Source organism: Mesorhizobium sp. M9A.F.Ca.ET.002.03.1.2, assembly GCF_003952365.1.
In the GTDB taxonomy this organism is placed as follows: domain Bacteria; phylum Pseudomonadota; class Alphaproteobacteria; order Rhizobiales; family Rhizobiaceae; genus Mesorhizobium.
Genome location: NZ_CP034443.1, coordinates 3,567,064 through 3,623,975, shown reverse-complemented (window position 1 = coordinate 3,623,975; position 56,912 = coordinate 3,567,064). Strand labels below are relative to the sequence as shown.

55 protein-coding genes and 2 pseudogenes (2 of these 57 only partly in view) are annotated in these 56,912 nt (G+C 61.2%); 27 read left to right on the top strand and 30 right to left on the bottom strand.

Going from position 1 to position 56,912, the window contains the following annotated elements:
* From EJ066_RS17400 to EJ066_RS17380, 5 genes are all read right to left on the bottom strand, one after another.
* Positions 1-1,587, bottom strand: partial view of a GNVR domain-containing protein gene (locus EJ066_RS17400; RefSeq protein ID WP_245454922.1) — the 5' portion only. Its footprint begins 303 nt before the window's first position; only the first 1,587 of its 1,890 coding nucleotides appear in the window; it begins with the start codon at positions 1,585-1,587; the stop codon falls past the left edge of the window.
* Positions 1,588-1,712: 125 nt separating this feature from the next.
* The gene (locus EJ066_RS17395; protein WP_126040026.1) at positions 1,713-2,483 is read right to left on the bottom strand and encodes a response regulator transcription factor; all 771 of its coding nucleotides are present in this window, start codon (positions 2,481-2,483) and stop codon (positions 1,713-1,715) included.
* Between the two features lie 390 nt (positions 2,484-2,873).
* Positions 2,874-3,608: a Crp/Fnr family transcriptional regulator gene (locus EJ066_RS17390; protein ID WP_126040024.1), complete on the bottom strand. Its 735-nt coding sequence runs from the start codon at positions 3,606-3,608 to the stop codon at positions 2,874-2,876.
* Between the two features lie 1,122 nt (positions 3,609-4,730).
* Entirely contained in the window at positions 4,731-5,099 is a 369-nt protein-coding gene (locus EJ066_RS17385; RefSeq protein WP_126040022.1) for a hypothetical protein, read from the bottom strand.
* Between the two features lie 200 nt (positions 5,100-5,299).
* The gene (locus EJ066_RS17380) at positions 5,300-5,656 is read right to left on the bottom strand and encodes an acyltransferase family protein (protein WP_126040020.1); all 357 of its coding nucleotides are present in this window, start codon (positions 5,654-5,656) and stop codon (positions 5,300-5,302) included.
* A gap of 238 nt (positions 5,657-5,894) precedes the next feature.
* Here EJ066_RS17380 and EJ066_RS17375 point away from each other — a divergent pair, with 238 nt between their 5' ends.
* The 6 genes and pseudogenes from EJ066_RS17375 (at position 5,895) to EJ066_RS17350 (ending at position 14,039) form a co-directional block, all read left to right on the top strand.
* The gene (locus EJ066_RS17375) at positions 5,895-6,245 is read left to right on the top strand and encodes a VanZ family protein (protein WP_126040018.1); all 351 of its coding nucleotides are present in this window, start codon (positions 5,895-5,897) and stop codon (positions 6,243-6,245) included.
* A 1,104-nt stretch (positions 6,246-7,349) separates the two neighbouring features.
* Entirely contained in the window at positions 7,350-7,997 is a 648-nt protein-coding gene (locus EJ066_RS17370; RefSeq protein ID WP_126040016.1) for a helix-turn-helix domain-containing protein, read from the top strand.
* 103 nt (positions 7,998-8,100) lie between these two features.
* Positions 8,101-8,628: a GNAT family N-acetyltransferase gene (locus tag EJ066_RS17365; protein ID WP_126040014.1), complete on the top strand. Its 528-nt coding sequence runs from the start codon at positions 8,101-8,103 to the stop codon at positions 8,626-8,628.
* 178 nt (positions 8,629-8,806) lie between these two features.
* A pseudogene (locus tag EJ066_RS17360) lies at positions 8,807-9,172 on the top strand (AraC family transcriptional regulator); the annotation flags it as partial.
* Positions 9,173-9,648: 476 nt separating this feature from the next.
* A complete protein-coding gene (locus EJ066_RS17355) occupies positions 9,649-10,860 on the top strand; it encodes an efflux RND transporter periplasmic adaptor subunit (protein WP_245454921.1) in 1,212 nt (403 codons plus the stop codon).
* Positions 10,857-14,039, top strand: a complete 3,183-nt coding sequence (locus EJ066_RS17350; protein ID WP_126040013.1) for a multidrug efflux RND transporter permease subunit — start codon at positions 10,857-10,859, stop codon at positions 14,037-14,039. The genes EJ066_RS17355 and EJ066_RS17350 overlap by 4 nt, the downstream gene beginning before the upstream one ends.
* 25 nt (positions 14,040-14,064) lie before the next feature.
* Here EJ066_RS17350 and EJ066_RS17345 read toward each other — a convergent pair whose 3' ends face one another.
* Complete coding sequence (locus EJ066_RS17345) at positions 14,065-14,514, bottom strand: hypothetical protein (protein ID WP_126040010.1); 450 nt, start codon at positions 14,512-14,514, stop codon at positions 14,065-14,067.
* A 228-nt stretch (positions 14,515-14,742) separates the two neighbouring features.
* Complete coding sequence (locus EJ066_RS17340) at positions 14,743-15,315, bottom strand: transglutaminase-like cysteine peptidase (RefSeq protein ID WP_245454920.1); 573 nt, start codon at positions 15,313-15,315, stop codon at positions 14,743-14,745.
* A gap of 328 nt (positions 15,316-15,643) precedes the next feature.
* On the opposite strand from EJ066_RS17340, the gene EJ066_RS17335 reads away from it, so the two are divergent.
* Entirely contained in the window at positions 15,644-17,119 is a 1,476-nt protein-coding gene (locus EJ066_RS17335) for an FAD-dependent oxidoreductase (protein WP_126040006.1), read from the top strand.
* A 258-nt stretch (positions 17,120-17,377) separates the two neighbouring features.
* Here EJ066_RS17335 and EJ066_RS17330 read toward each other — a convergent pair whose 3' ends face one another.
* The 4 genes and pseudogenes from EJ066_RS17330 to EJ066_RS17315 form a co-directional block, all read right to left on the bottom strand.
* Positions 17,378-17,809: a hypothetical protein gene (locus EJ066_RS17330; RefSeq protein WP_126040004.1), complete on the bottom strand. Its 432-nt coding sequence runs from the start codon at positions 17,807-17,809 to the stop codon at positions 17,378-17,380.
* 248 nt (positions 17,810-18,057) lie between these two features.
* Entirely contained in the window at positions 18,058-18,492 is a 435-nt protein-coding gene (locus tag EJ066_RS17325; RefSeq protein WP_126040002.1) for a CBS domain-containing protein, read from the bottom strand.
* A gap of 77 nt (positions 18,493-18,569) precedes the next feature.
* Positions 18,570-19,053, bottom strand: a pseudogene (locus tag EJ066_RS17320) (DUF2267 domain-containing protein).
* Positions 19,054-19,260: 207 nt separating this feature from the next.
* Complete coding sequence (locus tag EJ066_RS17315) at positions 19,261-19,497, bottom strand: polymerase (RefSeq protein WP_126040000.1); 237 nt, start codon at positions 19,495-19,497, stop codon at positions 19,261-19,263.
* Between the two features lie 244 nt (positions 19,498-19,741).
* Between EJ066_RS17315 and EJ066_RS17310 the strand changes: the two genes are divergently transcribed.
* Both EJ066_RS17310 and EJ066_RS17305 read left to right on the top strand, forming a co-directional pair.
* The gene (locus EJ066_RS17310) at positions 19,742-19,906 is read left to right on the top strand and encodes a DUF3309 family protein (protein ID WP_126039998.1); all 165 of its coding nucleotides are present in this window, start codon (positions 19,742-19,744) and stop codon (positions 19,904-19,906) included.
* 148 nt (positions 19,907-20,054) lie between these two features.
* Positions 20,055-21,461: a PAS domain S-box protein gene (locus tag EJ066_RS17305; protein ID WP_245454919.1), complete on the top strand. Its 1,407-nt coding sequence runs from the start codon at positions 20,055-20,057 to the stop codon at positions 21,459-21,461.
* Between the two features lie 21 nt (positions 21,462-21,482).
* Here the strand turns inward: EJ066_RS17305 and EJ066_RS17300 are convergent, their stop codons facing one another.
* A complete protein-coding gene (locus tag EJ066_RS17300; RefSeq protein WP_189644294.1) occupies positions 21,483-21,848 on the bottom strand; it encodes a hypothetical protein in 366 nt (121 codons plus the stop codon).
* Positions 21,849-22,108: 260 nt separating this feature from the next.
* On the opposite strand from EJ066_RS17300, the gene EJ066_RS17295 reads away from it, so the two are divergent.
* Positions 22,109-22,387 carry a hypothetical protein gene (locus EJ066_RS17295; protein WP_245454918.1) on the top strand — a complete coding sequence of 93 codons (279 nt, stop codon included), beginning with the start codon at positions 22,109-22,111 and terminating at the stop codon, positions 22,385-22,387.
* A gap of 115 nt (positions 22,388-22,502) precedes the next feature.
* On the opposite strand, the gene EJ066_RS17290 is transcribed toward EJ066_RS17295, so the two are convergent.
* From EJ066_RS17290 to EJ066_RS17275, 5 genes are all read right to left on the bottom strand, one after another.
* Positions 22,503-23,111 carry a cysteine hydrolase gene (locus EJ066_RS17290; RefSeq protein WP_126039996.1) on the bottom strand — a complete coding sequence of 203 codons (609 nt, stop codon included), beginning with the start codon at positions 23,109-23,111 and terminating at the stop codon, positions 22,503-22,505.
* Between the two features lie 198 nt (positions 23,112-23,309).
* Complete coding sequence (locus tag EJ066_RS17285) at positions 23,310-23,720, bottom strand: DUF427 domain-containing protein (protein ID WP_126039994.1); 411 nt, start codon at positions 23,718-23,720, stop codon at positions 23,310-23,312.
* A 98-nt stretch (positions 23,721-23,818) separates the two neighbouring features.
* A complete protein-coding gene (locus EJ066_RS17280) occupies positions 23,819-25,111 on the bottom strand; it encodes a DUF763 domain-containing protein (protein WP_126039992.1) in 1,293 nt (430 codons plus the stop codon).
* Positions 25,036-25,290 carry a hypothetical protein gene (locus EJ066_RS31440; RefSeq protein ID WP_189644583.1) on the bottom strand — a complete coding sequence of 85 codons (255 nt, stop codon included), beginning with the start codon at positions 25,288-25,290 and terminating at the stop codon, positions 25,036-25,038. The genes EJ066_RS17280 and EJ066_RS31440 overlap by 76 nt, the downstream gene beginning before the upstream one ends.
* Complete coding sequence (locus tag EJ066_RS17275) at positions 25,262-25,963, bottom strand: MgtC/SapB family protein (protein ID WP_126039990.1); 702 nt, start codon at positions 25,961-25,963, stop codon at positions 25,262-25,264. Before EJ066_RS17275 ends, EJ066_RS31440 begins: the two co-directional genes overlap by 29 nt.
* 147 nt (positions 25,964-26,110) lie before the next feature.
* On the opposite strand from EJ066_RS17275, the gene EJ066_RS17270 reads away from it, so the two are divergent.
* From EJ066_RS17270 to EJ066_RS17260, 3 genes are all read left to right on the top strand, one after another.
* Positions 26,111-26,326 (top strand): KTSC domain-containing protein, encoded by a 216-nt coding sequence (locus EJ066_RS17270; protein WP_126039988.1) that lies wholly within the window; start codon positions 26,111-26,113, stop codon positions 26,324-26,326.
* Between the two features lie 222 nt (positions 26,327-26,548).
* Entirely contained in the window at positions 26,549-28,996 is a 2,448-nt protein-coding gene (locus EJ066_RS17265) for an EAL domain-containing protein (RefSeq protein ID WP_126039986.1), read from the top strand.
* Positions 28,997-29,108: 112 nt separating this feature from the next.
* Positions 29,109-29,978 carry a Ku protein gene (locus EJ066_RS17260; RefSeq protein WP_126039984.1) on the top strand — a complete coding sequence of 290 codons (870 nt, stop codon included), beginning with the start codon at positions 29,109-29,111 and terminating at the stop codon, positions 29,976-29,978.
* Positions 29,979-30,061: 83 nt separating this feature from the next.
* Here EJ066_RS17260 and EJ066_RS17255 read toward each other — a convergent pair whose 3' ends face one another.
* From EJ066_RS17255 to EJ066_RS17240, 5 genes are all read right to left on the bottom strand, one after another.
* On the bottom strand, positions 30,062-30,865 hold the full coding sequence (locus EJ066_RS17255) for a Ku protein (RefSeq protein ID WP_126039982.1): 804 nt from the start codon (positions 30,863-30,865) through the stop codon (positions 30,062-30,064).
* Between the two features lie 108 nt (positions 30,866-30,973).
* The gene (locus EJ066_RS31435; protein WP_189644293.1) at positions 30,974-31,135 is read right to left on the bottom strand and encodes a hypothetical protein; all 162 of its coding nucleotides are present in this window, start codon (positions 31,133-31,135) and stop codon (positions 30,974-30,976) included.
* A gap of 180 nt (positions 31,136-31,315) precedes the next feature.
* The gene (locus tag EJ066_RS17250; protein WP_126039980.1) at positions 31,316-31,630 is read right to left on the bottom strand and encodes a hypothetical protein; all 315 of its coding nucleotides are present in this window, start codon (positions 31,628-31,630) and stop codon (positions 31,316-31,318) included.
* A 127-nt stretch (positions 31,631-31,757) separates the two neighbouring features.
* Complete coding sequence (locus tag EJ066_RS17245) at positions 31,758-31,994, bottom strand: hypothetical protein (RefSeq protein ID WP_126039978.1); 237 nt, start codon at positions 31,992-31,994, stop codon at positions 31,758-31,760.
* A gap of 149 nt (positions 31,995-32,143) precedes the next feature.
* Positions 32,144-33,115: a lyase gene (locus EJ066_RS17240; RefSeq protein WP_126039976.1), complete on the bottom strand. Its 972-nt coding sequence runs from the start codon at positions 33,113-33,115 to the stop codon at positions 32,144-32,146.
* A 427-nt stretch (positions 33,116-33,542) separates the two neighbouring features.
* Between EJ066_RS17240 and EJ066_RS17235 the strand changes: the two genes are divergently transcribed.
* From EJ066_RS17235 to EJ066_RS17185, 11 genes are all read left to right on the top strand, one after another.
* Positions 33,543-33,941 carry a c-type cytochrome gene (locus EJ066_RS17235; protein ID WP_126039974.1) on the top strand — a complete coding sequence of 133 codons (399 nt, stop codon included), beginning with the start codon at positions 33,543-33,545 and terminating at the stop codon, positions 33,939-33,941.
* Positions 33,942-34,218: 277 nt separating this feature from the next.
* Positions 34,219-34,992 (top strand): glucose 1-dehydrogenase, encoded by a 774-nt coding sequence (locus EJ066_RS17230; protein WP_126039972.1) that lies wholly within the window; start codon positions 34,219-34,221, stop codon positions 34,990-34,992.
* Positions 34,993-35,108: 116 nt separating this feature from the next.
* A complete protein-coding gene (locus EJ066_RS17225) occupies positions 35,109-36,254 on the top strand; it encodes an ABC transporter ATP-binding protein (RefSeq protein ID WP_245454917.1) in 1,146 nt (381 codons plus the stop codon).
* Positions 36,255-36,289: 35 nt separating this feature from the next.
* Positions 36,290-37,396, top strand: a complete 1,107-nt coding sequence (locus EJ066_RS17220) for a PotD/PotF family extracellular solute-binding protein (protein ID WP_126039970.1) — start codon at positions 36,290-36,292, stop codon at positions 37,394-37,396.
* Positions 37,397-37,525: 129 nt separating this feature from the next.
* Positions 37,526-38,470, top strand: a complete 945-nt coding sequence (locus tag EJ066_RS17215) for an ABC transporter permease (RefSeq protein ID WP_126039968.1) — start codon at positions 37,526-37,528, stop codon at positions 38,468-38,470.
* Positions 38,467-39,267: an ABC transporter permease gene (locus tag EJ066_RS17210; protein ID WP_126039966.1), complete on the top strand. Its 801-nt coding sequence runs from the start codon at positions 38,467-38,469 to the stop codon at positions 39,265-39,267. The genes EJ066_RS17215 and EJ066_RS17210 overlap by 4 nt, the downstream gene beginning before the upstream one ends.
* Before the next feature lie 36 nt (positions 39,268-39,303).
* Positions 39,304-40,626: a histidinol dehydrogenase gene (gene hisD, locus EJ066_RS17205; RefSeq protein WP_126039964.1), complete on the top strand. Its 1,323-nt coding sequence runs from the start codon at positions 39,304-39,306 to the stop codon at positions 40,624-40,626.
* A gap of 6 nt (positions 40,627-40,632) precedes the next feature.
* Positions 40,633-41,637: an alcohol dehydrogenase catalytic domain-containing protein gene (locus EJ066_RS17200; protein ID WP_126039962.1), complete on the top strand. Its 1,005-nt coding sequence runs from the start codon at positions 40,633-40,635 to the stop codon at positions 41,635-41,637.
* Positions 41,634-42,368 (top strand): histidine utilization repressor, encoded by a 735-nt coding sequence (gene hutC / locus EJ066_RS17195; RefSeq protein WP_126039960.1) that lies wholly within the window; start codon positions 41,634-41,636, stop codon positions 42,366-42,368. Before EJ066_RS17200 ends, hutC begins: the two co-directional genes overlap by 4 nt.
* Before the next feature lie 381 nt (positions 42,369-42,749).
* Entirely contained in the window at positions 42,750-43,223 is a 474-nt protein-coding gene (locus EJ066_RS17190; protein WP_126039958.1) for a hypothetical protein, read from the top strand.
* Positions 43,224-43,319: 96 nt separating this feature from the next.
* The gene (locus EJ066_RS17185; protein WP_126039956.1) at positions 43,320-45,407 is read left to right on the top strand and encodes a sigma-54-dependent Fis family transcriptional regulator; all 2,088 of its coding nucleotides are present in this window, start codon (positions 43,320-43,322) and stop codon (positions 45,405-45,407) included.
* Between the two features lie 191 nt (positions 45,408-45,598).
* On the opposite strand, the gene EJ066_RS17180 is transcribed toward EJ066_RS17185, so the two are convergent.
* The 8 genes from EJ066_RS17180 to EJ066_RS17145 form a co-directional block, all read right to left on the bottom strand.
* The gene (locus EJ066_RS17180; RefSeq protein WP_126039954.1) at positions 45,599-46,642 is read right to left on the bottom strand and encodes an NAD(P)-dependent alcohol dehydrogenase; all 1,044 of its coding nucleotides are present in this window, start codon (positions 46,640-46,642) and stop codon (positions 45,599-45,601) included.
* A 38-nt stretch (positions 46,643-46,680) separates the two neighbouring features.
* Positions 46,681-48,312, bottom strand: a complete 1,632-nt coding sequence (locus EJ066_RS17175; RefSeq protein ID WP_126039952.1) for a molecular chaperone GroEL — start codon at positions 48,310-48,312, stop codon at positions 46,681-46,683.
* A 77-nt stretch (positions 48,313-48,389) separates the two neighbouring features.
* A complete protein-coding gene (locus tag EJ066_RS17170) occupies positions 48,390-49,187 on the bottom strand; it encodes an iron-sulfur cluster assembly protein (RefSeq protein ID WP_126039950.1) in 798 nt (265 codons plus the stop codon).
* Between the two features lie 5 nt (positions 49,188-49,192).
* Positions 49,193-50,215 (bottom strand): amidohydrolase family protein, encoded by a 1,023-nt coding sequence (locus EJ066_RS17165; RefSeq protein WP_126039948.1) that lies wholly within the window; start codon positions 50,213-50,215, stop codon positions 49,193-49,195.
* Between the two features lie 73 nt (positions 50,216-50,288).
* Positions 50,289-50,660 (bottom strand): MmoB/DmpM family protein, encoded by a 372-nt coding sequence (locus EJ066_RS17160; RefSeq protein WP_126039946.1) that lies wholly within the window; start codon positions 50,658-50,660, stop codon positions 50,289-50,291.
* A 17-nt stretch (positions 50,661-50,677) separates the two neighbouring features.
* Positions 50,678-51,736, bottom strand: a complete 1,059-nt coding sequence (locus EJ066_RS17155) for an aromatic/alkene monooxygenase hydroxylase subunit beta (protein ID WP_126039944.1) — start codon at positions 51,734-51,736, stop codon at positions 50,678-50,680.
* Positions 51,737-51,784: 48 nt separating this feature from the next.
* Positions 51,785-52,846, bottom strand: coding sequence for a 2Fe-2S iron-sulfur cluster binding domain-containing protein (locus EJ066_RS17150; RefSeq protein ID WP_126039942.1), 1,062 nt, complete (start codon positions 52,844-52,846; stop codon positions 51,785-51,787).
* Between the two features lie 52 nt (positions 52,847-52,898).
* Positions 52,899-54,566, bottom strand: coding sequence for an aromatic/alkene/methane monooxygenase hydroxylase/oxygenase subunit alpha (locus tag EJ066_RS17145; protein ID WP_040584337.1), 1,668 nt, complete (start codon positions 54,564-54,566; stop codon positions 52,899-52,901).
* Positions 54,567-55,132: 566 nt separating this feature from the next.
* On the opposite strand from EJ066_RS17145, the gene EJ066_RS17140 reads away from it, so the two are divergent.
* The 3 genes from EJ066_RS17140 to EJ066_RS17130 form a co-directional block, all read left to right on the top strand.
* Positions 55,133-55,468, top strand: coding sequence for a hypothetical protein (locus EJ066_RS17140; RefSeq protein WP_210211028.1), 336 nt, complete (start codon positions 55,133-55,135; stop codon positions 55,466-55,468).
* Positions 55,469-55,604: 136 nt separating this feature from the next.
* Entirely contained in the window at positions 55,605-55,928 is a 324-nt protein-coding gene (locus EJ066_RS17135; RefSeq protein WP_126039940.1) for a hypothetical protein, read from the top strand.
* Between the two features lie 18 nt (positions 55,929-55,946).
* Positions 55,947-56,912: the 5' portion of a WD40 repeat domain-containing protein gene (locus EJ066_RS17130; RefSeq protein ID WP_126039938.1), read on the top strand. Its footprint extends 162 nt past the window's final position; only the first 966 of its 1,128 coding nucleotides appear in the window; the start codon lies at positions 55,947-55,949; its stop codon lies off the right edge, out of view.

Here is a 56,912-nt window from a genome sequence, read left to right as displayed (position 1 = left end):
CGACTCATCGTTCCTCAAGTAATAAAACGATGTCTTTTCAATGAACTGGATTTGCTTGACGAGATCTCTGGGGCCTCCGGAATCCCTGTCGGCCATGTTGAAATCGGAGGAATCGAAGAGTTCGTTGGCCAGTGCCGACTTACGGTCGGCGTTGATCACGAGGGTGGCTGTGCCCGACGCCGCACATAGGGCCGCCAGGTTACTCACAACGGTGCTCTTTCCATCACCGGGGGACACGGATGTGACTCCGATGCGGCGCCTTGGATGGGAGGCTCCGGCCAAGCTCATGATCGCCTTGACGCTCTGAAGGCTCCCGCTGAATGAGGAGTCCGGATTCCTGAGCACCTCGTCAAGCCGGCCAAAACCACCGCGCCTGAAGCTGACCGGCGGCAATTCTCCAATACAGGCTAAACCCAGTTCGCGGCGGATCTGATGAGGCGTCCTCACGTTCCGATCGAGACCGCGCCGCGCAACGGCAAACCCGATGCCAGCTACCAGTCCGGCAAGTGCGCCAAAGGCGAGGATCAAGGTCTTGCGCGGCCGACTTGCCTTTTTTGGGCTCGTTGCGGAGGTAATGACACGAGCATTGGCGATCAGATAAGGTTGTTGGTCGACCGAGTTCGTATAAGCTCCGAGTAGGCTTTCATACATCTTTCGATAGGTTTCGGCGGTAACTTCCAACTGCTCTAGTGTAGTCTGGTGTTTTGGCTGTTCTTCGTTGAGGGGGAGACCCTGTCCATCGACGGACGTCTCGCCCTGGCCTATACTGTAGTCGTGTTTCGCGCGAAACTCCTGGGCGATCCTGGTCGCCTTGTTCATCTGGTCGCCGACCTCCCGCATACGCCTTTCCAACCATACGATGCCTTCGCCAGCCGCCACTTTTGTCGTTTGCACCTGCTCGCGTACGAATGCCTCCGCTGTGGCGTTTGCGATGCGTGCCGCCAAGGCCGGGTCCAGAGACTGGAATGTAATGTCTATTGCATATGAGACACCGACACGCTGAACATCCAGGCCACCGGTGAATATCTCCACCGCGCTACGCTCCCGCTCGGATTCCGACTGCGGAGTGTTCGCTTGTTCTTGATCCGGCCAGGGCAGCACGCGATTGAAGAAATCCGCGGCATAGCTGGTGTAGAGCCCGTCACCCTGAAAGACACTCATCCAGACCCTGTGAAACCTCTCGCCGATCGTCGGGCCGCTCATATCCCTGAACGTTGGATTATCCATGAGTCCAAGGTCATCGATCACCATTATCGCGATCTTCTGGGAGCGCAGAACCGCGAGTTGGCTCTCGATCTGGGCGGTGTCGAGCGACAGATTCACCTCAGAGGGCTGCTGCTGAAGGTTTCTGGGGATCTTTGGCTCGATCAGGATCTGCGTTCGCGCCACATAGATCGGATCCGAGGTAGCAAAGTAAAACGTGGCGCAACCGATTCCGGCGACCATAAACGCAAGAATCGAGAAGATGTACTGCCGGACAAAAGAAACAATGTCAGCGAGGCTGATAAAATCCTGCGGAGCATCGGCCCCAACAAGCCATGGCTTGTGGGCAATTGCCGCCAACGGCCGGTCTAGCATGGCGTCCATCCATATCTGCAACGAAGAGAGCGGCGAACTGCAGGTCGAACAGGGTCGCCACCGACGAGCCCCATTGCGTACGTGCAGCCGTGGCCACCGTTATGTCTGGTGATCGCAAGTAACCGAAGTCAGGTTTAACTTGATCGACCCGACACGAGGGTACCAGGGAACATCTCATTGAGCTTGTAGACGACCTCCGTCCTGTTCGTCGCCTTCAACTTCTTCATGATGTTGCGAATGTGGACCTTGACCGTGCTCTCACGGAGATTGAGCTCATGCGCGATTATCTTGTTCGCCTTCCCACGCCTCAGAGCCTGGACGACCTCTTCTTGCCGCTCCGTGAACACGCTCGCCATGGCTCTTGTCACATCGACACCGGTGTCGATTGCCTTATGCAGGGCAAACACACTGCTTGCAGGGACAAATGTTCCACCGGCAAGGACGAGATTTACGGCTTCAACGCAGATCTCGAAACGGATCGACGAAGGGATGTAGGCTTTTGCGCCGTAATTCAACGCCTTTAGAATCTGCTCCAAGTCGTCGGTATCGGCCAAAATCACCACTGGAACCGGGTGAGCCTCACTCACGAGATCGGCGATTTCGCTGCCGGTCTTTGCGTCTGTCACCTTTCGGCTGCCCACGTTCAGCAGAATGGCCGATGCCGACAGTGCGTTCTCCTGATGCCGCCATTCTTCGATCGAACCGAACGACAGAATTTCCTTCCCGACGCCATAAGCAGTCAAGCATTGTGCAAGACATTGCCGGTCAAGCACCCGCTCGTCCAACAGAGCCAGGCAGGATTCAGCTAAGCCGTTTCTATGAAGATGAATTCCATTCCCAATGTTACCCGATAGGAATTCCAGTGCACCGGGTGATTTCGCTTCCAATTGAATTGTCGGTACCATGAACTTACTCCCCAAACATTACACACGTTTCGAGACCAGTACGAGAGGGACTCCAGACAAATACCATTTATGCGAACGATATTCTGTTCGCGCCAACTTCCTTAAAACTGTGAAATTGCCAGGCCCCCGCCATGGTCACAGCACTATTGCGTAGAGGAGGTTACCGGCCAAAAGGTGGGCCTTCACTAATTTAGGTTAACAAAATCTAAAAAAATTTCGGTTAGTTAACTCGGCCTAGGAGGAGGCTAGTAAGAGACTGCACCGAATGGAAGCTGGCGCTCGCATTGTCTGTGCAGATGCGAGCAGTCGGCGTCCATAAGAATAGTGGGCTTCGCCTATCGGGTGGCTTCGAGGCAGGTCCCGCCGCGTTGGCGTGGTGCCAAAATAGCGTCAATTGTAGACATATCTGTTATGGATATATCTGTCATCGAACTCGGCAAATTTCGTAGCGCCCGGTTGATCGAGCACATGGACATGACCTTGGCGGAACTCGATAAGCCTGCGTTCCCTCAATTCCCGCAGCATTCGATTGACATGAATCGGCGTCAGCCCGAGCGCATCCGCGAGATCGTACTGGGTGAGCGGGCATGCATAGCCAGTATGGGTGACAGCGCCGACACGCTCCAAGCGCGCTCCCAGTTCGAGCAGCAAGTGCGCTGTACGCGCCAAGGCGCTGCGCCGCCCGATGTTGATGAGATGTTGGGCAACGAGCGCTCTCTGATGCACGAGAGGTTCGAGAAAAAGCGTAGCTGTACGGGACGATTTCGCGGCGCCAAGAGCAAGTGCCTTGGTCGAGGCCTCCAGTACCGCAAGCTCGGTTTGGGCCACAAATGTCTCAAGAGCTGTGCCCATGTACGACTGTGGCAGGACAATGTCGCCCTTCAGGGCAAAGTCCAAGATCTGTCTCTGTCCACCGGAAAGATCATGGGAAATGCATCCCCAGCCTGACTCGATTACGAAGACGCGATCACTGCCCTCTCCCTGATTGACGATTGCGGTCTCTGCCGCATATCGCTTCGAGACGAACCCTAGCGCCTTGATATACGCCTTATCGTCGTTTTCCAGTCCGACCGACGACGGATGATTTTCATTTCCACCCAAAAAAGGGCGTGAAGCATACGTCATTTGAACCCCGCCAATCCTCCCCAAGATACCCTCCTAGGCAAAAATGTACTTCAGCTTTGACGTGTTGAGTACCCACCCCTGGCTACACCAATTGGATGATGTTGCCTGACGCACTCCCTCAAGAAGCAAGGATCATGCCTGATCAAGGCCGAACTAAGACCCGAATTCACTATGAAATTCGACCGACTTTCACGACTCCGCGCCAACGTCTTCAGCGGAATCGCAGCGACACAATCGCGCCGATTTCGAGCAGTGTATGTGTTGGCCAGGAGGGGGCGAGGTTGCTTCAGCGGGACCCAGGTAAACGTCGCTTTTCGGTGGAAACGAGACAAGTTGCGGCTGCCTGATTGATCCGTGGCGTTCCGCAACACTGCCGCCACGCCTTGAGGCAAGCTCCTGATTTCACTCGCAGATAACGTCTCGGATGCCCCAGCTCGATCAGCACCGATTCACTCAAGCGCCACACCGCAAGCGCAGTCGCGGTAGGTCAGATGCCTCACAGGACAAGCAAGTCGCCACCCGGCATGATTTTTTCTGCCGTGACGGCGTCTCAACGGACAAGAGCGTTCGCTCAAAGGCTCAGAACCACTACGACCGGATGAGCAACCCCTCGCTGGAGTTCCAGGGCCGGAATGGGTCAGTCGACGCCTCTCTTTCGAGCCATGCTGTCTCCGTTTGAGACACTACACAGTGGCAAGGCGTACCTCATTCGTAGTAGCTATGATGCCGCGATTACCGCGCAATGCCGAGAGGATCTGCCGCCACGCGCCCGGGAAGAGGGTATGCCTGGAGTGCCGATGCCGCCTACCAAAGCCCGTGCAGCAGAGGCCACATCGGCTTATGCGCATATGGATCCAGCGCTTGGGGCGAGCGGCGCCTCGACCGCCTTATCGCGCCCCATAGCCTAAACCGCCATTTTGAGCTCATTTGGCGCCGGGGGTTTAGGAAACCATCCCTTGATGGCGTTTTGAATCCTCCTCTCCAGCCACATAACGGCCATGCTCAAACTTAAAACGAACAACAAGGAGAGCACAAATACGATAGGCATCGGAAGGCCTAAAGAAAAAAGCCACCAAACGATGACCATCCCAACGGAATAGTGATTCAAATAGATTGGGTAACTTATTCCTCCGATATATTTACCAGCTTCTGACGTTCAAAAAGTTTTCCCTTGATAAAATCGCTATACCTTATTCCTACGACCATTGCATACATACAGACCAGCCAAATTATCACGGCTGACAATTTGTACGCATAGCCGCGTTCAACTGAAATGAAAATCTCCACGATGCTCATACCGCCGAAAAGCAATAACAGCACTGCCTTCCGTCCGTGATGCCCCACTATGCCATGATCTTCGCCACCGTCCCTGACAAGAAAGAAGATCATACCCGCAGCGAAGAAAACGCCGTGCTGCAGCAGAAGCAGTTTGAAGGGGAACCGCGAAAGCACTGAAATCGCTTCCTCCAACCGCGTGGACGGCGGCAGCATATGCAACCCAGAGACAACAAGAAGATATACCGAGCTGGAAAACCCTATTATCTTAGCCAGGTCGTAGAGTGAAAAACGAAACCTGGACAAAATCGATACGACCACCAGGAAATAAAATACGGCCTCGATGACGAGAGACCATACAACTCCATCGATATAGGGACCCTTAGGCGACAATATTACAGATCTACAGAAATCCATCAGAAGACGAGGCAAATCCTCTCCATAAAGGGCTCGTGCGGCCAAACTGACAAGCGCGGACAACCACAAGGCTGGCAATATACGCGTAGCGCGAATGCGCGCGAAACGCAGCGCTTGCGACACCCCCCTTCGCCTGAGGCGCTCATGGCGATGACAAAGCCGGAAATTACGAAAAAAATCTCGACCCCCACGGCACCCAGACCGGCAAACGCCGATAGAAAACCGAAGCCGACATCGCTCCCCTCGGCGACTGACGCACTGTTCCAGGCGAATGTCGCGAAGTGGTTCAGCAACACCAAAATCGCTGCAAAAATGCGCAGGAAATCTATGATGAGATAGTGGGCATTGCGTTCCATAAAACGTTCCGGACTTTGCGTCAGGCCAAGGTCGAATGTTATCGTGAAAGGCTCAGCGCACCTGCTGATACGTTCGGATATAAGCTAATTGGATGAACCATCGGGCATTAGCATTGCGTCCTGCGGCGCAGATACACCGCACCGCGACGCCTGATCTTCTTTGGGCCAGGTTGGGGAACTGGTGGATTGTTCAAGCCTTAGTACGTGGAGTAGCGTTGCATCCCAGTCATGTCTATGGATGGAAAATGCTTCGCTCCGTCTTCCGGACGCCGCATGGCTGTTGGTCATCGCCATCCTGGCCGTGACGATTGTTCCGATTGGAATGCGCCCCCACTCAGGCCTTGGCCCAGAGCCAGAACGAGTTGCCGCGTTCCTTGTCCTTGGCCTGTTGTTTGGCCTCGCCTACGACCGCGATTGGATGCTGGCGCTTAGCCTGGTAGTCGTGGCTGGTCTCGGCATCGAGGCATTGCAGATGCTCAGCCCAAGTCGGCACCCTACCCTTGAGGACGCTGTGATCAAAGCGCTCGCCGGCAGCGTCGGGATTTCGGCTGGCTGCATCATCGCGAAGAAAGGCTGGTTGGGACGGTAGAACGTTCGTTTGGACCGGCACCACGCAGCCATTGGTCGATCCTGTACTCCTAATTGATGTGGTACCCCTAATTGATGCCGTGCTAATATTACCGCCGGCTTGGGAGGTTCCGATCGACCTCATTGCAAATATGTTCGCCGGCGCGTGGGCTGCCGGCGTGCTTGCCGCCATCTGGTATGTCTGGAGGCGGCCCTCGCCGCCCATTGCCGAAAGTGAGCGAGACCGCGATTTGCGGGAGTGGCTGGACGGGCAACTTTAGAGATCGCTTCTGGCATTCAATCGCAATTAACGGCGAGCCCTATCATCGCCTGGCCCTGCGCCAACCCGCCATCGTTTGCCCGGAATGCCTGTGTGCGCCAGATCCTCGAGGCCGGACGCCGCGGTAGTCGCCGAGCAGAAATTCGTCGCCTCAGATCGTGCCGTCATCGCCGAAACCGAAGCCATCAAGGATCACGCTAAGGACCGGCGGCGCGTCGAATGCCCAGCCTGCGCGCACCTGCTGTGCACTCTATAACCGAAGCCCTTCAGCCAACTCGATGAAGTCCCCGACCACCAGGTCCCAGTCCCGATCGGCGTGCAAGTCCGTGGTCTGCTCCGCACCGTGCTCGGTTGGACGTGGAACAAAGGCTGGCTCGATTGGCCGCATCGACAAAAAGAAGCCCGCTGCCGGAGGGAGTGGCAGCGGGCTCAGCACCACGATGGATCAGGGAGGGGGATCCATCGCCCGCCCATGCCAGGGGAGAGCATGGGGCAGATCATAGATAGGAAGATGGTCCTAGCAATCAAGAGCAACAAGACCGGCTTTTGAGACGCCTCGCCGCCATAGATTGATGCGCTCAATGCGAAGATATCAGCGAACGGTCGACGCCGGACGACCAAGCTTCGAGTGGGCATGCGTTGCTAATCGTTTTCGCTCTCCGTCCGCACCAGGATACCGGCGGCACGGGAACGTCAGGGTACGTGCCAGCGAATGGCATAACAGTTGGCAGCCTCGGACAGCCTGCCCGGTCGAGGTCTAGGTAGTTTCCCGTAGGGAGATAACCGAATTTCGCGACCCGCCGATTCACGCGATTGCTGTGTCACGGATCAACCGGGAAAACAGCCATGCACGCCTACACGACCTCAAGGATTGCCCTGCCCTCGCGCGCCACCCAGCCGAGCCAGCCGGCGGCGTTCGACACCGCACCGCTGCAACCGGTCAGCTTCTTTCCCGCCGGTGCCGAAATCTATGCCCAGGGCGAAAAGGCCGGCGCCTTCTACCAGGTCGAGTTCGGCGCCGTCCGCGTCTACCGCCTGCTTGCCGACGGCCGCCGGCAGATAAGCGCTTTCCACCTGGCTGGAGAGACCTTCGGCTTCGAAGCCGACACCACGCATCATTTCTTCGCCGAAGCGATCAACGCCACCGGCGTGCGCGTCTTCCGCTTCGCTGCCGGGGCTGACATGTCCCATCAATTGCTGCCCTTGGCGCTCAAGGGACTGACAAGGGCTCAGGAACACCTCCTGGTGCTCGGCCGCCAGAACGCCATCGAACGCATCGCCGCGTTCCTGGTCGACATGGCGGAGCGGCAGGGCGGATTGCGGCAGGTCGAACTGCCGATGTCGCGCATGGATATCGGCGACTATCTCGGCCTCACCATCGAGACCGTATCGCGGGTCTTCACCAAGCTGAAGGACAAGGGCGTCATCCGCCTGCTCAACCTGCGCAGCATCGAAATCGTCAAGCACGACGCGCTTCGCTATATGAGCGAATGACGGACTTTCGCCCGATTACCCGAACGCGGCAGGCCGGAAACGGCCAGGCTCGCCTACACCAGTCCATCCGGTAATTTCGTAACCCAGGATTACAGGCAAAAGCATGACTACGGATAGCAAGGCAACTCTTACCACTCGCACCGGATTTCATTTCGAAGTGCGCAGCGCACGCCCCGAGGATGAACCAACTTTGGCGGAGTTCTTTACCCATGTGACGCCGGACGATCTGCGATTTCGCTTTCTCGGCGGAGTGAAGGCCGTCTCGCATGAGCGGCTCGCCGCAATGACGCGTTCCGATGATGCCGGGATGCACAACTTCCTTGCCTTTTCGGCCGATGGATTGCTGATCGCCGTTGCAACGCTGGCATGCGATCAGCCTCGTCAGCACGGAGAAGTCGCGATCTGCACGCGCGCAGATCACAAGCATCTGGGCGTCAGCTGGGAGTTGCTCGCCTACATAGCGAAATATGCCGAAGGGCTGGGCCTCGATACAATCGAGTCGATCGAGAATCGCGAAAATCGTGCGGCTATTGAGCTCGAACGCGATATGGGATTCATTGTGACGACTTATCCTGACGACCCGACACTTGTTTTGGTTCGACGACAGCTAGGAAGCAGGGCACCGGACTAGCTGCCAAGGGCCAGTTCCGCCCGGCTTGGTCCTTCAATCGCTTCTTGTGGATGTCAATGAGGCTGACCGCGCCCGACCGCTGCCGGCACCCAATCACGAATGTGCCGAGCACTGGCACGATGGCCAGAATTCCCATTATGCAGGCCCCAAAATGCTTGAATACAGCGTCGAAGCAAACGCCGACGCGCGCGTCGCCGAAGCGTTACGGCAATTGCACAGCGATCCCGAGCGGTCGTGGACAGTGGCTGAACTTGCACGCGAGGCGGGAATGTCCCGATCGGCCTTCTTCGACCGCTTCACGCGCACCGTTGGGCTCCGGCCGATGGAGTACCTCCTCGGCTGGCGCATGGCTGTTGCGAAGGACCTTCTGCTGAACAGGGGCATCGCGCTCGACGAAGTTGCGAGGCGGGTCGGCTATGGTTCGGCAAGCACATTCAGCACCGCTTTTAGCCGCCATGTGGGGCAGCCGCCAGGCCGTTACGCGCGTGGTGATCGGCGTGACGAAGTACCGGCCGCTGCCGCGTTCGCCCGCGCGCACCAGTGACGCAACGGACGCGGTCGGTGCGATGATCCATGGGTCCGATCGGCGCGGGTGGGTTCGTTGACATGACGCTCTCCTCGCCATGGAGTGATGATCACGCTCGACGATAAAACAGCGCCCGCCCGGTCGCACCTGGTATCGCCGGAAAGGCCCTATCGGGATATGAGAAGCAAGGTCGGACCTCTATGCGAGGGCGGCCCTGTTCCTCCCGACAGAACCGCCGCACGTCGGGATGCGCAATGGCTTGTCAGATCCGCTTTAGCTCAAGCGCATGGCGATGCCTACGCAGCGGATAAACGCGAGATGTGCGTTCGCGCTCCCCGGTTAGCCGCTTCCTTGTCAAGGTTGATGATGTTCGATGTTTGTTCCATAGCAAGCTGTCGGTTGTGGTGGTCAGTTCAAAAAGATTGATTTGTGCGGCACACCCGCTACCTAGATGTTACGGACTTCGCGTGAAAGGCCGATTACGAGGGGTAACCATGGTTCACACTGCACGCCTCCGCCACGATTCTGTGGCCGCCCCCTCCAGCAGAAACGTCCCTGCAAAATGGCTCGCCGTCGCGGCCTTCGCGACGATCGGCTTGCTCGCGGCCCCGGCCGCACAGGCGCAGGAAGCGCCTCCCGCGCCCGTCGTCACGGTAGCCAAGCCGGTGGTTCGCGATATCGTCGAGGACGATGAGTTCGTCGGCCGTTTCGAAGCCGTCGACCAGGTTTCGCTGCGCTCCCGCGTCGGCGGCTATCTCGACCAGGTCCATTTCCAGGACGGTACGCTGGTCAAGCAGGGCGACCTCCTGTTCACCATCGACCAGCGGCCGTTCAAGGCGGCGCTGAACCAGGCGCAGGCGCAGGTCGACTCGGCCAAGACCCTGGTCGAATTCAGCAAGATGCAGTTCGAGCGCGCCGAGACCCTGTCGCGCGAAGGCAACATACCGGTTTCGACACTGGACGACCGCCGCCGCGAATATCTCGCCGCCCAAGCGCAACTGGAGGGCGCCGAGGCGGCACTTGAAAACGCAAGTCTCGATCTCGAATTCACCGAGATCAAGGCGCCGTTTCCCGGCCGGGTCGACCGCCGGCTCGTCTCGCCGGGCAATCTGGTGCAGGCCGACCAGACCGTGCTGACCACCATCGTCTCGATCGACCCGATCGACTTCTATTTCGACATCGATGAGCGGGCCTACTTCGCTTATGCGCGCGACGCCCGCGAGCGCGGCGGCGTCATGCAGGAGGGCGCCGGCGGCGTCGATGTTGTCGTGCGTGTCGCCGACCGTGATGAAGCGACGTTCAAGGGCAAGCTCGACTTCGCCGAGAACCGTCTGGACGAAGCTACCGGCACGATGCGGGTCAGGGCGCGCTTCGACAACAAGGACGGCGTGCTGCAGCCGGGCATGTTCGGCCGCATCAACGTGCCCGGCTCGCTGCCGCATCCGGGCGTGCTTCTGCCTGACGAGGCGATCGGCGCCGACCAGAACCGCCGCATCGTCTTCGTTGTCGACGAGGCAGGCCTGATCTCGACCAAGCCGGTGCGCACCGGCCCGCGCATCGACGGCTATCGCGTTATCCGCGAGGGCCTCACCGGCGAAGAGACCGTGGTAACCAACGGGCTGGTGCGAGTGCGGCCGGGCGTCACCGTCAAGCCCGAGATGACCACGTTGCCGCCCAAGGTTGAAGCCGAAGGGCAGACGCAATGAACTTCGCCCATTTCTTCGTCAACCGCCCGATCTTCGCGGCGGTGCTGTCGATCGTGCTCGTGCTCGTCGGCGGCATCGCCTATACGCAGCTTCCGGTCGCGCAATATCCCGAAATCGCGCCACCGACCATCGTGGTGCGCGCCTCCTATCCGGGCGCTGACGCCGAGACGGTCGCCGCGACCGTGGCGACGCCGATCGAACAGGAAATCAACGGCGTCGAGCACATGCTCTACATGTCGTCCTATTCCTCCGGCGAAGGCTCGATGTCGCTCACCATCACCTTCCGCCCCGGCACCGATCTCGACGCGGCGCAGGTGCTAGTCCAGAACCGCGTCTCGATCGCGGAAGCGCGCCTGCCGGAAGAGGTGCGCCGGCTCGGCATCACCACGGCGAAAAGTTCGCCCGACCTGATGATGGTCATCCATATGCTGTCGCCCGACGACACATATGATCAGCTCTACGTCTCGAATTATGCGCGTTCGCGCGTGCGCGACGTCCTGCTGAGACTGGACGGCGTCGGCGACGTGCAGATCTTCGGCGAGCGCGAATATTCGCTGCGCATCTGGCTCGACCCGGAAAAGCTGTCCGCCTACGGTATGACCGCAGGCGACGTAGTCCAGGCGCTGCGCGACCAGAACGTCCAGGTGTCGGGCGGCTCGATCGGCGCGCCGCCGATTGGCGACGGCTCGGCCTTCCAGTATACGGTCACCACGCAAGGGCGCTTCGAAGACGCGCGCGACTTCCGCTACGTCATAGTCAAGTCGACCGAGGACGGCCGCTTGATCTCCCTGCAGGACGTGGCGCGCATAGAGCTCGGCGCCAGGGACTACGTCACCAATTCCTATCTCAACAACAAGGCGGCGGTGGCGCTCGGCATCTTCCAGCGGCCGGGCACCAATGCCTTGGCCTCGGCGGAAGAAATCCAGGAGACCATCGCGGAGCTTTCGGAGGATTTCCCGAAGGGGCTGGCCTACGAGATCATCTACAATCCGACCGAGTTCATCGCTGAATCTATCAACGAGGTCTATGTCACCATCGCCGAGGCGATCCTGCTGGTGGTGATCGTCATCGTCGTGTTCCTGCAGTCGTGGCGCATGGCGATCGTGCCGATCGTGGCGATACCGGTCTCGCTGATCGGCACGCTTGCCGTGCTGCTCGCCTTCGGCTTCTCGCTCAACATGCTCACTCTGTTCGGGCTGGTGCTGGCGGTCGGCATCGTTGTCGACGACGCCATCGTGGTTGTGGAGAATATCGAGCGCAACATCCGGCTGGGCCTCGCCCCGCGCGACGCCGCGCACAAGACCATGGATGAAGTGGGAAACGCGGTCCTCGCGATCTCGCTGGTGCTGATCTCCGTCTTCGTTCCGGCGGCTTTCATTCCCGGGATTTCCGGCCAGTTCTACCTGCAGTTCGCCATCACCATCGCGGTCTCCACCGCGATCTCCGCATTCAACTCGCTGACGCTTTCGCCGGCTCTCGCTGGCGTGCTTTTCAAGCCGCACATCGAGGAACATTCGAACTTCTTCCTGGCAAGGTTCGGCCGCGCTCTGGCGAACGGGTTCAACAACGGGTTCGACAAGATGGCGCACGGCTATGCGTGGCTGGTGCACAGACTGGTCGGCACGACTCTGGCGCTTGCCGCCATGCTGCTCGTCTTCGCAGGCCTGCTCTACGCGACCTATCACATGCTGCAGACGGTGCCGCGCGGCTTCATCCCGAACATGGACCAGGGTTATGCGATCGTCGTCGTGCAATTGCCGGAGGGCTCTTCGCTCGCCCGAACGGACGCAGTGATCCAGAAGGCGTCGGATATCATCCGCGAGACGCCGGGTGTCGCCAACGCCGTCGCCTTCGCAGGATTCAACGGCGCGACATTCACCAACGCCAGCAATTCCGGCGTAATCTTCGCGCCATTCATGAGCTTCGAGGAACGGCTCGAGAGCGGCGATACTTCCGACAAGATCATCGGCACGCTGTTTGGCAGCCTGCAAAGCATCCAGGAGGCCTTCATCATCGCGCTGCCGCCGCCGCCAGTGCGGGGCATCGGCAACTCCGGCGGCTTCAAGGTGATGCTCCAGGAGCGCAACAGCGCCGACATGCGGCCGATTCTGGCGCTGGCCAACGAAATCGCCGGCAAGGCCAACCAGACGCCCGGGTTGATGGGCGTCTTCACCACCTTCTCGGCCTCCAGCCCGCAATTCTTCCTGGCGATCGACCGCGACAAGGCGCGTATGCTGAACGTGCCGATCCCCAACATCTTCGAGACGCTGTCGATCAATCTAGGCACCGCCTATGTCAACGATTTCAACGCCTTCGGTCGCGTCTACCAGGTGCGGGCGCAAGCCGACCAGGCTTTCCGCATCGATCGCGACGACATATTGAAGCTGAAGGTGCGCTCGGCGGCCGGCGACCTAGTGCCGCTCGGCACACTGGTCGAGATCCGCGACGTCACCGGTCCCTCGCTCGTGCAACGCTACAACATGTATGTCTCCGTGCCGCTTCAGGGCAATGCAGCGCCGGGTGTCGCCACAGGCACGGCGCTCGACCTGATGGAGGGGATCGCAGCCGAATCGCTGCCGCAGGGCACTTCCTTCGAATGGACTGAACTCGCCTTCCAGGAGCGGCAAACCGGCAACACGGCGGTCTTCATCTTCGGCCTGTCGGTTCTGTTCGTCTTTCTGGCGCTCGCCGCGCTATACGAAAGCTGGATTACGCCCTTCGCCATCGTGCTTGTCGTCCCGCTCAGCGTGCTGGCCGCCCTCTTGGGCGTCGCCTTCCGCGGTCTCGACAACAACATCCTCGTGCAGATCGGGCTGATCGTGCTCATCGGCCTGGCGGCGAAGAACGCGATCCTGATCGTCGAGTTCGCGCGCCAAGGTGAGGAGCGCGGCCTTGACGCCGTCGAGGCGGCTGTCGAGGCCTGCCGGCTGCGGCTGCGGCCGATCCTGATGACGGCATTCGCCTTCATCCTGGGCGTGGTGCCGCTGGTGATCGCCAGCGGGCCTGGCGCGGAAATGCGCCAATCGCTCGGCACGGCCGTGTTCTCCGGCATGCTGGGCGTGACGTTGTTCGGCCTCTTCCTGACGCCGGTCTTCTACGTTGCTCTGCGCAGGACATTCCGGCGCAGGCGGCCTGAAGCCGGCCCGACCCTGGCTTCCGAGAGCGGCGCAGCCGAGTAGACGCCGAGCCGATGAGGCGCCGGGTTCAGGCTGAAGCCGGACCGGCGGGTTCCTGGATCTCGCGGAGGGATGGAACGGCAATCCATCCTCGAGCGGATCGAGATGTTCCGGCGCGCCGTATCGCTCGCTTCGCATCGTCCACGCCCAGGCCGTCTGGATCGCGCAGAAAAGCGCATCGAGCCGATCGCCGCTGGGGTCGTCGGCCAGATTGCGCGGAGCCTCGACTCGTATCGAAATGGCTGCGCTCCAGTTCCCCGTCTAAAATCAATGCCAGCATCCGATGGCGCGTCTCCCGCTGCAATTCCGTCTGCTTCCTGCGACTGTCGTTCTTGTAGCTGGTTCGGGAAATCAATTGCCTGGCCAAAGCGCCGGGATAGGCCTCCACGACGATCCGCTCCGGATCGCCCTGCCGAAGGCCGGGGATTGTGACGCCGGCCTCCACCGGCCGCGCTCCTGTTCTCAAATTGCGCTTCAACAGCCGCAATCCTTCAAAACAGAAGCTTCATTTGCAAACCGACCCACCAAAGGCCGCGTCAGCGGCTTCGTTCAATCCCTCTTGATTCAATCTGAACGTCCGACGCTCTGGTGGAGGCTCTCTAAGCCAGTCACCTAAATCGCGTTTCACATGACCTCTGTCAGACCTTGCCATTCCCGAACATGGCGCGGAAGCGCCAAGCGTCGTCCAGTCGCAAACTCGAAAGGTTCAGTCGACTGCCCCGACCAGTACATCGGGATGTCCACGTATCGCGACCCAACGCCCGGTATCCGTGGACGATTGCCTTTTTAAAAACCTATATCCAGTTTCCGACCAAAGCTTCACGTCGTCGTTGAGGTTGTCGAGCACGTAGTCGCCCTTGTCGGTCTTGACCGTCAGCACCGCATGCCCCTCACCGTCCTTCTTTTTGACGACGGTGATCAGCAGGTTCGAAAGCGATATGCCCTGCAGCTCGAGCATCTGGCGCTTAAGCAGGACGTAGTCCTCGCAGTCGCCCCGCGCGTTGTCAGGATAGGACCAGAATTCCATCGTTCCATGAACGGCAAGATCGCTCGCCGGCTTGATCGATCTGTTCACGAGCCTGGTGACGGACGCGAGCTTATCTTCCAGTCCTGCGCTCATAGCGACTGGAGGAATGTTGCCTGATCGTATCCTGCATTCCGCGGCACGCCTTCGGCAGAATTCAATGTAGCCGACAGGGGCGGACGTCCGCTGCCCGATGGCCATGGCACCAAGCACCCCGTCGGCCGAAGCTTTCTCCATCGGCGTCACGGACAACATCAAGCCTGTCAGCAGGCCAGCACACAACCATGCCCGCGGTATCCCAAATCCCATTCGCCCCGCCCAAGGTAACGACCCGAAACATTCTTTAATGTCGCGTTACCATCTTTTCATGGGCACATCAACGCAGCCGACGCACAATTTAAGGCTACGGTGGCGAGCTGACACTCTGCGGCTGTCATCACCCGAATGAAGGCCCCAATCCAACAACCGGCTGCCTTAGAAGTCCCGATCGCCCCCGGATCGGTGATCCAGGGAACGTTCCCGTGCAGAGGCAGTTATCGAAATGTCAGCGCCAGTGGGTCGAAGCGCAAGGAACGCGGTTGAAATGGCTATTCTTTTGGGACAAGCGGGAAGCTGTTGGACGCCAGCAGCCATCGCTACGAGCTATCCTCCGCTCGAAGGCTCGATCCATGCGGACGCCGTTGTCGTGGGTGCTGGTATTGTCGGGCTCACCACCGCGCTTCGCCTTTGCGAGGCCGGTCGGTCGGTGATCGTCATCGAAGGCCTGCGGACAGGCGGCCAGGTGACCGGCCGCTCGACGGCCAAGATCACGACGCAGCATGCTCTGATTTATCGTCATCTTATCTACACCCTCGGCCGGGACCTGGCGCAAGCCTACGCCGATGCGAATTCCGCCGGCGCCGTCCAGATCGGTGAATGGGTTCGCAATTATGCCATGCCCTGCGATCTCGAGACCAAGGACGCCTATACCTACACCTGCGATGCAAGCCGGCGCGCGGAGATCGTGGCCGAGGCAGAGGCTGCGCGTCAGGTCGGGCTGAACGCCGATATTCTCGATCGCGCGCCGCTCCCTTTCGAAACGGCCGCCGCTCTGCGTTTTTCCGACCAGGCGCAGTTCAATCCGGCGATGTATCTGGTTGGCCTGGCTCAAGCGGTTACGGCCCGTGGCGGACGGATTTTCGAGAACAGCCGTGCCATCTCGGTCGGCGAGGCGAGCCGCTGGCGCGTCGTCACCGGCAGCGGCACCGTTCACGCCGAGCATGTGGTCGTCGCCACCAATATGACAGTGAAGAGCCCCGTCGGCATGGCGAACCGGACCCAGCCGCGCTGCCATACCGCCATGGCGTTTCGGATCGAGGACCCTCTTGCCGTCGACGGCATGTTCATCGGCATAGACGATCCGACGCATTCCATTCGCACAGGCCGTGACACTGAGGGTCCACTGCTGGTCACGCTCGGTTCCAAATTCGATACCGGCCAAGACGGCGACGTGGCAAAGCGGTTCGTCGAGCTGGAAAAATGGGCAAGAAAGAACCTTCCGATCGGCGACGTTGCGTGGCGCTGGTGTAACGAGGACTACGATACGGCGGACCGGGTTCCGTTTGCCGGCGAACCAGATCCCGACAAAGCCCCCGGCTTCCACATCGCCACCGGTTTCAACGCCTGGGGCATCACCAACGGAACGGCCGCGGGCACGATGATCGCGGATTTGATCCGTGCTCGGCCAAGCCCATGGCAAAGGCTCTACGATCCGGCGCGCTCTTATCCCGAGGACTTCCACAAGAACGGCCGCAGCCAATCGATCGTCTCAAGCGCCGACCACATTGTGCCCGGCGCGGGCGGCGTGATCGTCAGGGGCGACGAAAAGATCGCGGTGTGGAGAGACGTCGAAGGCGAACTCCACTCCGTTTCGGCGACATGCACCCACAAGGGCTGCACCGTGACCTGGAACAACGCGGACAGCACCTGGGATTGCCCTTGCCATGGGTCGATTTTCGCCGCCGACGGTTCGGTCATCCATGGTCCGGCTCGAACACCGCTTGCGCCGGCGACGCTGTAAAAAGCGGCAACTGACACGGCCCAGGACTCCCTGGGAGGTGATCGGGCCCCGCCCCGGCGGCAAAAAGCAATCAGGATCTGCCGTTTTGATTGGAAAACGGCGTGAACGTTTTCGGGCTCGGCCATGGCGAGACGATCGATCCCCGCCTCGGCGTGCTTTCCGGCCCGATCAATGTCGGACCTGCACGGCGATACGATGCCGCCCGGCAAGCCCGGCGTCCACTTTCGAGAGCACGACTTGTCGCCATGCCGCGCGGCGTCAACGCGCTAGCGCCGCCCTTAGCCAAGCGAGGAATCTGTTCCCGCTGATTGTCCGGCGGACCCTGGCGGCAGCCCATCGCGCTTGCATCGTGGCACCGACATGGCAATGGCAGACGATGTCGTGCAACTGCCAGTCACTCACGTCGAAGAAGCGCTTCGCCTCCCCATAGGTGTCGTCTTTCAAGCCCTCGGCGCGCAGCACCGGGTCCTCGTAGGCAACGGTGATCGGCGACCCCGCGCCACGCGCCACGGCACGGGCTTCGGGAGTGAGATATTCGGTGCCTGTAAGCGCTCCGAGGCAGCGCTGTGGATTTTGTTCGAGAAGCTCTGCCCAACGCTCGATCCGCTGCCTTCGAGTCATGGTCGGGTATGTCGCCGAGAGCTTGACCTCCGCGATCGTCTGCAGTTGGTCGAGTGTCTGGTATTTCATGGTCGGCTCCTTTCGATAGGTCGAAGCGCCCACGCCCTGAGAAAAAATTATCGCGCCGTGACGCGCTGACAAGGCCGGACCTGGCCCGGAACTGGCAATGTGAAGGGCTCGCCTGTCATGCGGCATGGCACCGGCCAGAGACTGTCGTCGGCAGGTCGGTTCCTCCGATAAGGCCGGCAGCACCCGGCCCCGCGCCAAGGCAGGTGAATGGCTGTTCATCGTTTGACGCAAAGGCGCGAGAAACGCCGTCAGGCCGTCTGGTTGTGAGCACCGCCGGGTTGCGAAATGGCGCTCAGGGCTTCGCCGGCGGTAACGTCGTCGCCCTTCATGGCAACGTCACCGAGCGACAGGATCCCGACCAGGCGCTTGTCGCGATCGACGACCGGCAGACGGCGAACCTGGATATCGCCCATGTTGCGCGAAACCTCATCGACATCCTGATCGGAGAAACAGTATTTGACCTCCGCCGTCATCACGTCACGCACCTTGGCGTCCGGCCCTTTGCCCTCGGCCACCGCGCGGATCGCGATATCCCGGTCGGTAATCATGCCGACCAGCCGATCCTGGTCGCCAACCGGCAATGCACCAGCATCGAGGCTCGCCATCATTCTCGCGGCTTGCTGGATCGTCTCGTCCGGATTTGCGACACGAACATCCCGCGTCATTGCTTGACTGACCAACATCGCAATCTCCTTCCTCTGCATCTACTGTGTATTCACGTTTTGCCTCGGCGTTGGCGATCGGGGTGCCGCGTCGTCCATCACCAAGGTGGCACCGCAATTCCGGCTGCGCCTCGATCGGGCGGGACGACGACCCGTTCTTCAGCCGCGCGCCACATCGCGCGCAGCTTTTCCGGCAATGTGGCCTGGACCTTCGCGACCTGACCGCGAGACATGCCGGGATAGCGTCGCAAAGACCAAACGGATCGCATCATTGGCGTCGATGGGCCGCGTATCGGACAAGCGGTCCGCGACTTCGGCGACAAATTCGTCCCGATCCGAGTCGCTTGGCTGCTTTGCCGGCTCGAATTGATCGTAGTAGGCGCCCCGCACCAGGAGCGGCAATTCGGCGCCAAGATGCACGGCAAGCCCCAGAGGCAGCCGGTCACGCAGCATCTGCAGCACGACCGAGAGCACCTTCCAGGAGAGCTGCCGATCAGGGCCGAGCTCCTCCATCAGCTCATCGAGCCAAGTATGGGTTGTCTGAAGCGTCTTGTCGAAGACATCGAGGCCTGCCGCGTCCATGCGTCGTCCTCCACTGCGGTCTTCCGGCATGAAACGGACGACACGCGCATGGGTTCCGCTCGCGGTTTCAAATTCCGCGATTATCGCCTTGCAATCGTCATGTCGGCCCTGCTTTGGCAGGGTGGGTTGTTTCACGTCACCCAAGGCCGAGGCTACCGTTAGCGATGACGCACGCGTTCTCCCGCCGGAGCCCGCCGCGGCATACGGTCAATCCATGGGACGGGAAGGCAGCTTGTCTGCATCGAGGGTGTCGGGCAGGCATGGCGCGGGGTCGCAAGACTTGCGTGTCGATGCGGTGGTGACGGCATCGAGTTCCGACACCAGCACCATGTTTGCGTGGCGCGGTGGCCATAGCGGTTCGCCGAACAGAAGGAAGATGCCGCCAACCGTCAGGGCCAGCAGCAGGAGCATCGCAAGATTGGCAAACATCTCTCCATACCGCATGACGACCTCCGCCCGGCGAACGGCTTACGCATGAAAGGGCTGGGGCGACCTGTGACCGCCGATGAAAGGATTGAAAATCGGATAACCAACGCGGTCCTGGCCTCTTGGTTCCCCAGGGCCCTGTTGGCTTCGACCGGTGGAACGGGAACGCCCTCTTGCGAGTTCATACTCATCGACAGGCGCATGGACGTGCCGCTGTAAATGGCGCGGGTGCGCAAACAGTGCGCAAACAGGGAGAACCACCATGAGCCTCGGCACCATTCTCATCATCATTTTGATCATTGCGTTGCTTGGCGGGTTTAGCGGCCTGGGTGGCGGGCCGTTCTATGGTACTGGCTACTATGGCGGCGGCGGCCTCGGTCTTGTGCTGCTCATCCTCATTATCCTGGTCCTGCTCGGGCGCATCTAAGCGCCACCCGCCGTGCCGCCCTGTTGCCGCGTCGAGCAATGTCGCGGCATCCGGGCGAAGGCAGCGCATGCAGTGAGCCGACGGGAACCGAAATCGCTCAGCCGCATTCTACGTCCGCACAAATCCACCAGAATGGCGCAGGCAATACGTGGACTTCGTTCAACAAGCCGACATAGGCCTCGGAGTTCCGGGGCTTCCCTCTGCCGATCTGCTGCAGTCGCTGCCCGTCGCCATCTACACCGTCGACAAGCAGGGCCGCATCACCTTCTTCAACGAAGCCGCGGCCGAGCTGTGGGGCCGTCGTCCCATCATCGGCCAGGATCAGTGGTGCGGCTCGTGGAAGCTTCGCCAACTCGACGGCCGGCCGATGGCGCATGGCGAATGTCCGATGGCCGTGGCGCTGCGCGAAGGACGTGATGTCTCGTGGGACCAGGCGATCGCGGAGCGGCCGGATGGCGAACTCGTTCCGTTCAGGGCTCACCCACGCCTGCTTCGCGACGGAGCTGGCAATGTTGTCGGCGCCATCAACACGCTGCTCGACCTGCGCAAGCAGACGCTGGGCGACGAAGCCCGCATGCGTCTTGCCGCCATTGTCGAGTCGTCGATGGACGCCATCGTCTCGAAGGACATGAACGGCATCATCACCAGTTGGAACGACGCGGCTGAACGCTTGTTCGGCTACACGCCTGCCGAGGCGATCGGCCGCCCTGTAACGATCCTCATTCCACCCGACCGTCTCGATGAGGAAGCCTCGATCATCAGTCGCATCCGCATCGGCGAACGCGTCCCCTCCTATGAGACGATGCGCCTGCGCAAGGACGGCACCCTCGTTCCGGTTTCGCTTACCATCTCCCCGATCCGCGACGCCATCGGGCGGGTCGTCGGCGCCTCCAAGATCGCGCGCGACATCAGTTCCCACAAGGAGAGCGAGCGGCGCATCCGGTTGCTCATGCGCGAGGTCAACCATCGCGTGAAGAACCAATATTCGGTGATCATTTCGATGATCCGCGAGACCAGCAAGCTGACGAGCACGCCCGAGGCTTTCCTCGACCAGGTTCGGGAGCGCATCACGGCGCTTTCGGAATCCCATGATCTCCTGGTCAATGCCGACTGGCGCGGCGCGACCGTCGGCGATCTGGCCCAGGCACAGCTCAAGGCCTTCGCAGCGCAGCCGCGCGTGTCGATGGCCGGGCCGATGGTGCTGCTGCAGCCAAACGCCGTGCAATATCTCGGCATCGCGTTCCACGAACTCGCCACCAATTCGGCAAAACATGGAGCGCTGTCCTGCGGCGGCGGACGCGTCGAAATCGATTGGGACGTGGTTCCTGCCGGCGACGGCGCCGATATCTTTCGACTGGTCTGGCGTGAGTTGGGCGGACCGATCCTGGACTCTGTCACGAGGCGCGGTTTCGGATCCGTCGTCCTCGAGCGAGTGGCACCGCAGGCACTCAGCGGCAGCGGGCGGCTGGAGTTTCACCAGCAAGGCGTAACCTGGACACTCGAGGCGCCGCTGTATTTCGTCCAGGCATCAATGACTGATATCGCGGCCGATTGAATTTCGCCGCACCCGTGAAGCTTAGCCCTTTCCCCTCCGAGCGACTGTGCTGACGCCGGGCCAGACCTGCTGCGTTTGGCCCGGCTGGCGAAGAAAGGGGAAATCGGCTCCGTCCTCCAGAACATCGAAGCTGCCACCGCCTGAGAGCCGAGAGATGTCCCCTGATTCAAAAACGGTGAGGCTGTCGAATTCCATGGGTGCCCCGCAGAACTGGGCGGCTTGCAGCACCAGGCACTCGATGTCTTCAAGTGCGAGGTTTTCCGCGAGATTTCGCAGCCGCACGGCCTCCGCCACCGCAGTGACATTGACTATCCCGTGGGACCGGGCGGCTACCCAAACCAGCAGGTCAACGTCGCGGCACAAATGAGCCGAATAATCGTATCTCATGGAAAACCCTCTCTTTCAGGAGCGGTTTGTCCCTCGTGATCAGAATGCGCCACATTGATTCGAATGGCAAGCAGTATTCATAAAATTATCTTGTGAAATCAAATAGTTAGTATAGAAAGCAGACTGCAAGGTCGACGCCTTGCTGTAACTATGAGCGCTGCACGCCGATGGCGCATAGACCGACCTTGACGTCCGACGGGTGTTTTCCTAATTCTATCTCGAATTAGATAAATACTAACTTTGAGTGGCTGGGGGCGGATATGGCCGAGCTGGAAAGACCCGAACGCCTGCAGATCATGCTAAATGCCAACGAATTGGCTGCGTTGGAGAACTGGCGCTTCGAAAAGCGCATGCCAAGCCGGTCGGCAGCCGTGAGAGAGTTGCTGCGGCGCGGTCTCCAGGCAGACGGATTTTTGACGGCAGCGCAAGGTGCCAAGTCACAGGAGTTCGGAATCCTGCCCAGTTCCGCGATTGTCGATGAACCGTCCAGCGACAAGCCGCCTCGTACAAGGCAAACAAGAATTCCCCGCAGTCGCTGACGGTCTTCGCCATCGACCGCAGCAAAAAATCGGTCGATCAAGCGAAGCTGCCAAGAAACCCGGCAACCGGCTTCGGCTCAGTTGGCGGTTCCAATCGCCTGCAAGCGAACCTGCCTCAAATCCAAGATGACAGGATGGTCTCCATTTCGACTGTTTCGACCTGCTGGGCGAACCGTTGATGGTAAACCGTCAGGAGCGCGTCATGCGTGGTGTCAGAGGAACTGCACAGCGCATCGGTAACCAGAACGACGCGATAGCCGAGATCGATAGCCCCCAAGACTGTGGCTAGCACGCAGACATCGGTTTCCCCGCCGGTAACAACCAGCGTGTCGACATGGTGCTTGGACAAAAAAGCCTGGAGCCTGCCCTCCAGCCACGGGGAATAGATGTGCTTGTCGATGACGGCCGCCGGCGGACAATGTCGTGCCAGGGCAGGCAGGAGGTCGATCATTTCGGGGTCGAGATTGTCCATCGTCATCGACGCCCAGCGCTCGTAGTAGCGCTTCCACGCACCAACCCCCTGCCCTGGTTTTTGTGCGGGCAGGAACCGGGTAAAGACCGTCTGCCGGGCCCGCCTTCCGACAAGGCTTTCGATCAAAGGCAGGACGCGCGCCATCCACGGCGTCGCCCACGGCGACGGTGAGGCGAACAAGCGTTGCATATCGACGCATAGGTGCACGCATGTGTCGCCCAATGGTCCGTATGCCAGTCCGGGCGTCGACATCATGACATCGACGATGGCGGGGTCATCGCCCACACGGAATTGACGCCATGGGTCAACAAGAAGGATCCCTTGCTAGAACGTCCTGCCAAGCAAACGCGAAGCGCCATATCTCGTTCCCGGGGTTGGCTGGAACCGACGATAATCATCAATCATCGCCGCCTACGGCATGACCGGCCGATGTGAGAGTTCAAGCGCTTTCTATTCGGGGATGTGAGGCGTATGTCGCTTATCCTCGGCGGGATCGGCATCGATCCGCGCCTTGTCGGGATCGAAGGCGCCATGGCAGGCGATAGCCAATGCCGGGGTGTCAGGCGTTTCATATGCCCACATGAAGTCGTCAGCCGCTCCGCCCACCGCTTGAACCCGCCAGTAACTCGCGGTGCCCTTCAACGAGCTGCGCGTCGTGGTGTTCGTCTTCTCCAGAAACTCGAAATAGATGTCGTCGAAGGGGATATAGAAAACAGGATCATGCCCTTCTTCGTAAAGCACTTTTGCCCGCTCGGACGAGGCAATGATCGCGTCGGAGAATCTGACTGTCACGGCTCCATCGAACGGAGTAATTGTAAGAGCGCCCGGACGGCCGGCGGAATTTACGGCTAAGGGCTGCATTCGACTTCTCCGTTGGCTGCGTTATCCCATGAAACGTCGTATCGCCCATCAGGGTTCCAGGTTTGGCCAGCCTCATTGGCATTTCGACAAAATCCTTTTTATTTGACTTGTTTGGCTTGTTTGACTTGTTTGGCGTCCGCGGGCGCCTCGGGTGCGGGCTCCCAGCCGAACACGCTGCGACCGCCGAGCAGATGCGATTGATCGAACTCTCCAGCGACGATTTCCTTCAGGCTGGGCCCCGTGACATAGCGTTCGACCTGGCGTGACTGGTCGTCCAGCCGCTTCAAGGCACCAATTTCTTCGTCGCGGCCGAGCCTGGCCTTGTGGACGGCCGACTTCAAGACACCGATCGTCTCGTCATAGACCTTGAGCGGCACGGGGAATGGATGCCTGTCCTTGCCGCCATGCGCCAGCGAGAAGCGGCCGGGATCGGAAAAACGGCATGGCGCGCCATGCAGCACCTCGGCAACCAGCGCCAGCGCCCGCACCGTCCGGGCGCCGACACCGGGGACCAGAAGAAGCTCGGAGAAATCGGCGGGGCCACGCTCGGCGGCCGCCGCCATGTTCCCGTGAAGACGGCGCATGACGACATCGCTTTCGCGAACGTCGTGGTGCGCCGGCATGACCAAATGCGGCAGCATCGGCTGCTGGTCCGGCGCCTGCGCCGGCGCCGGCGTCGCGCCGCGTTCCAGCGCGGCGAATTCCTTCACGATGCGATCCGGTCCGAGGTCCCGCAGGAGCTCCAACTGCCCCTTGCGCGACGCGTCGGCGCGGCGGTCGGTCAGGTTGACGATCTCGCCCTGGTTGGCGCCCTCGATGGCGGCATGCGGCTGGTCGACGAAGCTCTTCAGGCCTTCGGACAGCCAATGATAGCGGCGCGCCACCTTGCTGTCGCCGTTCATGCCCTGCTGCACCACGACCCAGTCGCCATCGTCGGTCACGATGAAGCCATGCAGATACAGATCGAAGCCGTCCTGAACGGCGGCGCTATCAACCTTGGCGACGAGCCGGCTGGCAGTTGCCAGGCCTGTTCCGTCAAAGCCGACGCGCTCGCCGATGACGGCAAGCTCGTGCGGGGTCTTGCGTGAATGCGCGCCGCGGCCGCCGCACACGTGAATACCGAGCTCGCTGGAGAGCGGAGCCAAACCACGCTTCAAGGCGCCGATGACGCTGGTCGTGATGCCGGATGAATGCCAGTCCATTCCCATGACGGCGCCAAACGACTGGAACCAGAAGGGATGCGCCAGCCGGCGCAGCAGCTCCTCGCGACCGTAATGGTGAATGATCGCCTCGCACATGACCGCGCCAAGGCGCGTCATGCGGTCGCCGAGCCATTTCGGCACCCGTCCGCCATGAAGTGGAAGATCAGCACTTCCCGATCGTTGCGCCAAATCTTGCTGCCTGTTTCCGATACATGCCTTGCGTTCGACAGATAGGTATCGAACACGGCGTGAAGAAGCGATGATACCCGCTTCGAGCTGCCGATGCCCGATCCGAATCCCCATTGCCGGTGCCCGGCCCGCTCGGCATCACTGTAGCGGTTATCGGGAAGATTCGGTGCGGAGATCAAATTTCTCGATCTCGCAATGCTCACCCACCAGTGTCAACAAATCCATCGGCGGCGATGCCCTTTCAGACCGCCTCCAGCTGATCTCGAACGCCATCACGGGGCTGTCGCGATCTGGGCGCCGCTCCATTCCAACCAGGCGTGCTCGATAACCAGAAGGCCCGACGATCGTGTCGAGGTCTTCATGATCCCCCGCCTTCCAGGTGAGCGCCAACACTGCGTGGTGTTCGCGCGGTATCACCAGATCGACCCATTTCAACACGAGCAGAATGACTAGCGTCAGCGCCGTTCCGGCCGCGCCCAGGCCGTATTGGCCACCCCCGAATGCCAATCCTATCATTGTCATCATCCACAAGGTCGCTGCCGTGGTGACGCCGCTGACAAGACTGCCGCGGCGAAGAATGGCGCCACCGCCGATGAAGCCGACGCCTGTCAACACGCCCAGGGGAAAGCGCAGAACGTCCATCCGGGCAAAGGAATCCGGATCACTGCCGACAAACTCCAGCAGAATAGTGGCCTGCGTCATTGCGATCGCGGCGGCCAGCCCAACCAGGATGGTCGTCCTGAGGCCTGCCGCGTGTCCGCGCGCCTCCCGGTCGAGGCCGATCAATGAACCGGCGAGCACGGTCAGAAGCAGGCGTGCCGCGACGTCTTGCCAAACCGGGATGAGAGACATCGGCAAACCCCGACCGCTAGCGTTTGAATTACGACTGATCGCCATTCAATTCCATTAGGGCGATTCCGGTTCCATCGGCGGCGGAACCTGGCTCGCCGGGATGGGTTGTTGCCCAGACGCGTCAAGTCTTGGGTCGAGTGTTGGGAAATGCCTTCAACCGCCATCCAAAGCATGAATTACGATCCGGCGACCAGAACGCTCTCGGTATGGTTCGTCCCAAGCGGACATCGCTATGATTACGACAACGTGCCGCCACAGACCTACGCTGCGTTCCGCAAAGCCTCGTCAAAAGGCCGGTTCTTCAATGCGTTCATCCGAGATCGGTACAGGTACCGTCTGGTCGGGCAGAGCCAGCCGGGATGAGACCCGACGCAATGAAGGATCGGCCGGCCGACCGGAGTCTCCCCGATGCATTACGGATGACAGGGGGCGGCTACAGTCCGGCATTGCCATAAGTCCAGTCCAAGAAGCTTCGGGCAAGAAGACGATACCAAGGTCCGGCGTGAAGAATAAATCCAAGTCTCGACGGCCGCTGAAGGATTTCTAAAGACCTTGCTGCAACGATCGCCGCCGAGAGGCCCAGATATGCCACCTTCAAAAGCTATAGCCGAAACGTCGGCCGAGACATTTCCGGCGGAAGATATTGATGCCCTGCGGCGTGTGCTCGACGCTGTGCCGCATCCGATATTCATCAAGGACGACCAGCACCGTTTTGTCGTGCTGAATCAAAGCATGTGCGAGCTCATGAGGCATCGACACGAGCAACTGATCGGCAAGACAGATCACGACTTCATGCCAAAGGAGATTGCAGACGTCTTTCGGCGGATCGACCGGCTGGTGCTGGAGACTGACGAAATCAACGAAAACGAGGAATTCATCCCCGGCAATCACGGAGAGGTTCGCACCATCCTGACCCGAAAGAAACGGGCCTGCCTTGCCAACGGCACCCGCCTCGTCATCGGTTCTCTATCCGACATCACCGAACTGAAGCAGCGTGAGGCTTCGTCGCGACTTCTGTTCGACAGCAACCCTGTCCCGATGTGGGTATACGAGAGAGGCAGCTTGCGGTTTCTGGCTGTCAACGATGCTGCGATCGAGCGTTACGGCTACACTCGAGAGCAGTTCCTGGCGATGACATTGCTCGACATCAGACCGGCTGAGGACGCCGACGCACTCCGCAAGATGGCCGGAACGGAAAGGGACAGTTATGACACTGGCCAGACATGGCGTCACCTGAAGGCGGACGGAAGCCTTATCGACGTCATCGTCTACTCCCAGAGGTTCCAATATGAAGGCCGCGCGGCGGCAATGGTGGCGGTCGTCGATGTGACTGAACGCAAGCGGGCAAACGACGAACTCCGCCGCACCCGCGAATTTCTCGACACGATCATTGAAAACGTCCCCGCCATGCTTTTCGTCAAGGAAGCTCAAAATCACCGCTACATCCTGATGAACCGCGCGGGCGAGGAATTGCTCGGCATTCCCCGCGATGAACTGATCGGCAAGACGGATTACGACCTCTTTGCGAGGGATGAGGCGGATTCGTTCTTCATACGCGACCAGGAAGTGTTGCGCGCCGATCGTCTGCAGATCGCAGAGGAGGAGACTGTCCGCACGCGCACCAATGGGATGCGCGACCTCATGATGAAGAGACTCGCAGTCGATAGTGACGACGGAAAAAACAAATACCTGCTCGGCGTTGCCGAGGACATAACCGAGCGCAAGCGCGCCGTGGCGCGCATTGCCCATCTGGCAAACCACGACGCGCTTACCGATCTTCCAAACCGCGCCGCCTTTGCGGAGCGTCTGAATTTCACACTTGAGCGGGCGTCATCGAACAGCGAGCGCTTCGCGGTGCTGTGTCTCGACCTGGACGGGTTCAAGGATATCAACGACGTGTTCGGCCACTCGGCGGGAGACGAACTTCTGCGTAAAATGTCGAACCGTCTTGCCGCAGCGGCGAATGGCGCATTCCTGGCTCGCATTGGCGGCGACGAATTCACCCTCATCGTCACTGACGGCCAGCAGCCTGCGACCGCGGTAGCGCTCGCCGATCGTCTACTGGAAACAGTGGCGGAAGATTTCGACATCGAGGGTCATAATCTGCGCGTCGGCTTGAGCATCGGGATCGCCTTCTTCCCAAACGACGGCACGACCGCGGCCACGCTCCTCAGCAATGCGGATGCCGCGCTTTATCGCGCAAAGGCTGCGGGTCGTGGCGTGTTTCGCGTGTTCGAAGCCGATATGGACCGGCGGCTGCGTGAACGACGCGTCCTTCAGCAGGATCTCCGGTCGGCGATCCTCCGCAGGGAGCTGATGTTGTACTACCAACCGCAGGCGCTGGTCTCCGGTGAGATCATTGGCTTTGAGGCCTTGGCTCGCTGGCGACATGCAGTTCATGGCATGGTTTCACCATCCAAGTTCATCCCGCTGGCTGAAGAAAGCGGACTGATCATTCCGATTGGCGAATGGATTCTGCGTGAGGCTTGTCGGGAGGCTGCATCCTGGGCGAATCCGATCCAGATCGCGGTCAATCTTTCGCCGGTCCAGTTCCGTCACGGCAATCTTCCGGCTTTGGTGCACACAGTCCTGCTCGAGACCGGCCTTAATCCTGGCCGACTGGAACTCGAAATTACGGAGGGCGTGCTGTTTGACGACTTTTCACGCGCGAGCTCGATCCTCAGGCGGCTGAAAACGCTTGGCGTGAAAATAGCCATGGACGATTTCGGCACCGGTTATTCGTCTCTCTCCTACCTGCAATCCTTCCCGTTCGATAAGATCAAGATCGATCAATCCTTCGTCGCCAAGCTTAAGAACACGCCTCAATCCAGCGCCATCATCCGCGCCATCGTCGGATTGGGACGCGGGCTCTCCCTGAACATCGTCGCGGAAGGCGTGGAAACATCGGCGCAACTCGATTTCCTGCGTGCAGAAGACTGCAATGGGGTACAGGGTTTTCTGGTCGGCAGGCCTCACCCCATCGAGCGATATGCTAGGCAGGTCGGCCGGTATCAGATTGCAGCTACCCGCTAGACTCGCGGATCACCGACCTCAGCTGGCGTTTGAGGACAGCCAAGCGCCAAAGGAACAAATCTTGGCGCCGCCACGTTGCAAGTGCAATCCTTGTGACCGTGAGGCTGTTGTCTTGGCGCCGAGAGCAAATTGGAAGGGCTTCCTGAAAATCGGAGAGTTTAGCTGTCCGGTGGCGCTCTATACGGCGGCCTCGACCTCCGAGCGGATCGCCTTCCACACGATAAACCGCGCAACGGGACACAGGGTGCATCGCGCGTTCGTCGACAGCGATACCGGCAAACCCGTCGAGAAAGACGATCAGGTCAAAGGCTATGAGATCAGTTCGGGTGACTACGTCATGCTCGACTCCGACGAGGTCGCAGAGGCTGTCCCCGAAAGCGACAAGACGCTATCGGTTTCGGCCTTCATCGGCTGTTCCGAGGTCGACGACGTGTATTTCGACAAGCCGTACTACCTCGCCCCGCCGGACAAACATGCGGAAGAGGCATTCGGGCTGATCCGCGAAGGCATGCGCAGGAAGAAAGTCGCCGCGATCGCCCAGGCCGTCCTGTTCCGGCGTGTCCGGACTCTGCTCATCCGGGCCTATGACGAAGGGCTGGTCGCGACGACGCTGAACTTCGACTACGAGGTGCGCTCGGCGGAGAAGGCCTTTGACGACGTGCCAGACCTGAAGATCAAGGGCGAGATGCTCGAACTGGCCGAACACATCATCAACACCAAGAAAGGCAAGTTCGATCCTACCAAATTCGACGACCGCTATGAGACGGCGCTTGCCGAGCTTGTGAAGGCAAAGCTCGAAGGCAGGAAGATCGCAATTCCGAAGCGGCCCAAGCGGGAGAAGGTCGTCGATCTCATGGACGCGCTGCGCCAAAGTGCCGGCATTGGCGGCAAGCAGCCTTCGACAAGGAAGCCCCCGGCAAAATCAAAGCCGGCACGCCACGCAAAGGCGAAGGAGGCTGCAACGCACCGGAAAGCCGGCTGACAGATGGGCGTTCGAGACCTATCGCAAGAAGCGCTACTTTTCCGTCACCCGGTCCGTTCCCCAAACCGGCCTGCTCCAGGCGCCTATTTTCGCTTTCCAGCCTCCGAGCTGATGCTCTTGCGCAGCGCATCCATGATGTTGATCACGTTGCTGGGCGGTTGCTCGGCCTTGGCCTTCGCCTTGGCTGGACGCTTCCTGCCCTTCTTCTTCGAGGCAATGATCTCCAGCAGCCGCGCCTGGACAGGATCTCCGGTCATGCCTGGATCCCATTGCCTGGTTCGCTCATCGATCAAGGTCGAGACCATATTCATCATTTTCGGGTCGGGTTTGGCGTCGTCGATCTTGCCGAAATAATCCTCGGGATCGCGAACCTCGTCGCCATAGCGCAGTGTCCACAGCACGATGCCCTTGCCTCGCGGTTCGAGCATGACGGCGCGCTCGCGGCGGTACATGACCAGTCGCGATATTCCGACCATCCCTGTCGACTGCATGGCGTCGCGAATGACCGAGAATGCCTCCTCCCCGACCGGATCGTCCGGGGTGAGATAATGGGGCTTGTCGTACCAGATCCAGCCGACGCTGTCGGCGTCGACGAACATGTCGATGTCGATGGTACGCGTGCTCTCCAGCGCAACCGCGTCAAGTTCATCATCCTCGAGGAGAACGTATTCGTCCTCGCCGCGCTGATACCCCTTGATTTCATCATTCTCAGCAACGGGCTTGCCGCTGACGGCATCGATATATTGGCTGACGACGCGATGCCCGCTCTTGCGATTGAGCGTATGGAACCGGACCTTCTCCCTCTCGGTTGTAGCAGGCGTCATTGCGACCGGACAGGTCACGAGCGAGAGCTTCAGATAGCCTTTCCAGAAAGGACGTGGCGCCATCGAGGATCCTCGGGCAAGGTGCAAAATAGTCGAACGCTCCAGGGTGATCGATTGTTCCAGCAGCGTTTCGCCGCGCGCCCAAGGTTCGCGGGCAAGATCGCTCGTCCGTCAGTCCTTCTCCTCGCGGTACAAGCGCTCGGTCGCCCGCGCGCTCTCCCTGCGTTCCGCGGGACCGCGACGGCGTCGTGTGAGAAGTGCGTAGGCGATCACGATTGCCAGTATCAGCGGACCGCCTGCAACGACAACCAACCACATGCTGTTCTCAAACATCGACCATCTCCTTTCCCTCACAACAACCGGGAACGCACCGAAACCGTTCCTCGGATCTGTGAAATGGGAACCATATTCGCTGCCGACGTTCGGCGCTCGACGAGCCGCTGAAGACGATGATGGGCTGACGGTGCTTGCGCGCCAGCCAAATGCAGTTGATTTGCAAGTTCGCTGGGCCGGTCACTCCTTGACGTAGGCGCCTGGCTGGCGGCCGCTCTTCGGAGCCTTGGCATCGTTGGAGCGTTCAGCGATCGAGGGTCCTGCGCCGGATGTCTTTTCCGTCGCCCCACTTGGGGTGGCTCGCCTGGCCGGGTCCTGCCCTCCAGACTGACGGGCCTTGTCCTCCACCTCGTCCTTTGACCGTGTCAGGCCCATCCCCCCGGCAGGCTTCTTGTTGCCGGCCGCCTCTTGGGAGAATTGATCCGAAGCGTCCGCATCGGTCTTGGCCGGGTACTTGGTCGCGCCGTGTTCGTAACGGGTCTCGTTTTCAGTCATAGCGTTTCTCCGATGCCCTCACCCACCTGGATGTTATGCGGCACCGCGCCGTCAAACGGATGCGCCCGCTGGCGCGGCTGCCGATGTTCCGTAACGCTCAGGCGCCCTTCGCCAGTCGGGCCTCCTGCTATGGCGTGTGCAGGATATCGGCGCCCGGCTGCTCGTCGAACAGGATCGAGCAGCCGCGCTCCAGCGCCACCGTCGACAGGGCGTTGGCCACGGTTTCGTCCGGCGAGATGAAATCACCGGTCAGCACCCGCAACTCTTCCACGGCTTTGGCCATCGACACCAATCGCCCCGCGGCGCGGCCGCTCGTACAGGCGTTTATGACGGAAACGAGATCGATCATCTGGAACTGGCCCATCACAGGCCTCCGTAAACAGCGTCCCTTTCCGACTATGAACGTCGCGGTGATCGACAATGTTCCCGGCTTGGCCGAAAAGAGCGCGAGCGTTCCGAACCTGCCATCAACCTTGAGCTCCTTCGCGGTCGTGTAGCGGCACCTCTTTGCTTTCAGCCGCCCGTTTCGGTCTCGATCACGACGAGGCGGTCGGTACCGGACTCCGCACCCCATACCTCGCCGGAGCGCCCGTTGAGCTGACGCACGTTGGCGTTGTCGCGGTCGGACGGGAAGTTCGCGAAGGTCTCCGTCTCCGGGTCGAAGCGGACGATGGCGTTGGCGCTGAAATCGGTGAGCCAGACCTTGTCGCTTTCATCGACATAGACGGCGTAGGCCTGGGGCTCGTCTCCGGGCAGCTTCCAACTCCGCCAATCGTTCGCTGCCGGATCGAAGACGCTGACCTGGCCGGCGTCCCATTCGCTGACCCAGATGCGACCTTTGGAATCGGACCAGACGCGGCGGGCGCCCTGATCCGCGGTCGGCGGGTCGATCGGGGAAGCCTCGCCGGTCGAAAGATCGATCCGGGCGATATGGTTGCTGGCGAGCGAGGCGTAGTAGACCTCGCCGGACGGCGTGGTCGTGATCCCGTAGGGGCCGCGACCACGCGGCGCGTTCCAGACGTCGACCTTGCCGCTCGCCGGATCGAGCCTGCCGTAAATGCCGTTCTGCCCCGTGAACCAGAGCCTTCCGTCCTTGTCGAAGGAACCGGTGTTGAGGTTCGCGTAGCCGTGCCCCTCGGGGAGCGGAAAGGCCTTTACCGCCTCCGTCTCGGGATCGACGCGCACGATGGCGTTGAGGCCGCTGTCGGTCACCCAGGCGGCGCCGTCGGGACCGACAATCACGCCGTGCGGCGCCGAGCCGTCGCCGAGGGTGACGTGCTCGACCTCGCTTGTCTCAGGATCGAGCCGCCCAAGCGCGCCTTGCCCCTGGGCAGTGTACCACACGGATCCATCCGGCGCCGGAGCCACATCGTGCGGGCCGGCGCCCTCCGGAACGGGATAGTAGCGGACCTCCTCCGAGGCGGCCCGCGCCGCCACCGAGCAGAGCAGCGCGGCGAACAAAGTCGGCACAATCGTACGAAGCATGGCGAACTCCTCACATCGCGAGTTCAATTTGCACAGCGAGCGATCCGACGTGCCCTTTTCGTCTTTTGGATGGCATCCAAGGTCGATTTCGTCGAAGCGTGGGGCGCATCAAGGCGGCCAAACGCAATCATGGCTGTTGTGACGCCTCGGCATCCTACTGCAACATGCCCCGTCGCTGCACCGTAAACCGTTCGATGCTGCGGAACAGCGAAGAGGTGCATCAGCGTTTGCGCACGGCATCGAAAATCGTCTGCGCCCGCGCTATCGGAGATGTCAGCGGTTGTGAGGTCAAGAGGCTTCGCAGGCACTGGCGAATGGAAGACCCAGCGCCCGTGTCATTTTGGTGGACCGCCCGCAGCAAATTGATCCGGATCAACGTGTCCACGTGCTGACGCTGTAGGCTGAGTTACCAATTGGGGATACGCAGATGAAACTCCTCATTGCGGCGGCTCTCGCAATCATGGCCTGCAAGGCGTCCACCGCGCAGGAAATGAGTTATGGCGAGGCGGAATACCTGAACTCCTGCGCGGTCTGCCACGGCCTCTACGGCAGGGGCGATGGGCCCTTGAGCGATGTGCTGTTGAAGCGTCCGGCCGACCTGACGCGTCTTTCCGAACGGAACGGCGGCGCCTTTCCCTATTCGAGGGTCTTCGCGACGATCGACGGTCGTTATGCCGTGTCAAGCCATGGCGACCGCGAAATGCCGGTGTGGGGTCGCCAGTTCCTCGAAGAAGACGTAAAAGTCTATGGCCCCAGTGGCGGCGAGGTTGTCACGACGGAACGCATCCACAACCTGGCCGGTTACATCGAGACGCTGCAGCATTAGATTCCGGCAACAGCGAAGTTCGCCAATGGCTTGCTGTATGGATTGGTGCACGTTCCAGGCGCCAACCAACTTGGCTCTGGACCGCGACGATTGATATCTGCCCGAGGTTGGACGAACGCCTTGGTCGGATTCACGCCAGGCAGCGTCTCGGCGCCGTGTCATTTTGGCGGAGACCGCCCAGCCCAGCGCAAGATGTATAGACAACCGGCCGCAACTGGTGTTCGTTTCCAAGCCGACCGCATGCAATTTTTTGGAAAAATGCAGGAACCATGACGGCATGGACGCCACTCGCTTGTTCGACCTGACGGGAAAAAAGGCGCTGGTGACGGGCGCCAGCCGCGGCATCGGCCAGGCTATGGCAGAGGCGCTCTCCGCAGCCGGTGCCGACGTCGCGGTGACCGCCCGCGACGAAACATCCCTTCGTGGGACGGCGGACCGAATTGGCGCTGTCGGGCGAAGGTCGCTTTGCCGGTCTCTCGACGTGCTCGACACCGATCGCATCCGCGTGGTGGTCGACGAGGTCGCGGAAGCCTTTGGCGGGCTCGACATTCTGGTCAACAACGCCGGCTATGAGCAGGTCCAGCCCTCGCTCGACGTTGACGAGGCGGTGTGGGACCGCATCATATCGACCAATCTGAAAGGCGCTTTCTTCTGCGCGCAGGCCGCGGCGCGACGCATGGCCGCCGGCAAGAGCGGCGGCGCGATCATCAATCTTTGCTCGCTGACCTCCTATGTCGGCATTCCGACCGCCGTACCCTACGGCTCGTCCAAGTCCGGGCTTCTGGGCATGACGCGGGCGCTCGCCGCGGAATGGGCATCGCTCGGCATCCGCGTCAACGCCATCGCTCCGGGGTATTTCCATACGGCGATGACGGATGTCTTCTATGAGGATCCCGACTGGCAGGCGGCGATGCTGGCCAAGATCCCGCAGCGGCGCTTCGGCACGATGCAGGATCTGGCCGGAGCCGTTGTGTTCCTGGCGAGCGGGGCATCCGCCTATGTCACCGGACATTGCCTTCCCGTCGACGGCGGCTACCTCGCGTCCATCTGAGCGATATAGGTGCGGTGCAACAAGAAGCGTGTAGACCCGACTTGTATATGGTTGTATATACCACCTCATACGCTGGGCGTTCTTGCATGCGACCGGTGACGAAAAGGGGAACCACAATGCAGGAGCCTTTCCGGGCCGCAGCTTCGCACGAAGCGGAAAGCGGCAGGGAAATCGCGGTCGCGGTGCGCAACGTCGGGATGGACTTCGATGGGGTTCATGCCGTCAAGAATGCGTCCTTCGATCTGCCGAAGGGCCGGTTCCTCACCATTCTGGGGCCTTCGGGGTCCGGCAAGACAACCCTCCTGCGAATGATCGCCGGGTTCCAGACCCCGAGCAGCGGCGAGATCTTCATCAACGGCGAAGCGGTGAGCGCGGTGCCGCCGCACAAGCGCTCGATCGGCATGGTCTTTCAGAGGCTTGCGCTGTTTCCGCATATGACGGCGGCCGAGAATGTCGCCTTCCCGCTGAAGATGCGTCGGCGCGACGCGCGCACCATTCCCGACCGCGTCGAGCGCTATCTCGCGCTGGTCCGGCTCGGGGGCTATGGCGGCAGGCGCATTCACGAACTTTCCGGCGGCCAGCAGCAGCGCGTCGCGATCGCGCGCGCTCTGGTGTTCGAGCCCGACCTGTTGCTTCTCGATGAGCCACTGGCTGCGCTGGACCGCAAGCTGCGCGAGGAAATGCAGCTCGAATTCCGCCGCATCCAGCGCGAACTCGGCGTCACCACGATCAACGTCACCCACGACCAGCGCGAGGCGCTGGTGGTTTCCGACGACATTGTCGTCATGGATCAGGGCGAGATCCAGCAAAAGGCGCGGCCGATCCAAACCTACCGTCAGCCCCGCAACGCCTTCGTCGCCAATTTCATCGGCGTCACCAACTTCGTTGCCGGAACGGTACGTGCCGTTTCGAAAGGAGGCGACGTCTCGATCCTTCGAGGTGATCTGATGCTTGTCGGAAAGGTCGGCGATCCGGCCAATCCACCTGCGGAGGGCGACAAGGCCTCGGGAGCGCTCCGCGCCGAACAAATCCGTCTCGCCGGCGATGCCGCTCAGCTGTCGAAGCTCGATTGCGTGCTGGCCGGGACTGTGACCGACACGATCTTCGAAGGCGAGCGCATGGTCTACGAGGTGGCCTGCGCCGCGATTGGCGACGAGGTCATGCGCGTCTTCGACCATGATCCCGCCGCGCACACGCAGTTCGACATAGGCGAAAGCGTGTTCCTGGGGTGGAATGCCAGGGACATGCTTGTTTTTCGATAGAACCGGAAGCCGGTCAAACCCAGAGGAGAATGCAGATGAAGCGCTTCAAGCCGACATTATCCCATCTTTCCCGCAGAACCTTCCTTCAGGCCACCGCCGCGCTCGGCGGCGCCTCGGCGCTCGGCCTGCGCGGCGCCTATGCGCAGGAACCGGAAAAGCCGGCCGAGATCATCGTGCGCGCCTGGGGCGGCAGCTGGGTGGACAGCCTGAAGGCTGGCGTGTCCGACAGCTTCACCAAAATGACCGGGATTGCCGTCCGTCACGACCTGACCGAAGACAACGAGATCCAGCCCAAGGTGTGGGCCGCCGTGGCGCAGAACCGGGTCGCGCCGATCCACATCAACTGGGACACCACCACCAATGCGACGAAATCGGCATTGCGCGGCGTGACGGAAGACCTCTCCGACCTGCCGAACCTCGCCAATGTGACGGACCTTGCCAAACCGGCCGGCCTGGAAGGCTTCCCGATCGTCAATACGTACGGCTATGTCTATGTGCTCGCCTATCGGCCCGCGGCGTTCCCGGACGGACCGCCGAAGTCCTGGAAGGATCTTCTCGACCCGAAGTTCAAGGGCCGGCTTGCCTTCTACAATGACGGCATCGGCTTCCATTTCCCCGCCCAGGTCGCCGGTGGCGGCAAGCTGGAGGATATACCCTCCAACATGCAGCCGGCTTGGGATTTCATCACCAAGATGAAGGCGCAGCAGCCGCTGCTCGGCGAGGATCCCGACTTCACCACCTGGTTCCAGAACGGTGAGATCGACGCCGCCTGCACCATCTCGACCAATGCGCGAGAGGCCCGCAAGAACGGTGTGGAAATCGAATGGGTCGTGCCGGAAGAGGGTGCGAAGTTCGATACGGACGGTCTTTGGATTCCCAAGGGGCTGCCGGAAAACGAACTCTACTGGGCCAAGCAGTACATCAACCATGCGCTGACCAAGGAAGCGCAGCAGGTCTGGCTGGACGGCCTAGGCTTGCCGGGCGTGGTGCCGGGCCTCACACCGCCCAAGGATCTGGTGGACGATCCGTCCTATCCGACCACCGAAGAGGATTTCAAGCATCTCATCCGCATCTCGTCGAAGGTCCAGGTCGAGAATGAGAGCGAGTGGTTTTCGAAATTCAAGGCAATCATGCAGGGTTGACGCCGGACGGCCAGTGCCGCGCTAACTCTTTGTTTTTACGCAATTCCGAGCGGAAAACGCTATATACTTTTTCCAGGAATTGCTCCAGCGCGGCACCGGCTCGTTCACGACGTCGGATACGGATTTTTCATGCGGGCAGCCGGGACAGCCTATCCCCTGAAATGGCGCATCATGGATGCGTTGGAAGGCGTTGCCGCCGCCATCTGGCCGGCACGCTTCAGGCGCGCCACGCCCTATCTGATGCTGCTTCCGGCGGTGCTGCTTGTCGGACTGCTCGTGCTGGGTCTCGTCCAGATCGCGGATACGAGCCTGCGCACGCTCGACACCACCACCTTCCAGTTCTCGGACGATTATTCCATAGCCAATTTCATGCGGGCGCTGACCGAGCCACTGTTCCTCGTCGTCGCGCGGCGCAGCCTCGTCGCCGCCCTGGTCGTCACGGCGGTGACGCTCGTCTTCGCCTTCCCCTACGCCTATCTGATGGTGCGCACGGCTTCGCCAAGACTGCGAAAATTCCTGCTGATTGCGCTGTTTCTGCCCTTCTTCATCGGCCAGGTGGTGCGTGCCTATGGCTGGCTGATCATCCTCGGCAACCAGGGCATGGTAAACGAGGCGCTCGGCCTTGTCGGGGTCGCGCCGATGCGGCTCATCTACAATTATCCCGCCGTGCTGTTCGGCCTCGTCCAGTACATGTTGCCCTTCGCCGTGCTGATGCTCGCGCCGGCGCTCACAGCCATTCCCGAAGAGCTGGAGGCGGCCGCTGGATCGCTCGGCGCGAACTGGGTTCGCACCTTCATCCATGTCGTGCTGCCGCTCGCTCGTCCGGGCTTCATCGGCGCCGGCGTGGTGGTGCTGACGCTTTCGCTCACCGATTTCGCGGTCCCCGCGATTCTTGGCGGCGGCTCGCAGGACTTCATCGCCAATGCCATCTACGACCAGTTCTTCCGAACCTCCGACCAGGGCCTCGGCGCGACGCTGGCGCTTATGCTGGTCGCGCTCGGGTCGATCCTTGTCGGCCTCGTATTCGCGCTGTTCGGAGCCGGAACGCTGGCCATGGGGAGGTCCCGGACGTGAGCGGCTCGCGCAGCAAATCCGTTGTCCTGTGGACCCTGGTGACGATCGCCCTGGTGACGCTTTCGGCGCCGACGATCGTGGTGCTCGGCGCTTCCTTCACCGGCGGCAACATCATCACCTTTCCGCCGGACGGGCTGTCGCTGCGGTGGTACGCGCGCATCTCGCAGGCTTCCGACCTGCGCAACGCTTTCTGGCGCACGCTCCAGGTCGCGACGGTCTGTACGATCGTTGCCATTCCCGTGGGCACGCTGGCCGGCATCGCGCTGGCGAAATACGCGGTGCGTTTCGAAAAGACGATCCAGATCTATCTGCTTTTGCCCTTCACCATCCCGCTGATCGGATCGGGCATCGGTCTCATGCTGATCTTCGGCAAGGCCGGCATTCTCGGCCAGCTCTGGCCAGTCGGCATCGCCTGCTGCGTCATCAACCTCCCCTTCATGATCTGGGCGGTCACGGCGAGCGCCACCGGGCTTGACCCGGACCTAGAACTGGCCGCCGCCAATTGCGGCGCGCCGCCGCTCCAGGTGTTCTTCTCCGTCACCTTGCCGGCGGTGATGCCGGGGGTGATCACCGGCTCGCTGCTGATGTTCATCCTGGCGCTCAACGAGTTCCTGGTCAGCCTGCTGCTCGTCGATGCGCGCATCGTGACGCTGCCGGTGCTGATCTACAATTCCATCCGCTCGATCATCACGCCGGACCTTGCCGCGATCTCCGTGGTCTTCATCGCCTGCTCGGCTGTCGCCGTGTTCCTGCTCGACAGGCTGGTCGGGCTCGACATCTTCCTGAAATCGAAATGAGGAATGCCGGCCTGCCGGGCCGGAAAGGGAAATCCGATGCCAAACGTATCATTCCATGACTTGAGCCAGCTCGACACCGCCAGCCGCGCGGCATTGATGCGGCGCTCCGAGACCGATCTCTCCGGCTTTATGGAGAAGGCCGCACCGATCATCGAGGCGGTCCGAACGGAAGGCGACGCCGCGCTCGTCCGCTTCGCCCGCGACTTTGACAAGGCGGATCTCGATGCCACGCGGCTCAAGGTCAGCCCCGCCGAGTTCGACGCCGCCTTCGACATGGTGGACGAGGACGTGGTCGCCGCCATTCGTTTCGGCATCGACAACATCCGGCATTTCCACGAGGAGCAAAAGCCGGAAGCCATGTGGCTCAAGGAAATGCGGCCCGGCGCCTATGCCGGGGACCGCTTCACGCCGATCCGCTCGGTGGCGCTCTATATTCCGCGCGGCAAGGGAGCGTTCCCTTCGGTCACAATGATGACCGCGGTGCCCGCCGTGGTGGCGGGCGTCCCGGAGCTCGCCATCGTCACGCCGCCGGCACCCGACGGTTCGGTGGACGCAGCGACGCTGGTCGCGGCGCGCATCGCCGGTGTCGAAACGGTCTACAAATGTGGCGGCGCGCAGGCGGTCGCCGCGGTCGCCTACGGCACGGAGACGGTCAAGGCCGTGCTCAAGATCGTCGGGCCGGGCAGCCCCTGGGTCGTTGCGGCCAAGCGGCTGCTTGCCGGAGTGATCGACCCCGGCCTTCCAGCCGGTCCGTCCGAGGCGATCATCCTCGCCGACGACAGCGTGCAAGGCGGGCTGGCCGCGCTCGACCTGCTCATCGAGGCGGAGCACGGGCCGGACTCATCGGCCTATCTAGTGACCCACAGCCGCCGCGTGGCGGAGGAGGCGTTGGCCGCGCTGCCCGAGCACTGGGCGCGCATGACCAAGCAGCGGGTCGCGTTCTCCACCGCGGTGCTGAGCGGCGCCTGTGGCGGCATCGTGCTGACGGGCTCGATCGAGGAGAGCTACCGCTTCATCAACGATTACGCACCGGAGCATCTGGAGATCCTCTCAACCGATCCCTTCGCGCACCTTGGCCACATCACCGAAGCCGCCGAGATCCTGATGGGGCCGCACACGCCGGTCTCGATCGGCAATTTCGGACTAGGCCCCAATGCCGTCCTGCCGACCAGCCGCTGGGCGCGTACCTGCGGGCCGCTCTCGGTCACGGATTTCGTCAAGCGCTCTTCCATCGGCTACGTGACGGCCGCGGCCTATCCGGAATTCGCGCGCCATGCGCGTACGCTTGCCCGTTACGAAGGCTTCTCCTCGCACGAACACGCCGTCTCCGACGTGCGCGACCAATATCTGGTGCGGTAGCGGACGATGAAGGCGGCCAGACTCCATGCGGCGGGCGATTTGCGGGTTGAGGATGTGCCGTCTCCCGGCCAACCGGCGCCTGGCTGGGTGCGGCTCAGGGTGACGGCTGCCGGCATATGCGGCTCCGACCTCCATAACTTCCGCACCGGTCAGTGGGTCAGCCGCGCGCCGAGTGTCGCCGGACATGAGTTCGCCGGTAAAGTGACCGCCGTGGGGCCCGGCGTGTCCCAGTTGGCCATCGGAGACCGGGTCGTCGCCGATTCGCGTTTCTGGTGCGGCGAATGTCCTGCTTGCCGGGCCGGTCTGCATAATGTCTGTGCCAGGCTGGGTTTTGTGGGCGAGGTCTGCGACGGCGGCTTCGCGGAAGAGACGGAGCTGCCGGCGCGGCTGCTCCTGCGCCACGACCCCGCGCTCGATCCCGCGATCGCCGCCATGGCGGAGCCGCTGGCGGTCGCCCTGCACGCGGTGCGGCGACTGTCGGCACCGGCCGGGGCGCCGGTGCTTATCGCCGGCTGCGGCCCGATCGGCGGGCTGGCTGCGCTCATCCTGTCGCGGTCCGGCGAGAGACCGCTCCTCATCGCCGACCGCAATGCGGCGCGTGCGGAACTTGTGGCCGAGGTGACCGGCGCAACCGCTGTCGACCTGGACGCCCTGCCCCGTGATCCCACCCTGCGCCATGCCATCGACGCGACGGGGAGCGTGGCGGTGATGGCGCGGCTGCTCGATCTTTTGGCCGGCGGTGGCACGCTGGCGCTGGTTGGCATTTCGCATGGCCGCCTCGACCTCGACCCGAACCTGCTGGTCGAGCGCGAGATCGCGCTGGTCGGCTGCCACGCCTTCGCCGACGAGCTTGCGCCGGCCGTCGCGATGCTTGGTGATTTCGCTCCCGCGTTGTCGCGTTTCGTGGCCGAGGAGATCGCGATCGGCGAGATTCCCGCCGCCTACCAGCGCCTGATCGCAGGCGCGAGCCGCGGCCTGAAGACCATCGTCCGAATGGAGGCCGAGCGATGATCAAGCTTCTCGAAACCCCCGGGCCACTCTACGAAAAGGTCAAGGACTACGTGCTCGGCAACATCGGCAGCGGCAAATGGCCGAAGGACCGGAGGCTGCCTTCCGAAAACGAGCTGGTCAGCACGCTCGGCGTCTCGCGAATGACCGTGCACCGTGCGTTGAGGGAGCTGACCTCGGAAGGCCACCTGCTGCGCATCCAGGGTGTCGGCACTTTCGTGGCGCCGCCGAAACCGCAATCCGCCCTTATCGAAATCAGGAACATCGCCGGCGAGATCGCCGCGCGCGGCGGACGTCACAGGGCCGAGGTCGTCGTGCTCGAGAAGATACGCAACCCGGCGCTAGACCTCATCGTCGCCTTCGAGTTCATGCGCCGCAGACCGGTCGCCCATTCGATCATCGTGCATTTCGAGGACGAGGTGCCCGTCCAGCTCGAGGAGCGCTTCGTCAATCCGGCTCTAGCACCGGACTATCACCGGCAAAATTTCGTTGCGACCACCACCTACGACTACCTGCAGCGGGCCACGCCGCTGACGGAAGTGGAGCACGTGATCTCGGCCGTCGCCGCCGACGAGCTGGCCGCGCGCCGTTTGATGATACGGCCCGGCGACCCCTGCCTGCTCCTGCATCGGCGGACCTGGTCGGGCACAGCGGTCGCCACCGTCAACAAGCTCACCTATGTCGGCAGCCGCTATTCGCTGGGCAGCCGCTACGCGCCCTCGCCCGCCGCATGAGCAAGGACACGCAGGGAAGCCGGGCGGGTGGGGCTTCTTATCTCAGGCACAACGCGCGACGGTTCATCCGATGCCGTGGGCGCCTCGACCCATCGCCCCTCAGCCCCAGGTGGACCCTCTTCCTGACAGGCCTCAAGTCGTTACCCGAAACCGGCAAGGGCGCCCTCTAGCTGAACGACGTTCTCATCAGCATCGATTGGGACTGAAGTGCGTTTCTTCATGCTGTTGGTGAGCAGGATTGTAGCAGCCACCTGCTACCAACGACACGAACTTTGGCGCTATCTAATATGAATGGCGTATCTCACTGAGGCGGTGTAGGCTTTGCCTAACAAGAAGAATGAGCCGTACAAACGGCAACGCTGAGCGAATCTGGGAGGATTCATGGTTGAGATCATCTCGAAGCGGGATGGCCCGCGGCGCGAGGACGTACAAGTCAAAAGACTGATCGAGCAGAACCGCTCGACCATCGTTCGCCTTGCCGACCAGATCAGCGGCGGCGGCTATTCGGCTTTCAGGAAGCCACGCCAGCAACCGCAGGCGGAAGGCCTTATCATCCATGTTGGCGGCGGCACGGCGCCCGCGGCCGACGCCAAGCCCTCCATCCAAGTCACCATGAACGGCCGGGTGATCTCAAAGGATCAGAACACAGGCCGCCAGCTTCACCATATAGGCGACATCCGCAATCGAGGCGAGGACCAGATCTTTGTCCTGGCGACGAAGCAGAATGGCTTCTTCTCGCCGGTCGACGAAACCATCGCCGAGGCACTTGCCGACCTGGACGGGTCCCGCCTCACCGCCACCTATAGCGAAGAACAGCTTGCCTGCGACATCGGCGCGAAACTCGGCATCAACTGACGAGCAGACGCTCGCACGTGCATGTCCAATCCGCGATAGCATTCGAATATAACAGCATACAGCAGTGGCATACCTCAAAGGTTCTGTGATGACGGGATGAAACGCGAGATAGGCCCCCATCAGATGAAGATCGATGCTCTTCCGGCGCGCGCGTCGCCAGCCACCGGGCAAATGGTTCTGGGCAACATCGACTATGATGAGCGCGCCACCATGCGCGCTTGGGAGAACTTTCTGGCCGACGAGCCCAAATGTGCCCGCGATCCGATCCATCCAAGCCCCGTCCGCTCTCTCATTCACGATTCCTGGTATCGCAGCGCCACGGGCGGCATCAACGCTGAAGGTATTGAAGCGCCGCTAAGCAGTGATCGCGATGAGATCGAATATCTGACGCGGGCCAATGCCGAATTGCTCTCGGCGGCGCGGCGATCGTTCGCCTCGCTTGGCCAGTTACTGGACGGGACAGGCGCGATGCTGGTTCTGGCCGACAGCGACGGCGTACTGATCGACGCCATCGGCGACAAGAAGACCTTGCATGATGGCATGGATATCCACCTGGCCATCGGCGGCAAATGGAACGAGGATGCCGTCGGAACCAATGGCATCGGTACGGCGCTGTGGACCGGCGAGCCGACTTTTGTCCATGCGGCCGAGCATTTCTGCGCCGGCATCAAATCCTGGACTTGCGCCGGCGCGCCGATCCGCGATCCTCTCGACGGCAAGATCATCGGCGTCGTCGATCTGTCTGGCTATTCACCAATCTTCCGGCCGCACAACACCGCGCTCGTCGCCGCCACAGCCCGGCAGATCGAGAAGGCATTGGCCGAACAGCAGCAGGAACAGCGCACGCGCCTGCTCGAAGCCTTCATTTCGTCTGCCCCGAGCTACCGTCGAAAAGACGGGCTGGTGATCGTCGACCATCGCGGCCGCGCCATCTTCTGCAACAATGTCCCCGATGGCGAAACGACTGAGATGATGGACGGGCCGATGGAGCCAGGCCGTGGCCGCTGGCTCATGAATCTTCCTTCGTCCGGGGACGAAGGAGATCTCGCCAGGGCGCTACCGGCCCATCTGCGGTCCTGCCACATCACACCGCTCAAGCTTGACGGCGACCTCCGCGGCGCAGCGCTGGTGTTCCCGTCGGCGCCAGCAGTCTCCAGCGTGACGGTGGTCCGCGGGGAAGTGGATAAGCATCTTCGGGATGCTGTCGCCATGATTGTTGGCGAAAGCGAAGCGCTGCTGGCCGCCATCGACGTCGCCTGCCGTGTCGCCCGGTCGAACAGCGTCGCATCGCTATTGGTCGAAGGCGAGACTGGTGTCGGGAAAGAGCTGTTTGCGCGGCTTGTTCATGCCGGCAGCCGACGCACGGCGAATGACCCGTTCATAGCGATGAATTGCGGAGCGATCACCAGGGACCTGTTTGGCAGCGAATTGTTCGGCCATGTCGCCGGCGCATTTACGGGCGCCTCGCGTGAAGGCAAGCCTGGTGTTTTCGAGCTCGCCAGCGGTGGCGTGCTCAGCCTCGACGAGATTGGTGAATTGCCACTCGAGATCCAGCCGTTTCTGCTGCGTGTGCTGGAGGAGCGCATGGTCCACCGGATCGGAGACAGCCGGGGGCGACCCGTGGACGTGCGACTGGTCGCCTCGACCAATCGCGATCTCAAGCAGGAGGTTGCTGCCGGTCGTTTCCGCCGCGATCTCTACTATCGAATTGGCGCGGTCTCGATCACGGTCCCACCGCTGCGCGAGCGCGGCGAGGACGTGCTTTTGCTGACCGAACATTTCAACCGGCAGATCGCGGCTGCGGCTGACGGGGAGCCGCTGGAATTCTCGCACGAAGCGCTGGATGCCCTGCTCGCTTATCGTTGGCCGGGTAATGTGCGCGAACTGAAGAATCTCATCGGCCGGCTGTATGTTCTGGCGCGCGGCCGCGATATCGGATTTCACGACCTTCCCGAGGAAATCACGGCGCCCAGCTCTGAATCGAACGCCATTTCGGGTAACGATACCGCCATCTCACCGGAAATGCCTGCAGGTACACTCGTTGAGGCGGAACGCCAGGCGATGAAAAGCGCATTGGAAGCCGAAGGCGGCAATCTCAGCCGGGTCGCACGACGGCTCGGCATCTCGCGGCCGACGCTCTATCGCAAGCTCGACCAGTACGGCATCCGCCGCCGCTTTTCCTGACAGCAACGAAACCCATGGCATTTGCGCCATGGGTGGGAGGAATACTGGCGTTCGGCGCGAGCTCGCCCTCAGCGGGTCTAAAGCGCGTCGCGTTTGAACGGATTCATGCGACGCGCTTTAAGTCCTTGTTTTATGCATGTCGTTATCGCAAAATCGCTGCACCATTTTTGCGCGACATGCATTAGGCAATTTTATGGTACGATGACGCCACGGCCGGTGAACCGCCGGTTCTTGAAGTCGTCGAGCGCGGTGTTGATGTTGGCGAGATTGTATTCGGTGTAGTGCATCTTCACCTTGCCGTCGGCGTTCAGCTCCATCAGTTCGACAAGTTCGGTGAAATTGCCGACTAGGCTGCCGCCGATGTTGATCTCCTCGATGACCAGATGCGCGGTCGGCACGTTGACGGTGCCGCCATAGCCGACGACGAACAATTGGCCGCCCTTGCGCACCATCTTCCAGCAGATGTTCTCGACGCCGAGTTCGCCGACGAAATCGATGACCACATGGGCGCCGCCGTCGGTGATCTGGCTGACCTCCTCGACGATATCAGGCCCGCCATCGAGGACGAAGTCGGCGCCGAGATCCTTGGCGAGCACTTGTGCTGCCGGCTCGCGATCGACGGCGATGATGCGGCAGCCCGAAATCGCATGCAGCGACTGCAGCGCGATATGGCCGAGCCCGCCTATGCCGAGCAGGACGCAGTAACTCCCTGGCCTCAATAGCTTGGCCGCCCGCTTGGCGGCGCGGTAGGCGGTGATGCCGGCGTCGGCCAGCGGCGCCACTTCGATCGGCGTGACATTGGCGTTCAGCTTGATCAGCGAGCGCTCGCTGGTGATGAAATACTCGGCGAAGCCGCCATTCATGCCAAGCCCGGGGAACTGGCCGTTGTCGCAGTACATATCCTCGCCGTGTCGGCAGTTGAGGCAGATGCCGCACGAGCGGAAGGGATGGCAGATCACGGCGTCGCCGCGTTTGACCGATCTGACGCCGCTGCCGACCTCCTCCACCCAACCCGCATTCTCATGGCCCATGATGTAAGGCAGAAGCGTACCTTCAGGGTCCATGGTTGGCTTCCAAACGCCCTCGATGATGTGCAGGTCGGTGCGGCAGAGGCCGGCGGCACCGACCCGCACGATCACCTCGTCGGGGGCGGTGATCGTCGGCGCCGCGACCTCCTCGATCTTAAGCTGGACGTTCATGCGCGGGTCGTATTCGTAAAGTCTGGCAGCTTTCATCGTCGTATCCTCTCAACGTCGAGATTGTTCGGATTTCTTCAGGCGCGGCCGAGCTTTTCAGAGCCGCCGCCGCGCGCCGGTCCGGCCGTCGGGTCTTCGTCCTCGGCGAGATGGCCGATCAGCGTTTCGGTGGTCAGGATCAGCGTTGCCACCGAAGCGGCGTTGGCGAGTGCTGTATAGGTGACGCGGACCGGATCGATGATCCCAGCCTCGAACATGTTCTGGTAGCTGCCGGCAGACGCGTTGTAGCCGTAGCCGCCATTGATGCGCGTGACTTCCGCCACGACGGCTTCGGGATCGGCGCCGGCATTGGCGGCGATACGCCAGAGCGGCCTCGACAGCACCGACCGCACCAGGCGCACGCCTTCTGCGACATCTCCGTCGACGCCCGCCGCCACCTTGTCGAGCAGCGGTGCGATCTGGGCGAGTGCGGAGCCGCCGCCGGCGACCACGCCCTCTTCTGAAGCGGCGCGCACCGCATTCAGTGAATCCTCGATGAGCTGTATGGTTCGCTTCTGCTCGACCGGCGTGACACCGCCGGCATAGAGGATCGCGGTGCCTCCAGAAAGCTTGGCCAGGCGTTCGCGCAGCTTGTCCTGATCGATGTTCGGCGGCGAGGCTTCATACTGCCGCTGCACCTGGGCGCGGCGCGATGCGATTGTCGCATGGTCGCCGCCGCCGCGAATGATCGAGGTGTAGGACGAACTGGTCTTCACCCGGTCAGCGGTTCCAAGATCGTCGGCGGTGATGTCCTCCAACCGGCCTCCGAGATCGCGGGCGATCACCTTGCCGCCGGTGATTATGGCCAGATCCTCCATCATCGCCTTCCGCCAATGGCCGTATTCCGGCGGATGGACGACGAGGTATTTTCCAGGTCCCTGCTTGCCGAGCAGCGTCACCACCACTTCCGGCGACATTTCCTCGGACACGATCAGCAACGGCTGACCATCCTCGTCGGCAATGCGGCGAGCCGCATCGAGCGCCTCGGGCTCCTTGATCTTGAGGTCGGTCATCAGGATGTAGGGCCGTTCGAGAACCGCCTCCATCTTCTCCTGATCGGTGACCATGTGGTGCGAGAGATAGCCGCGTTCGAAGGACATGCCCTCAACCACATCAAGCGTGGTCTCGGTGGTCACACTGAAGTCGGTGGTGATGACGCCTTCGGCCCCTACCCGCTGATGCGCTTCCGCCACCAGCGCGCCAAGCCTGGCATCGGTCGCTGCGATGTTCGCGACCGAAGCGAGAATGCCGTTGCCCTTGGCCGGCTTGGCCGAAGCCTTGAGCGCCGCCACCACCGCCGCCACGGCAAGGTCGATACCCTTGCACAGATCAACGGATTTCGCGCCGCGCTCATTCGCTTCGATGCCACCCTGGATGAGTGCGTTGGCGAGCACGATGGCAGTCGTGGTGCCGTCGCCGGCGACCTCGTTGGTCTGCATCGACACTTCGCGCACGACCTGCGCGCCCATGTTCTCGAAACGGTCGTGCAGCTCGATCTCGGAAGCGATGCTGACGCCGTCGCGGGTCACCATCGGGGTGCCGATTGGCCTGTCAATCATGGCGTTCATGCCTTTGGGGCCGAGCGTCGGCTCGACGGCGGCGGCCAACCGAAAGACGCCGCGAGCAAGAGCTCGACGCGCGTCGGAATTGTGGAGCATTATCTTGGGCATGATTCCTCCTTCCGCCTTACGGGCGGGTTGTTGGTTAGGGGCCTCGTGCAAGGGAGGCCGTTGCTGTCAGTTCTGCCTCAGGCGGCTGGCGCGGCGCGTGCCGGCACGCGATCCATGATGAAATCGACCAGCGTCGGTTCGCCGTCGACCACACCCAGTTCCTTGTATCTTGTCTGTTTGAGCCCACGGCAAAGCGCGCCGTTGAACTCCATGTTGATACGCACACTGCGCAACTCGGCGAGATGCGCGCTGAGCGCGCCGGTTGGTATGCGCTGCCCTTCCCATGTCACGAAGACAGGGTCATCCGCCCTGCGGTCGGGAAAGCGCTCAAGCAGAGCCGCTCGGTACCTCGGCTTCTGGTTGGCCGCTTCGCCCGTTTCGAACCGCGCGACGTCGTATGCCGGCAGGTCCATGCCGAGGATTTCTTGGTCGGTCAGGCCGTGTTGCCGGAAGCGGCGCAGCACGGCCTCCTGGCGCCGCTTGAATGCCTTCATCCCAAAGGTTTCGCGCAAAGCGCCGAGATCCTGATCCTCGGCAAGCTCGGCAAATATGTCGCCGAAAGCCTTGCCGGCCTCCATGCCGCGATTGACCTCTTCGGCAAACATGTGGTCGAGGAGCTTCACCCGATAGGCAGGCGACCAGGAGAGCTGGTCGAGCACCTTGCGGACGCCGTCCAGCATGAGGAACGCGAAGTTGGGCGAGCACCAATAGGTCGGCAGGCGGAAGTCGATCTCCACGCTGCCATCGCCCGTCATCTCGGCCCGCTCGACGAAGCCCATCTCGGTAATCGGTTCGTCGAGCTCCGGGTCGTTGACTTCACCAAGGCGCCGCCAGAGTTCGTTCTCGCGGCTACTGGAAACGCTGGCGGTTGCCATGGCCCCTACTCCGCCGCGATGCTGAAGGGCGAACTGGCGAGCGCCGCCTTCTTGGCTTCGATGTCGATGTTGTAGAGACGCGCGGCGTTGAGGCCGAGGATCTTCTCCTTGATCTCGTCGGTCAGCTGCACGCCGCGTTCTGCCGCGATATCCTCGGGAATCTGGTAGGCCCAGAACTTCTCGACCAGCCAGCGCGGCGTCCAGATCGCGTAGTCGGAACCAAACAGGATTTTCTCCGGCCCGATCCAGAACAGCAGTTCGGCGATGACCTCGCCGAAATAGCGCGGGCGCGAATGGATGAACGGCAGCGCCACCGCCAGCCCGCCATAGACGTTGGTCTCTTGCGTCGCGATCCAGCAGAAATCGTCGAGGCGCGGCAAGCCGCAATGCTCGACAATCCAGTTGAGGTTCTGGAAATCAGTCGCCGCGTGGTCGACGTCATGCACGTCGAAGGCGTCCTTGCTGAGCGGGATGATGGTCGGCCCCTTGTGGACGTGGATATTCCTGATGCCGAGCTTGTCGCAGAGTTCGAAGCATTTGTAGGCATCGGGGTCGGTGAGCTTCCAGCCCTTGGAGGCGCCGTTCCATTCGGCCGTGTACATCTTCACGCCCTTGACGTCGTAGGTCTCCTTGAGGAAGTGGATGTATTCGAGCGCCTTCTCACCGTCGCGCGGATCGAAGGCGCCGTTGACGATGAAACGCTCCGGATAGCGCTTGGCCACCTCGGCATTGCGCTCGATCGTGTTGAAGCCGTTTTTGTAGAAATCCTTGAGATAGGTCGACTGCACGATCGCCACATCATCGGGACCATTGACGAACAGGTCGCGATAGAGATCGTCGGCGCTGTACTTTTCGAACTTGCTCTTCTCCCACAGCTGTTCCTTGGGGCTCAGCCCCGTGTGATAGGCGTAGAAGCACTCGATGAACTGCTTGCCATGAATATTCTTCTGGTTTTCGGGGCTGCCGTCCCAGAAATGGGTGTGGCCGTCGACCACGAAGATTTCCTTGCCTTCCGGTGTGATAAACATGGTTCCCTCAGCACTGATTGCGTTGATCGGGCTGCGCGCCGCAACCAGGCGGCGCGCCTGTTTTTTTTGGTGGCTATTCGATGTATTCGAACATCTCGTCCATGTTGCCGAACAGGATCACGGTGTTGTCGTCGACGCGAACCATGCGGCCGTAGTGCGTGGAGGTGTTGACCTCGAAGGTCTCGGCCGAAATCTCGCGCCCGAGATATTCACCGATCGCGTCCATCTTGAAGATCAGCTTGCCGTCACCGTCGATACGGATCAGTGCCGGCTGGTAGGTGATGGTCACCCCCGGCTTCTGGCCCATGAATTCAGCGATGGCCCTGGCTTCCACGGAGTCGTTCATGGTGACGCCGCACTGATGCGAAATCGTCTGTTCGAAGGTGATGTCCTTCATCGACCTGAAGATGTTGGATTGCGATGCGTCGCGTGCTGCAGTTGACATGACGATTTCTCCCTTTGTCAGCGCTTGAGGCCGAGTTCGCCGAGTATCTGGCCAATCCGCTCTTCGGATTTGGCGCGGACATCCGCGAATGCGACCGGCTTGGAATGCGGCATCGACCAGATCGGCTGAAGGCCGATGGCTGCCTTGTCGGCGAGCGCGCTGTGCTTCCTGACCCAGCCCTGGAAAAGCTTCTTGTTCGCCACGCCGTGTTTCTCGTCATTGGCGAGCAAGTACATGAGGTCGATCGTGTTGGCGAGGTTGCGTTCATAGTCGGCTTCGGCTGCCGAGATTACTGCAGGCGTGATGAAGTCATGATTGGCGGCGGCAATCTGCATCAGGAAGCCAGAGCGGAATACTTCCCCAACCAGCGGCTCGAAGATGATGTTGATGGCGAAATACTGTTCGAGATAGTCGGTCGCGCCCATGATGGTCTCGACCGCTTCGCGGGTGCCTTGCCAGTTCGCGTCCTCGAGCCATGCCTTCTTGCCAAGTTCGTCGTCCCAGCCGGGCAAGTCCATGCCGATTTCGGCAAGGTAGAGCGTGATGTCCTGGGCAAGCCGCAGCTTGTAGGACGAGTTGGTCAGCGTCGCGTTGTTGATCATCTGGGTATAGCCGTAACGCTGCGCCTGCATCAGCGAGGTGCCGAGCCCGAATTCGGCGTGTTTCCAGGCGCCGAGCTGCGTCTGCAGGATCTTGACCCAGGCCTTGTCGAAGGTCTTCGGCGCCCCCGACTTGCGGGCATTGTTGATGACGCTCTGCACCATCGTCTCGATTTTCGACTGGCGCTGGTAGTGCGTGCGTTCCCACTCCTGATCGGGGGCGCGGAAGGCATGCCAGTTGGAGCTCTGCGCGGCGGTGTTCTGCTTGACATAAGCGCCCTTGCCGTCGGCAAAGGAGATGATCCAGTCCTGGATCAGGTAACGCTCCGGATCAGGCTGTACGTCGACCGTCATGTCTTCGTAGTGCGTGGCGCGCTGGCCCTTCGGGTCGAAATACCGGTACTTCCGGCTGTCGGAGTCGGCAAAGATCGCCGCGCCGGCGGCTCCGGATCCGACTGAACTCGAGGTAGCTGGCATAGTCTTCACTCCCTTGTTGCAGTTGTGGTTGCAGTTGCGTGGCCGCCCTCAGTGGGTCGGCGTAGCACCTGTCGATGTGGTGAACTTGTCGAAGAAGATCCGCTCCGTCTCGAACCCGTTCATGAACAGAACCGGCTGAAGCGCATCGATCATCGGCGGCGGGCCACAGGCATGGACATCGCCCTGCCCGTCGACCGCCAGCTGCTTGAGTTTGGCGTCGACACTCTGGTGTACGAAACCGCGTTCGCCTTGCCATTCGGCGTCATCAGTCGCGTGCGACAGCACGGGAATGAAGGTGACGTCGGAATGGTTGCCGACCAGCTCGGCGATCCTGTCGAGATAGAACAGGTCGTTGCGGGTGCGGGCGCCGTAGAAGAAATAGACCGGACGTTTCTCACCGCTCTTCAGATGGTCGTTGAGGATCGACCAGATCGGCGACATGCCCGAGCCGGCGCCAACCAGGACTAGGGGTCCTTGCCGTTCTTCCCGGCGGAAACAGGTTCCGTAGGGTCCGACGACGGTGACTTCGGCTCCGACCTTGATTCCTCCGGAATCGAGTTCTCCGGAGAACTTTCCCTCAGGGTACTTTTTGATGATGAAGCAGAGTTTTTGGGTTTGGTCCGGCGTATTTGCCATGGAGAACGAGCGCGTAATCGTCTCCCCTTTTTCCGTGGTAACCGTGATGTCGACATATTGCCCCGCCCAGAACTTTATCGGCGAGCCGAGTTCGATCTCGATGCCGCGAATGTCGTGGGTCAGGTGCTCGATTCGAGCAATCCGGCCTTTGAACGTCTTCACGGCGATCGCTTTCGCCAAAATCTCCTCGTCGTAGTTGAGAAGCTCGACTTCCAGATCGGAGTAGGCGATGCAGCGGCACAAAAGGACGTGGCCGCTCTCCTTCTCCATGTCGTTCAGCGCGAACGTCGAGTATTTGAGCATGTCGACTTCGCCTTCGAGCAACACGCTCTTGCAGGCGGAGCATTGCCCTTCCTTGCAACCGTGCGGCAGCGCGATGCCCTGGCGGAACGCAGCGTTGAGCACCGTTTCGCCATGCTCGACATCGAATTCGACGCCAACCGGGCTGAGCCTGACCGTGTGGGTTTCCGACATACGGACCTCCAGTGAAAGGAAGGGCGGGACGAACCCGCCCCCTTTGGCCTGATCAGTTGCAGGGATTGATGGTGAAGCCGGCCCGGTATTCCGCTAGGTGCTTCTCACGGTCCGCGGGCGACATTGCACGCAGCGCGTTGAGCGGCGACCCGAGCGTGTTGCCGCGTACGTCGTCGAGCGTCCACATCTCCTTGTCGTCGAAGCGCATATGCGGCTGCGGGACCAGCGTCTTGCCGTCGGAGCGGACGAAGTTCAGGTCCTTGATCGCATCGGCCAGATCCCAGCCGTCATAGAGCGTCTCCCACTCGCGCTTGCCGCTGAAGCGGCCCATCGCGGGTGTCGGACGTCCCTGATACTCGTCGGCGAACGCCACGGTGGCAGTCCATTTGTCGAGTTCGTGGGCGAAGGTGTGCAGCTGGCCGTCGATCTCGCCGACAACCATGTCCTCGCGGATCAGGCAGGGAACGAGGCAGGACCAGCAGCGGTGCGGATAGACGTAGCCGACGTCGCTGTTGAACAGCAGCACCTTCTCGCCCTTGTGGCTGAGCTTGGCGTACCATTTCCAGAAGTCGCCGAACTCGGCGTACCAGCCCGGATATTTGTGCTCGAACCACTCGAAGTCCTTGTCGGTCTGGGCTTCGATGCGCCAGAAATTGACCGGCCAGCCGACCGCGAAGAACTGTCCGACCTTGTGGACATAGTTCTTCTTGGTGATGCGCTCCCAGGCCGCCTGAACGTCATCGTGATGGACCTTGATGCCGTATTTCTCGAGCGGCAGCATGTAGGTGCGATAGTAGTCTTCATAGATCCAGCGGTGCCACATTTCCGCGTAAGACTCCTTGTTCTTGTCGCGGTTGGTGGTGCCGTATTCGATGAAGGTGCCGATGGCCGCATCGACGATCGCATGGTTCTGCCAAAAGGCGTAGCGCAGATCGCGCTCGAGCAAGAGGTGGTTCTCCGGCTCCTTGAGCGCGGCCATCAGCAGCGAGTGGCCATTGCCGATATGCCGGCTCTCGTCCGACTGCACCGACAGGAAGACGGTGGGCAGCGCATAGTCGCCGTTGCGGGCGGCTTCCGAAGGCATGGCGACGAACAGCGTATTGGTGAAGGCGGTCTCGGCGACCACGGTCAGGTACATGCAGGCGGCGGTCATCGTGTCGCCGGTGATGAAGCCTTCCGCGAACTGCCGGCCGATGGTCGTCGCGTAGCATTTTCCGAAGGCTTCCTCAGTGATGTCGAAGCCGGCCGGATCGATGTAGTTCTCCATGTACCATTTCTTCAGGTTCATCTGGATCGTCGAGTGACGGAACTCGTCGATCATCTGCATGGTGAAGCCGGTTCTGAGCTCCTCACCCGGCGCGATACGGGCGACCATCGCCATCGAGCGGGCAGCAGAAATTTCCGGGAACGGAATGATCGCGAGGAAGAGTTTCATCCACTCGACCCAGCGCGGTTCCACGTTGCGGAACATGTCGCCGCGCAACGCCGCATCCAGCGCGCCGTAGACACGATTGTCCTTCTCTTCCTGCATCGGAAAATAAGACCGCAGGACCTGCTTCATTGGGTCGCGCGGCGTCTTGTTGATCTTGTAGTCCGTCGGAAACGTCATCGCTTCCTGGACGTAGGAAGGATTCCAGCCGAGATCTGCAATCTTCTTGGTTGCCTCGCCAACGGAGATTCCGCGTTGCGAGGTTATCTTGTTGAGCGTCAGAGACGTCATGGTCATAAGCCTCCACCAAGTTGAGCCGCAGGTCCCTTGACCCCCGGCATGAGGCGGCGCACGGCACCGCCAGTGAGAGTGCGAACGGCATGACAAAGGGTTGCGCGTTCAGGCGCGACTCGTGGTCCGGCCATTCAAGTGGATCGTGGCAAAGGTTTTCGAGGGCAGAGACCGCGGCACCAACCGCACTTGCGATGGGCGTATCGAAGCGGACGTGACTTGTCCCTGCTTCCTCCGTTCCTTCGTTCTTTTGGCACCGCGTAAAAGCGCGATGGGCTTCTTGTGAAAATGAACGAAGCAAGCGCCGTGCCAGATTGGAAATAGGGTCTACCGTCGGCATTCAAGCGGAAACAAAGCTGTTTTCGATATCTGAAAAGACAGCCACCGTAACGTTCTTTTACAGTTGTAAATTACACCTGTAATATTTATATTTATTTCGCAATTGCAACATATTACTTAGCACTCGCAGCATATGCAGAAATACATTTTCATCTATTCAATTCACAATCTCCGTATACTATCTGAGCGCAACAGCCCATGAATGGGTCTAGCGCTGGAGAGAGACGATGCCCAACGACAAGGACAGCCGTCGGCCACCAGGGCCAATGTCGAGCCAGGCCGACGGCGTCACCGGCGATCTTGTCAGGCTGATGCCCCGCGACCTGGTCTTTGTCATGCGCTTCATGGGCGAGAGCCAGTACCGCCTGCAGAGCCACTTCCAGGACTTCATCCGGGCCGAGCTTGCCACCAGCGGCATCACCACGGAAACGCATCCGATGATCCATCTGTTCATCGAGAACCATGCGATCTGCTGCGCGAGTTCGTGTTTTCCGGTGTTTCGCTGTCGCGCCAGTTCCGCATCGACGAGATCGAGCACCTCACCGGCGACACGACATCGATGATCCGGGTCGACATCTGGGATCAGCTCAAGAGCCACATCGAAACGGCCGAAAAGCAATTCCAATCGCAGGCCGGCACGTTACCCGGATTGCTGTCGGCTTTCGAAAAACCGCCGGGAACGGCGCCTGGAAGCGAAGAATGACGGAGGATCCGATGCATCAAATTGCCGATCGTGACGCGCTGCTCCCGCGACGGCTGGCACTCGTCGCCAACGTTTCCGCGCTCACAGCCGAGGCGCTGCGGCTCAATCAGAAACGTGCCGGTGTCGAGATGGATGTGCTGCGCCTGGAGCTCGAAATCGGCAGGAGCGGCGCCAGCGCGCAACTGGTGCAGGACTTGCATGAGGCGGAGGAGAGAGCCGCGGCGGCCATGCTGGCATGCGCGGCGTGCGAGCAGCGCATCGTCGCCGCGGAGAGCGACGTCGAGGACGTCGACCGCAGCCTCGCGGCGACCGAGGGGTAACTGACGAAGGGAATGGTCATGAACCAGCACGCGATACAGAACCTGACCTTGTTCGACCTTCTGGCGCGAAGCTGGCATCGCGCGTCGGCGATCGCCAATCTGCGCTTCAGCACTGATGGCTCGGCTGTTGCATTCACCTGCGTGGACGGAACGGTTGCCATCGCTGCGGTAGCCGACCAGGAGCCGCCCGAGTCGCGAATTAGGGTGAGCGGCGATCTCGGCCAGACGACGATCCGCCCGCGGGAGAGGTCACCGGCGCCGCTGATCGCCACCGTTGCGTTGGGAGATGGAGACGTCCCGCTCGCCAGCTATCTTCGGTCTAGCTTCCTCGTCGGAACGGCGCGGGGCGAAGCGGTGCATCTGACTGCGGGCGGAGATGTTGTGGAAGCGCTGGTCAAGATCGATGGACCGATCGTCGCCATCGACCATAGTGCCAAGGGGGCGGCGACGGCCGCCAGCAACGGCCAGGACGTCTTCCTGTCGCGCAACCAAGACGATGCGATAAGATTGCGACATGGAGCGACACAGCCCACGGAGGCTCTCGCCTTTTCGCCAGATGGGCGGTACCTAGCCAGCGGCCTGGATAATGGACTATCGATCTGGGCGGTCGACGGCGACGCCACCCCGATACGCGAGGTGTCTTTTTCGGCGCGCCCGGTATCGATCCGCTGGAGTGGCGACGGCACATGGCTGGCCTGCGGGCTCGAAGCCGGGGGCTTTGCCCTGGTCAGCGTAGCCGATGGCCGGACTGACATTGTCGCGGGATTTCCCTCACCGGTCCGGACGGTGTGCTGGAGCCTGCCGAACAATGCGCTGTTCGCATCGGGCGCATTCCGGATCGCCGGCTGGTCGATGACCGCTCCTCCCCTCGGCGACAAAAAGTCTGGCGCACTGGAGACGGGCCGCACCGGGCTGGTTTTGATCGAAACCGTGGCGGCGCACCCGGAGAAGAAACTCATCGCGGCCGGCTACGCCAACGGCCGG

Coding starts and splice junctions, on each gene's coding strand:
- EJ066_RS17395 (WP_126040026.1), bottom strand. CDS start 2,483: ATGGTACCGACAATTCAATTGGAAGCGAAATCACCCGGTGCACTGGAA.
- EJ066_RS17390 (WP_126040024.1), bottom strand. CDS start 3,608: ATGACGTATGCTTCACGCCCTTTTTTGGGTGGAAATGAAAATCATCCG.
- EJ066_RS17385 (WP_126040022.1), bottom strand. CDS start 5,099: ATGCTGCCGCCGTCCACGCGGTTGGAGGAAGCGATTTCAGTGCTTTCG.
- EJ066_RS17380 (WP_126040020.1), bottom strand. CDS start 5,656: ATGGAACGCAATGCCCACTATCTCATCATAGATTTCCTGCGCATTTTT.
- EJ066_RS17375 (WP_126040018.1), top strand. CDS start 5,895: ATGGAAAATGCTTCGCTCCGTCTTCCGGACGCCGCATGGCTGTTGGTC.
- EJ066_RS17370 (WP_126040016.1), top strand. CDS start 7,350: ATGCACGCCTACACGACCTCAAGGATTGCCCTGCCCTCGCGCGCCACC.
- EJ066_RS17365 (WP_126040014.1), top strand. CDS start 8,101: ATGACTACGGATAGCAAGGCAACTCTTACCACTCGCACCGGATTTCAT.
- EJ066_RS17355 (WP_245454921.1), top strand. CDS start 9,649: ATGGTTCACACTGCACGCCTCCGCCACGATTCTGTGGCCGCCCCCTCC.
- EJ066_RS17350 (WP_126040013.1), top strand. CDS start 10,857: ATGAACTTCGCCCATTTCTTCGTCAACCGCCCGATCTTCGCGGCGGTG.
- EJ066_RS17340 (WP_245454920.1), bottom strand. CDS start 15,315: ATGTTGTCCGTGACGCCGATGGAGAAAGCTTCGGCCGACGGGGTGCTT.
- EJ066_RS17335 (WP_126040006.1), top strand. CDS start 15,644: ATGGCTATTCTTTTGGGACAAGCGGGAAGCTGTTGGACGCCAGCAGCC.
- EJ066_RS17330 (WP_126040004.1), bottom strand. CDS start 17,809: ATGAAATACCAGACACTCGACCAACTGCAGACGATCGCGGAGGTCAAG.
- EJ066_RS17325 (WP_126040002.1), bottom strand. CDS start 18,492: ATGTTGGTCAGTCAAGCAATGACGCGGGATGTTCGTGTCGCAAATCCG.
- EJ066_RS17315 (WP_126040000.1), bottom strand. CDS start 19,497: ATGCGGTATGGAGAGATGTTTGCCAATCTTGCGATGCTCCTGCTGCTG.
- EJ066_RS17310 (WP_126039998.1), top strand. CDS start 19,742: ATGAGCCTCGGCACCATTCTCATCATCATTTTGATCATTGCGTTGCTT.
- EJ066_RS17300 (WP_189644294.1), bottom strand. CDS start 21,848: ATGAGATACGATTATTCGGCTCATTTGTGCCGCGACGTTGACCTGCTG.
- EJ066_RS17295 (WP_245454918.1), top strand. CDS start 22,109: ATGGCCGAGCTGGAAAGACCCGAACGCCTGCAGATCATGCTAAATGCC.
- EJ066_RS17290 (WP_126039996.1), bottom strand. CDS start 23,111: ATGTCGACGCCCGGACTGGCATACGGACCATTGGGCGACACATGCGTG.
- EJ066_RS17285 (WP_126039994.1), bottom strand. CDS start 23,720: ATGCAGCCCTTAGCCGTAAATTCCGCCGGCCGTCCGGGCGCTCTTACA.
- EJ066_RS17275 (WP_126039990.1), bottom strand. CDS start 25,963: ATGTCTCTCATCCCGGTTTGGCAAGACGTCGCGGCACGCCTGCTTCTG.
- EJ066_RS17270 (WP_126039988.1), top strand. CDS start 26,111: ATGCCTTCAACCGCCATCCAAAGCATGAATTACGATCCGGCGACCAGA.
- EJ066_RS17265 (WP_126039986.1), top strand. CDS start 26,549: ATGCCACCTTCAAAAGCTATAGCCGAAACGTCGGCCGAGACATTTCCG.
- EJ066_RS17255 (WP_126039982.1), bottom strand. CDS start 30,865: ATGGCGCCACGTCCTTTCTGGAAAGGCTATCTGAAGCTCTCGCTCGTG.
- EJ066_RS31435 (WP_189644293.1), bottom strand. CDS start 31,135: ATGTTTGAGAACAGCATGTGGTTGGTTGTCGTTGCAGGCGGTCCGCTG.
- EJ066_RS17250 (WP_126039980.1), bottom strand. CDS start 31,630: ATGACTGAAAACGAGACCCGTTACGAACACGGCGCGACCAAGTACCCG.
- EJ066_RS17245 (WP_126039978.1), bottom strand. CDS start 31,994: ATGGGCCAGTTCCAGATGATCGATCTCGTTTCCGTCATAAACGCCTGT.
- EJ066_RS17240 (WP_126039976.1), bottom strand. CDS start 33,115: ATGCTTCGTACGATTGTGCCGACTTTGTTCGCCGCGCTGCTCTGCTCG.
- EJ066_RS17235 (WP_126039974.1), top strand. CDS start 33,543: ATGAAACTCCTCATTGCGGCGGCTCTCGCAATCATGGCCTGCAAGGCG.
- EJ066_RS17230 (WP_126039972.1), top strand. CDS start 34,219: ATGGACGCCACTCGCTTGTTCGACCTGACGGGAAAAAAGGCGCTGGTG.
- EJ066_RS17225 (WP_245454917.1), top strand. CDS start 35,109: ATGCAGGAGCCTTTCCGGGCCGCAGCTTCGCACGAAGCGGAAAGCGGC.
- EJ066_RS17220 (WP_126039970.1), top strand. CDS start 36,290: ATGAAGCGCTTCAAGCCGACATTATCCCATCTTTCCCGCAGAACCTTC.
- EJ066_RS17215 (WP_126039968.1), top strand. CDS start 37,526: ATGCGGGCAGCCGGGACAGCCTATCCCCTGAAATGGCGCATCATGGAT.
- hisD (WP_126039964.1), top strand. CDS start 39,304: ATGCCAAACGTATCATTCCATGACTTGAGCCAGCTCGACACCGCCAGC.
- EJ066_RS17200 (WP_126039962.1), top strand. CDS start 40,633: ATGAAGGCGGCCAGACTCCATGCGGCGGGCGATTTGCGGGTTGAGGAT.
- hutC (WP_126039960.1), top strand. CDS start 41,634: ATGATCAAGCTTCTCGAAACCCCCGGGCCACTCTACGAAAAGGTCAAG.
- EJ066_RS17190 (WP_126039958.1), top strand. CDS start 42,750: ATGGTTGAGATCATCTCGAAGCGGGATGGCCCGCGGCGCGAGGACGTA.
- EJ066_RS17185 (WP_126039956.1), top strand. CDS start 43,320: ATGAAACGCGAGATAGGCCCCCATCAGATGAAGATCGATGCTCTTCCG.
- EJ066_RS17180 (WP_126039954.1), bottom strand. CDS start 46,642: ATGAAAGCTGCCAGACTTTACGAATACGACCCGCGCATGAACGTCCAG.
- EJ066_RS17175 (WP_126039952.1), bottom strand. CDS start 48,312: ATGCCCAAGATAATGCTCCACAATTCCGACGCGCGTCGAGCTCTTGCT.
- EJ066_RS17170 (WP_126039950.1), bottom strand. CDS start 49,187: ATGGCAACCGCCAGCGTTTCCAGTAGCCGCGAGAACGAACTCTGGCGG.
- EJ066_RS17165 (WP_126039948.1), bottom strand. CDS start 50,215: ATGTTTATCACACCGGAAGGCAAGGAAATCTTCGTGGTCGACGGCCAC.
- EJ066_RS17160 (WP_126039946.1), bottom strand. CDS start 50,660: ATGTCAACTGCAGCACGCGACGCATCGCAATCCAACATCTTCAGGTCG.
- EJ066_RS17155 (WP_126039944.1), bottom strand. CDS start 51,736: ATGCCAGCTACCTCGAGTTCAGTCGGATCCGGAGCCGCCGGCGCGGCG.
- EJ066_RS17150 (WP_126039942.1), bottom strand. CDS start 52,846: ATGTCGGAAACCCACACGGTCAGGCTCAGCCCGGTTGGCGTCGAATTC.
- EJ066_RS17145 (WP_040584337.1), bottom strand. CDS start 54,566: ATGACGTCTCTGACGCTCAACAAGATAACCTCGCAACGCGGAATCTCC.
- EJ066_RS17140 (WP_210211028.1), top strand. CDS start 55,133: ATGCCCAACGACAAGGACAGCCGTCGGCCACCAGGGCCAATGTCGAGC.
- EJ066_RS17135 (WP_126039940.1), top strand. CDS start 55,605: ATGACGGAGGATCCGATGCATCAAATTGCCGATCGTGACGCGCTGCTC.